The following is a 57,671-nucleotide window of genomic DNA, read 5'->3' as shown; positions in this document are numbered from 1 at the left end:
ATTTCAGTGTGACCATGCCCACCAAATACCGGTGCTAAAAAACTGGTAATGGCGCTTACACCGGGGATGCCCAGGAATCCCCCAAAAAAGGAAAGGCCCGCAAGTACTATTAACGGTAGTGTCATATTTTTAGGGGATTCATGGAGATGTTCCATGACATGGTGGTCCACACGGGATTCGCCATGAAACGTCATAAATAACAAACGGAACATATAAAAGGCCGTTAAAAAGGCCGCAAATGCCCCAATCATCCAGTATACGAAGTTCCCGAGGACAAGGGATTCTAATAAAATTTCGTCTTTGCTGAAGAATCCTGCAAAGGGCGGAATTCCTGCAATGGCCACAGTGCCAACCAGGAAGGTCTTGTAGGTAACGGGAATATGATGTCTCAGTCCACCCATCTTCCTCATATCCTGTTCACCGGACAGGGCATGAATAACACTGCCTGAACCCAGGAATAACAATGCCTTAAAAAATGCGTGGGTCATAAGATGGAAGACACCTGCGGTAAATGCACCCACACCACAAGCCAGAAACATATATCCTAACTGGCTAATCGTAGAATAAGCCAGTACGCGCTTAATGTCATTTTGTACCAACCCTATGGATGCCGCAAAGAGTGCCGTCGCTGCGCCAATACTCGCCACCACGGTCATCGTGAATGGGGATAACATATACAGGACATTACATCGTGCAATCATATAGACGCCCGCCGTTACCATAGTTGCCGCATGGATAAGTGCGCTGACAGGTGTGGGGCCTTCCATGGCATCTGGCAACCACGTATAGAGGGGTATCTGGGCTGATTTACCTGTTGCGCCCATGAACAGAAGCAGGGTAATGATCGTTACCGTGAAGCTACCCACCGCGAAATTTCCATGAGAAGCAGCACTCAATACTTCCGTAAAATCGATACTATGGAAAGTCAGGAAGATGAGCATGATACCCAGGGCGAAACCAAAATCGCCTACCCGATTGACCACGAAGGCCTTTTTGGCCGCATTTGAGGCTGACTTCTTCTCAAACCAGAAGCCGATAAGCAGATACGAACATAACCCTACCGCTTCCCATCCAATAAACATAAGGAGAAAGTTATTGCCTAAAACTAGCAATAACATTGAGAATGTGAACAGGTTCAGGTAGCAAAAATACCGGTGGTAACCTTTATCGGTATGCATATAGCCAATCGAATAGATATGGATAAGGAATCCCACACCGGTAACGATAAGGATCATGAGTGAAGATAAGGGATCTACCTGCAGACCCGCAGCCGATTTGAATGAGCCGGACTCAATCCAGCTAAAGAGATGTTTTTCAAACAGCCGTTCGTCGGGAGGGAGGAAAATGAGTCCGCAAAATACGAGTATCGAGATGAACAAGGACAGGCCGATTGCCCCGCAGGCAATGTAGCCAACAGTTTCCTTGTGCAGCCTTTTACCGATAAGACCGTTGATAGCCGCCCCAATTAAGGGAAATACCAAGATCAGCGCAACAAGATTGAGCATGCAGTCCCTACCATTTCATGATATTTATATCGTCAATATTTACGGTTTCTTTATTCCTGAACACTGCTACGATAATGGCCAAACCGACAGCAGCCTCGGCTGCGGCAACGGTCATAGTAAAAAATACAAATAACTGGCCTTGCATGGAATTAAGATAATGGGCAAAGGCCACAAATGACAGGTTAACGGCATTGAGCATGAGCTCGATACACATAAAAATTATGATTGCATTTCTCCGTATCAGGACGCCAACAACACCGACCGTAAACAGGATTGCACTCAGCACAAGATAGTGGGTGATGGTAATCATTTATAGTTTTCTCTTTGCCAGCATAATGGCCCCGATAGCCGCTACGAACAGGAGAATAGAAGTTATCTCGAATGGCAGCAGATAATCGGTGAATAATAAATTGCCAATCAGTTTTGTGTTTCCAATACTATTTATGTAGGCCGATGTATATTCGCCTTGTTTTCCCTGCAAGAGTTTCGATTTGATGACTATACAAATGACGGTAAACAATGCAATTCCCATAAGGACAGCAGGTATCCTTTGAAAGGGTAATGCGTTCTTTGCCTCTTCCTTAATGTTCAGGTTTAACAGCATGATCACAAAAAGAAAGAGCACCATGATAGCCCCTGCATATACAATGATCTGAACAGCGGCAATGAATTGCGCCTCAAGCAATATATAGAGCACCGCGATGCCGACCATGGTCTGAATAAGATATAAAGCGCCAAAGACCGGGTTTTTCTCAAAGATAAGATAAACCGCAGTGATTACGGCAACAGCAGCCATTATATAAAATAAATAGGATTCCATAGGGTATTACTTTATCAAAATTCTTTTTTTAGCCAATGCTTACCTCGGTAGATCCCTCTTCCTCGTGAGGTCTAATAATTTTTCCTTATCGAAGACGTCCTTGTTTTGATAGGTTGCCAGTTCAAAGGTGTCTCTGAGAATTATGGCTCTTACCGGACAGGCCTCTTCGCAGTATCCGCAAAAAATACAGCGGAATGCATCCAATTCATAAATTTCGGGATACCTCCTGTGCGTTTCATCCTCGGCTCCCTCGACAGTAATGCACTGTGAGGGGCACACCCTGGCACACAGGCCGCATGCGACACACTTTTCCCTGCCGTCTTTTCCTATTTGTAATTCAGGCAACCCGCGAAACCTTGTGGAGAGTTTTGGCCGCTCGTCCGGGTACTGCATTGTGGCACAAGTGCTCGGATTAAGGAATCGTTTGAGTGTGAGTATCAGACCTTTAATGAGCGGTAAAATCATGTTATCCCTTAATAACTATAATAAGTCCTGTAATTATAATATTAAGTAGTGAAAGTGGTAACAGGAACTTCCAGCCAAAATGCATTAATTGGTCGTACCTGAGCCTTGGGAATGTTGACCGTATCCAGATAAAGAAAAATAAGCAGGCTGACAATTTTAACATGAACCATACTACCGGAGGTAAAAATGGCCCCTGCCATCCGCCCAGGAAAAAGGTTACAGCAATTGCAGATACCGTGATCATGTTGGCATATTCTGCCATGAAGAACATGGCGAATTTCATACTACTGTATTCCGTATGATAACCTGCCACCAGTTCTGACTCTGCCTCCGGGAGATCAAACGGACAGCGATTGACCTCGGCTATAGCGCTTGTGGCGTAAATAAAAAATCCGACCGGTTGTAATACAATATTCCATAATTTCGCCTGGGCATTGACAACATCCACCAAACTTAACGATTCAGTTAACATGACCACTCCGATGAGCGATAGCCCAAGGGTCAGTTCGTAACTGATCATCTGAGCTGAAGACCGTATCCCACCCAATAATGAGTATTTATTGTTTGATGCCCAGCCGGCCATAACAATGCCGTAAATACCTAAAGAGGATACTGCAAAAATGTAAAGAAACCCGATATTGATATCGGTAATTACCAGATCTACATTGTATCCAAAGATCCTTACCTTATCTCCAAAGGGGATAACGGCAAAGGTCATCAGGGCAGGAATCATTGCCATAGCGGGAGCCAGTATAAAAAGCAGCTTACTTGCCTTCTCAGGAATAATATCTTCCTTGAACAGGAGTTTTATGCCGTCGGCAATGGGTTGCAACAATCCGTGAGGACCTACACGCATTGGCCCCAGCCGCACCTGCATGTGCGCCATGATCTTTCTTTCGAGCCAGATCATGGAAATAACCATAAGCTGGATCACACCGAATACCAGAAAGATCTTTATGCAGGCAATAATAAGGTATACAAGCAACTCTTTATTCATTTAGTGAACGTTTGCCTCTTTCCGCTGCATCTTCTGGCCGCAACATTCCAATATACCGGTCGTCTCAACAATCACATCTATTTCCTGTCCACATACATTGCATACAAATTTTACCCCTCCCTCGGGCTTATGATGAACTGTTGTCCAGGTGGCCATCATTCCCTTGACGCCCACCAAGTGCATTTCCTGACCGCAGCATACCAGTACCCCAAAGCCTTCTTTCGTGACAACTACTTTTTGCCTGCAGATCTCGCAAAAATATGTTTGCCCCTTTTTTGCCATATATTTACCCTTGCTCCTTGTAAATTTTGACAGGGGTATATACCCTGTCACGCAGGAGATTTACAGGCACCCACTCATAGTCTTCAGAAACAAAAACTATACCTTCTGGTGGTTTACCGGTAACCTCTGCCCTGAGTTTTATCTTATTTTGCATAGATTCAATGATAACCATATCCCTATCCTGGATATCCATTTCGTGGGCATCTTTACTGTTTATTTCCACAAAACATTCCGGGGCAACCAGAGTAAGGGACTTTGAATGCCGGGAAAAAGTACCTTGATGATTCAAACTTGCGCCTGTGAGCAAGAGAAAGGGAAAATCCCTTCTCTTTGTCATGGTTACCGGTTGAGGTTTTATAATTTCAAACGTATACTTTGTTGGTTCATTTCTGCTATAAACAGAAGATACCCATGAAAATTCCTTTCTTTTCAACCGGTCATAATTGATCCCCGTATACATGGGAGCTATGCCTTTTATTTCAGCCAAAATCTCTTTTGGGGAGATGTATGAATAGGGTTGTCCCATCTTTTTGGCAAGGTCACAAATAATTTGCCAATCTGGTCTGGCTTCTCCCACTGGCGGAATAGCTTTATTTAGCCGTTGTACGGTCATCCCCATGTTGGTGAATGTCCCTTCCTTTTCGGCATAAGTAGCGGTGGGGAGGACAACATCTGCCAGTTGTGCCGTTTCAGTCAGGAATGCGTCCTGGGCAACAATAAAGTCGATCTTTCTCAATGCTTCCCTGATATCTTTGCCATAAGGATATTTTATAACGGGATTTTCTCCCATAACATAGAGCGCTTTTAATTTTCCATTGAGCGCATGATCAATAATATTCACGGAGTCTTTTTGAGAAATATCGTCAGCAAGTTTCACGCCCCATAGTTTTTCGACCGTTTCCCTGCCGGAAGCATCATTGATATTACCATATCCCGGAAAGAATCCAGGGGCAACTCCCATATCATTTACGCCCTGAGAATTATTATGATATCTTGAAAACAGAACCGAGGTTTTGCCAGAACCGGTTTTTTCATCATGAGCAACATTAATCAGTGCGCAGAGGTTCATTAAAGCCCGTATTGTGATCTCTCCGAAAGGATCTTCTTCAATGTCCTTACCACAAACGATACAACAATTCCCGGGTTTTGCTAATAAAGTGGATACGCTTCTGATGGTTTCTTCAGAAATACCGGTTGATTGAGAGGCCTCCCTCATACTGAACTTATCTAATGATGAACGTAATTCATGAAAATTGTTCGTCGATATTTCTACCTTTTTTAAGTCAACCAGGTTCTCATCGATAATTACTTTAAGCAAGGCGTTCATGAATATGGCCTGGCTTCCCAAAGTATATTTTAAACGGATATCATTTTTGGCTACGTTATTAAATTGAACGTTTCTTATATTGGCAACAATGAGATTGGCATTATTCATTCTTATAGCCTTTCGTGCCATACTTCCGGCTACAGGATGAGCCTCTGTCATATCAACTCCCAAAAAGAACAGGGTGTTTGCCTTTTCTAACTCTTTCAGTGACGGAGCCGCAATCCCATTCACAACAGATTGATAAATCAACCTGTTTAGATACGGTGATCTTATATTGGACATGTTATCAATATGATTCGTTCCCAGGACAGACCGGCAGAATTTCTGGAAGAGATAGTTGTCCTCGTTCGTGCATTTTTCAGAACCAATGCCACCTACCGATTTCCCGCCATGTTCGTTTATAATTTGCTGGAATCTTTTTGATACGTAATCGATGGCATCATCCCACGAGGCAGGATATAATTCACCATTCTTTCTGATTAAAGGTGTCTTTATACGTTCAGGAGAATGGATAAATTCGTGGCCAAATCTGCCTTTCACACAGAGGTTACCTTCATTTATTCCTAACCGATCATGCGATGTGATACGCCTCACACTTTCCACCTTTGTATTTACAACGACCGTACAGCCAACAGAACAGTATGGACAAATCGTAGGCGTACTTTTAAATTCCCATGGCCTGCCCTTGAACCCCAGGGTTCTGTCTTGCCAGGCACCCGTTGGACACACCGCAACGCAGCCACCACAGAAACTACAGTCCAGCGGCCTGTCGAAGGCGGTACCAATGACTGTTTTAAAGCCGCGGTTTTGGAAGTCGATGGCGCTAACACCTTCAATCTCTTTGCATGCGCTTACACATCGACCGCACAAAATACACCGGTTCCGGTTTAATTCTAAAACCGGATTATCCCGAATCACCGGGTAATGCATCCTCACGGACTTAAATCTGCCCGGGCCCAGATTCAGTTCGTTGGTAATATTTTGTAATCCGCATTCACCGGATTTATCACAGGTAGGGCAAGAGAGTTCATGATGGGCCAGCAAATATTCCATAACGGACTTTCGATACCGGATTACTTTTGGCGTGTTTACTTTTACAATCATTCCCTCAGAAACGGGGTGCGCACAGGCAAATCGGTGTCCGGTCCTTTTCCGTTCAGTGACTTCCACAAAACAGAGTCTGCAACCCCCAAATTGGGAGAGTTTCGGATGATAACACAGTCCGGGAACATAAATGTCGTTGTCCAGGGCTGCCTGGAATATATTCGTCCCTTCGGGGGCAACGATGGGTTTATCATCAATAACAAGATGTATGATATTCATTTTATCGCCATAAAATTACATTTTTCATAACAGAGATTACACTTAATGCATTTTTCTTTATTGATAAAAGCAACCTTCATTGTACTCCCGCTAATTGCCTTCACCGGGCAGTTGCGAATACATGCCTGACACTTGGTACATTTTTCCGGAATTACTTCGTACTTGTGAAGGGCGACACACGTGGCGGTTGGGCAGGTTTTGTCACGGATGTGCGCAATGTATTCATCCCTAAAATATCGGATAGTAGATTTTACGGGATTTGGTGCAGATTGCCCAAGACCGCAAAGGGACATCACCTTCATCTCATCACTCATCTGTTCTAGTACTTCCAGATCCTTCTCTTCCCCCTGTCCCACGGTAATGCGGGTAAGGATATCCAGCATAAGGGTAGTGCCAATCCGACAGGGTGGACATTTTCCACATGATTCATTGGCGCAAAAATTCATAAAGAACCGTGCCATCTCTACCATACAGGTAGTATCGTCAACTACCACAAAACTTCCCGAACCCATCATTGCACCAGCCCCGACAAGCGACTCGTAATCTATTGGTGAATCCAGCAGGGGCTCAGGAAGGCATCCACCAGAAGGCCCCCCGATCTGCACTGCCTTGAATTTTTTCTTTTTCGGAATACCGCCGCCCATATCGAATACAATTTGCCTGATTGTAGTGCCCATGGGAACCTCAACAAGGCCAGCATTTTTTATCTTTCCGGTCAGGGAAAAGATTTTTGTCCCTTTACTGTTTTCGGTACCGATCCGGGAATACCAATCCGCGCCTTTATTGATAATAAACGGTACGTTGGCAAAGGTTTCAACATTGTTTAAGCATGTAGGCTTATCCCATAAACCAGCTTCCACAGATTGCGGTGGTCTTGTACGGGGCATACCTCGTTTGCCTTCAATGGAATTTTGCAATGAAGTCGATTCACCGCAGACAAAGGCACCAGCCCCTTCTTTTATATACATTTCCAGGTTGTATCCGCTTTTCAGTATGTTTTCTCCCAGAAAGCCACGCTTTTTGGCCTCTTCAATGGTGTGTTTTAATCTTTTGACTGCCAAAGGGTATTCAGCGCGAACGTAAATGTAACCACTCGTAGCGTTGATAGCATACCCGGCAATGATCATACCCTCTAAGACAGCGTGGGGGTCACCTTCCAGAAGGCTCCTATCCATAAAGGCACCCGGGTCGCCTTCGTCGGCATTGCATAAGACAAACTTTTCGTCGGCGGAATACTTGGCACAGGATGCCCACTTTTCACCGGTTGGAAAACCACCACCTCCACGGCCTCTGAGGCCCGATTTGCTTATTTCATCAATCACGGCCTTAGGAGTCATGGCCTTGAGGACCTTTTCGAGCGCAGTGTATCCACCCCGTGCAATATATTCATCAATGCTATCGGGGTCAATATATCCACAATTCCTGAGAATATATTTCTTTTGTCCCTTATTCATCTCCAGGTCGTCAAAAAAAGGTAACCCTTCATAGGGGATAACCGTTTTATCGTCCAGATACATCTGTGACATGACGAATTTTTTAACTGCCTCTCCCTTCCCCACGTGTTCTTCTAATATTTGTGGAACCATCGTGGTTTTTACATTTCCGTAAGTTACCCGTGTGCGGCCCGGAAAGATTACGTCCATGAGTACTTCATGCGCGCACATGCCGATACAACCAGTATGCAATATGTCTGCCTCAAGTTTTTGTTTTTTCAACTCATGTTCGACACTTTTCAACACATTCCTGGCGCCGGCACCCAAACCGCAGGAGGCCATACCGATAATTATTTGTGGTTTTTGTAGTTGCTGATTTCTCGTTTCATTATTAACCATTGTCATTTATCATTTATAGTATACCCTGTACAAACTTCTTTTTTTGTAAGTTTTTTTGGTAACTATCCCATTTGTTCGATTCAGTAGGCAGTATACAGTTTGCAGTAGGCAAAAACTGATACATTTTCATTGCCAACTGCTTACTGCATCTTTTTGGTTGCAGCTACGCCGCGCCAGAAATTCCCGTTTCTTTTATTTCTTTTATAACCGTGGCAACAGTGTCGGGGGCTAGTTTTCCATGGATATCTTCATCAACCATCATGACAGGGGCCAGTGAACATGCACCCAGACAGGCAACTTCTTCTAACGTAAATACATTATCCTTTGTCGTCATACCTGTGGAAACTTCTAAAGCCTCACTTAGTTTATCCAGGACCTTTTTTGCTCCTTTCACATGACACGCAGTCCCGCAACAGACCTTAATGATATGATGCCCGCGGGGTTTTAAGTGAAATTGAGCGTAAAAAGTAGCAACTCCGACTATTTCATGAGTACTGATATTTAATTTTTCCGAAATAAGGTCAACAACGGGCTCGGACAGATAACCATATTCGGCTTGCACCATTTGCAAAATAGGAATTATTGCTCCTCGGGTGTTTTTATATTTCTCCAGTATCTTTTCTACCTTTGAAAGATCTACAGTTTCACCTCGCGCAGATTGTTCTTTTCTGGTATTCATTGTAAATTATTCTGCCACACGTTAAAGAGTTATAAAGGCAGTTTTAAAATATCATTTGTGATATTTAAATTTTAACGGTCAATTTCTCCCAAAACAATATCTAAACTCCCAATGGTAGCGACAACATCCGGAAGTAACCTGCCCTCTACCATTTTCGGTAATGCCTCCAGATTGACAAAAGAAGGAGGCCGTATTTTTAATCGATAAGGTTTGCTGGAACCATCACTTACAATATAAAAACCCAATTCGCCCTTAGGGGCCTCGATACTGGAGTATACCTCTCCCCGGGGTGGATGAATACCGTGCATAATGAGTTTAAAATGGCTGATCATGGATTCCATATTTGTTTCTACGTCCTCTTTTGGGGGTAAGGTAATATTTGGTATCCTTGCGATAAAATCTCCCTTAGGAAGGAGATTTAAAGCCTGATGTACGATACTGTTGCTCTGGCGCATTTCTTCAATACGTACACGATACCGATCGTATACATCTCCTTTTTTACCTAAAGGAACGGTAAAATGATATTTGTCATAACCGGAATAGGGTTCTGCCTTTCTGATATCCCAGCTGACTCCGGAGCCTCTTAAACTCGGGCCGCTAAGACCGTAATCGACGGCATCTTCAGCGGAAATAACGCCGACATCAACAGTGCGTTTTTTCCATATAGGATTGTCCGTCAGGAGTGTTTCGTATTCTTTTAGCCGTGAGGGAAATTCAGAAACGAACTTTCGTGTTTTTTCTAAGAATCCACCTGGTAAATCGCGTGATACGCCACCTACCCTGATATAGGAGAGGTGCATCCGCGCCCCTGAAACCATTTCAAAAATATCATAAATTTCCTCGCGTTCGCGGAAGCAGTAAAAAAACACGGTCATAGCGCCAATATCCAGTGCGTGAGTTGCCAGCCACAACAGGTGAGAGGCAATCCGGGTAAGTTCACAAAGAAGTACGCGGATATGTTGGGCCCTTTCAGGGACTTCAATACCAAGCAATTTCTCAACAGCAAGGGCATATGCCAGGTTGTTTGAAAAAGGGGCTACATAATCCAACCGGTCTGTGAGGGGAATACACTGATGATATGTTCTGTATTCCGCAAGTTTTTCCACCCCCCTATGGAGAAATCCCACGTGCGGTACTGCCTTTACAATCATCTCACCATCCAGTTCCAGCAAAAGCCTCAGGACACCGTGTGTACTGGGATGTTGCGGACCCATATTGATGGTCATCAGGTGGGTCGTAGTTGTTGTCGCAGCCTCTGTCACGCCTCACCCTTTCGATAGGTATCTCGGAGTGTGGCGGGTTGTCTTCCATCCAAAGGATAGTCTTTTCGCAAGGGATGTCCTTCAAAATCTTCTGGTGTGAGAATTTTTCTCAGGTCGGGGTGTCCGTCAAACTTAATACCAAACATATCATATGTCTCTCTTTCATGCCAATCAGCCGTCTTCCAGATACCCGTTACCGTTGGTATGCAGGGTTCTTCTGATGGAACAGGCACCTTGATGCGTACACGATGGTTTTTCTGTATAGAATAAAGATGGTATACTACCTCAAAAACATCATCGGTTTCAACCCGGTCAACACCGCAGAGATCCGATAAGAAATTAAAATCAAGCTCCTGATTTTCTTTAAGGAACCTGGCAACAGCAACGATATAATCCCTCTTTACCATAAGGGTTAATTCACTTCGAAATATACGAGAACCCAGTATTGCCTCTGGAAAACGTGTTTTTATTGCTGTTGCTATAGATTCGGTATCCATGTTGATCACAAAGATTCTTTTTCAATCTTTTTCTGTATTTCCATGATGGCATGGATCAATGCCTCCGGCCTAGGGGGGCATCCTGGAAGATATACATCCACAGGCATGACCTGATCCAAACCCTGAACAACGCTGTAGGTGTTATATACACCACCGGAGACTGCACAGGCGCCCATAGCGATAACCCACTTGGGTTCCGGCATCTGATCGTAGATTTTCCTCGCCACAGATGCCATCTTATACGTTAGTGTGCCGGCAACGATCATCAAGTCTGATTGTCTCGGTGAAAATCGAAAGACCTCCGCACCAAATCGCGCAAGGTCGTAGCGAGGCGCAACTACAGCCATCATTTCTATGGCACAGCAGGCCAATCCAAATGGCATAGGCCAGAGGGAGGATTTGCGTGCCCAATTTACCATTGTGGTTAAAGTTGTGGTCAGAATGTTATCACCCAGGTGACTTTCTAGTCCCATTCCAACCCTCCCCTTTTCCATATATAAAGGTAACAGACGAGTAGTATACCAATAAAAATGAGCATTTCAATAAACCCAAAGAGCTTGAGCGACTTAAAAGCCACTGCCCATGGGTAAAGAAAAACGACTTCCACATCGAAGATAACAAAAAGCATGGCAATGAGATAAAATTTTACCGAGAAACGCTCCCGCGCTGAACCTACCGGATCAATACCACACTCATACGGTGAGAGCTTTTCTGCGGTGGGTTTCCGTCTTCCTAAAATTACTGAAATCCCTATGTTGGTAACAGCAAAGCCTCCGGCTATGATAAATAATATTAGTATAGGCAAATAATGTGTCATAGAGGCGTTATTATAGAATTATTTATAGAAAAGTCAAAGAAATTTGCTGTGCCTAATCTTTCCAAAATAATCAGAACGAACGTTTAGCAAGTATAATGCCATGTTTTTGAGGTAAATAAGGTACTTAAGGATAAATACTTAATAAACTACAGTTATCTGAGCTAATCCGCGTCCTGTTACAGAATTACATTATCAATGAGTCGTGTCTTACCAATCCTGACCGCCAGAGCTGCAACGTCACCATTGCGTACCATTGAAACTTCCTCAAGGTTTTCAGGGCTCACGATAGAAATATAATCAATCGTGGCAGATTTAGTATTATGAATAATTTTCTCCATTTCCGGTACAATTTTTTCTGTATTTTGAATCCCCGCATGTACCATGGATTGCGCCTTGGTCAGCGCCTCGTATAAACAAAGGGCATCTTTCTTTTCTGTCTCACTGAGATAGGCATTTCTTGAACTCAATGCCAACCCGTTCTGATCTCTCATTGTCGGAAGTACCTTTATCGTAACATCAACATTTAAATCGAAAACCACTCGTTTGATAATAACCGTTTGTTGAAAGTCTTTTTGCCCGAAATAGGCAATATCGGGTTTTATGAGGTTGAGTAATTTTAATACAACTACCGCAACTCCCCGGAAATGGCCGGGACGTGATTTACCACAGAGCGCGTCTTCAAGGTATCCGGGTATAACTGATGTACAGAACCCTTTCGAATACATCTCTTCCGCATTCGGATTGAATACAATATCAACTCCCTCCTGAGAAAGGAGGTTGCAATCGTTAGCAAACGTCCTTGGATATTGTTTAAAATCTTCGTTCTTCCCAAATTGTAAGGGGTTTACAAAAATACTCACCACCACGGTGTCATTTTCTTTTTTTGCCTGTCTTACCAGACTCAAATGCCCTTCATGCAAGGCCCCCATCGTAGGAACAAAACCGATCGTTCTGTGGTTTTCTTTCCTTGTTTTAATGCCATGTTTCATATCCTTGAGCGATGTAATTACCTGTAACAAAACACGTCCTCCCGTCTTTTTGTAATTCCGATATTAAAATAGCACAATAATTTTACATTCACGGGGCAAGTGATTTTTACGCTTGCCTGAAAATTTGTAAATTTTTTTATTATATGCTATAATAACAGAGAGCCGAAGATGGTTTTAGGGTTTTACCCTACTAGCGCCCCAACGCTGGTCTCCTTTTCTTCCATCTCCGGCTCTCCTTTTTATAAAAAGTTTTGCTCTAAACTCTTTTTAAATACACTTTTATAAATTGTTTATTTTCAACTTGTTTGCAAAAATCGTCTTTCGTGATATAATAAAATCGGAGTTGGGGGAGTGTTAATGGGGTTCAACGTTCCCCACGGTGTAATTAAAGGCAAATAAAATAAGTTACGAACACCTACTATAAAAATATGTGAAGTATCAACCGCCCCCAACTCCATATGAGTCTTTGAAAATATTCAGTAGCGATGAATAAACCGCACGTAGTAAAAATGCGTAAACTTATTGGTTTTTGATCGCTATTGATAATTGTAAAGTAGAATTTTGGGAAAACCTTATGTAGCAAAAGGAGGCGATGTAAGGATATGAGGGAGTTTGAAAAATAGCCTGTCGTATTCAAGAGGTTAAAAGCCACAATGAGACGCATCAAGTTGTTTGAATACGATGGGCTATTTTTGTTTCTACAGAAAAATTCAAATCAATACAATATCCTTTGCGCTCATAATACGTTCACAATAATGACATTGTAATTTTATGGGGTTTTTATTTACTACATGTTGCCTGGCTTTTATATTGTTATAATTGCTCACGCAATTCGGGTTAAAGCACTTAACGATACCTTCAATAATTTCTGGAATCACAATCTTGAATTTTTTAACAACTTCATAATCCTTAATAATGTTTACCGTAGCATTTGGGGCAATAAGCGCGATTTTATTGGCTTCTTTTTGATCGATAATCTTCCCTTCAATTTTTATAATTCCTTTTTTCCCTAAAAATTTACTTGTTAAATTCATTCCTACAAGGACTATCTGCTCTTCGTTCTGAATATTTAAAATTTCGGCAACCTTCAGTGTGCTTTTACTGTCTATGTGGTCAATCACCGACCCGTCTTTTATTGCGGCGACATCGAGATGTTTCATTCAATGGCTCCCAAAACAGCAGCCAATAAAGCCTTTCTGATAGGAACGCCGTTCCGCGCCTGATGAAAATATACAGCAAAATCGGTTGCATCCAGGCTGTCATCCATTTCATCCACACGCGGTAAGGGATGTAATACCTTTAAATCATTCTTAATTCCGAATTCTTCCAGCACTGCCTTACTCAACCTATATATGCCACGAACCTTTTCAAATTCAACCGGATCTGCAAAACGTTCCTTCTGAATTCTTGTGCAATAAATCACGTCCAGCCTCTTACTTATACCCATGAGTGATTCGTTTTCGTGACACTTTACCTTCCGGTCTTTCAGTGCCTCCATAAAATCTCCGGGCATCCGGAGGCTGGGCGGTGAAACAAAGTACATCTCGGCACCAAAATATGCCAGAGCATACGCAAGTGAATGCACCGTCCTTCCATACTTCAGGTCGCCCAAAAAACCAATAGTAAGACCTTCTAATGTTCCTTTTGTCTTCTGGATTGTATAAAGGTCTAAAAAGGTTTGTGTTGGATGCTGATTCGCACCATCCCCAGCATTAATCACTGGTGTCTTCACAACATCTGCTGCTAGCTGTGCCGAACCTTCGAGATAATGCCTTAAAACGATGATATCACAGTAACCTTCGATAATCTTCACAGAATCGCTCAACGATTCACCCTTGGCCACCGAAGTAACCCCTGGCTCTGCAAAGCCAATTACCATTCCACCCAACCGCTTCATGGCAGATTCAAAGCTCAATCTTGTTCTCGTTGAAGGTTCGAAAAATAACAAAGCAAGTACCTTACCCTTGAGTATATCTGTATACTCCATTTGCTCCATTCTCTTTGCCAGATCGAGTATATACAATAACTCTTCTTTGTTAAAATGCCTGATAGAAATAATATCTCTTTGTTTAAAGTTTATCATGTATTTCTACCGAACCTTGTATGAAGCATCTTATAAAATTTTGAGAAATAATTTATCAGACCCCTAGAAACATTACAAGGAAAATTAAACGGTACAGGTTGCAACAATTCCGATTGTTTACCAATTTTATCAGTTACAAATTTTATTGACAATAAACATTTTTATCCGTTATAGTAATTCCTCTTTAGATAAGCAACTTAACTTTATCTATTCATCAGCCCTGAAGATACTAAGGAATAACGTTGGTATCACCTGTAACTCGTTTTCAATCACTTTGTGTCTTTGTGGCAAATACTCTATCAGGAAACAAATAATTTATGAAAACACTCAACGTGGGACTCATTGGCTTGGGAACAGTTGGTACTGGGGTAGCAAAAATCCTTTCGGAAAGGGATTCACCCCTCCTCGAAAAACTCGATTGTGTCCCTGTCTTAAAAGGTATCGCCGATTGTAACATGGATGCTAAAAACAAATTGAATTTACCATCGGATATTCTCTTTACCACCGATGCAAAAACACTCCTCAATAATCCGGATATTCAGGTCATTGTGGAACTTATCGGGGGATTACACCCTGCCATGGAAATCATTACCACAGCCTTTGAAAAAGGCAAGGACGTCGTAACAGCAAATAAAATGCTTTTGGCTTTACACGGCTCAGAGCTCTTTAGCAAGGCGCGCCAACACGGCAAGAGCATCTCATTTGAGGCAAGTGTAGGGGGTGGAATTCCCATTATTGCTGCACTGCGGGATGGTTTTATTGCCAACAGGATTGAGGCTATTTTTGGCATTGTAAATGGCACAACCAACTACATTTTAACCAAGATGACCAGGGAGAAGGTAAAATACAGCGATGCCCTCACCGAGGCACAAAGGTTGGGTTATGCTGAAAAAGACCCTACCATGGATGTAGAGGGCATAGACTCATCACACAAGCTCGCTATTTTAGCAAGGATTGGGTTTGGTGTAGATTTTGATTACAAAAACATCTATCATGAAGGTATTAGCGCCGTGGATTTATCGGACATATGGTATGCGCATGAACTGGGATATACCCTAAAACTCCTGGCAATTGCAAAGAAAACCGAAAATCATATTGAACTCCGCGTCCACCCCACACTTCTTCCCCATGACCATCCGCTTTCCTCGGTAAATGGCGTCTTTAATGCTATCTGTATTACCGGAAGCGCTGTAGGAGAAACAATGCTCTATGGCAAGGGCGCAGGTCAGATGCCCACAGCCAGCGCTGTGGTTGCGGACCTCGTGGATGTTGCACTGGGAAGAGCAGGTATCACATTTAAAGCCATGAAGACCTTTTCCGGGCATTGCGAGTATATTCCTTTAGCTAATGTACAACAATTTAAAACCCGCTATTATTTACGATTTTCCGTTGTGGATAAACCCGGTGTGCTTGCAAAAATATCCGGCATCCTGGGGAAATATGAGATCAGCATCGCCTCGGTAATCCAGCACAAGGCAAGGGAAAACGGCACTGTTCCCCTGGTAATGATGACCCATATTGCAGAAGAAGGCAATCTGCAAAAGGCGCTTGCGGAAATCAAACAACTCGATGTAATAAAAGACCATACAAAATTTCTCCGTGTGGAAGAATAGGAGGTCTCTTGAAATACTGCATTATTGTTCCTGACGGAATGGCAGATTACCCCATAGACAAACTCAGCGGCAGAACCCCCGTTGAAACGGCACGTACTCCCAACCTTGATTTTCTTGCACAAAATGGTCAGCTTGGCGTTGTTCGGACCATTCCAGGCGGATTTCCCGCAGGCAGTGACGTAGCGAATCTTACCCTATTAGGATATGATCCCAGGGAATACTACTCAGGGCGAGCACCCCTCGAGGCTGCCAGCATTGGCATCAAACTTGGCAACGACGATTGGGCATTCCGGTGCAACTTTATTACTGCCAGCGAAGACATCCTGGAGGATTTTTGTGCCGGTCATATTAAAACTGACGAAGCAGCCGTTCTTATTAAACTCCTGAACGAAAAATTGGGCAATGACATCATTCAATTCTACACCGGTAAGAGCTATCGTCACATCATGATATACAGAGGATCACAGAAGATGGACGCAAAATGTTTTCCTCCCCACGATATCATGGGCCAATCGATTCGAAAACACCTCCCCAAAGGACATGGAAGTGAAATCCTTATTGATCTCATGGAACGCTCCCGGACGTTTCTGCCGAATCACGATGTAAACAAGGTTCGTATAGACCTGGAAGAAAACCCCGCAAACATGATCTGGCTGTGGGGGCAGGGACATCGCCCCAAAATGCCTACGTTCAAAGAGCGGTTTCACCTCACGGGTGCCGTCATTACCGCCGTAGATTTGATCAAGGGTATTGCCTGCTATCTTGGATGGGACATCATACATGTACCAGGTGCTACCGGCTATCTCGATACAAATTATGCCAACAAAGGGCACTATACCATCCAGGCATTGGAAACTCATGATATAGTACTGGTACACATAGAGGCCCCTGATGAGGCGGGACACGAGGGTAACGTGCATGAAAAAGTGCAAGCCATTGAACAGGTAGACAGTAAGATAATCGGGCCTGTTCTTGAATCCAAAAGTAAATTCCCTGACCTGCGTATCCTGGTTCTCCCGGACCATTACACGCCTATTGTTAAAAGAACGCATACCCCGGAATCCGTCCCTTTTACGGCCTACGGTACCGGTATAGAAAAAGGTATAGGACTTCCCTACTGCGAGGTCAATGCCCACGCATCCGGCCTCCACATAAAGGAAGGACACCGACTCATAGAGCACCTCATTTCTGGCTCTTTTCGGTAAATAAAGCCCCCGGTGATGATTGTTAGTACTCAAAAAGGGTCACAAATTGTGATTTGTTAAGTTGGAACATTGCAACCATTGTACTGGGGTGGCACGGACAAGCTACAATTGTTCGGTTTTGCCATTGTAAGACGGGTATAATGTTTCATGAAAATGTATATGCAAATCAGCATGCATAATCAGGGGAATAAAAGATGAGGATATTATAGCACTTCTGCATCAACTACGTTCTGCAACTTTCTTTACCCGGGAACGGGATTTTTATAGCCCCACACCCTGGGTCATGCCAACTACTATCTTGTTTATTCGGCCATGGGCCAAGTAAGAGGATGCCAGTTTCATGCGGCGTTTCCCATGGTAAAATTTATTGCCATAAGCATCAAAAAGAGTGTAATTTGGAAAATATCTCAAAAATTAGTTAAAGGAGTTTGCCATGCAAACATTTACTGTTGAAATAGAAAAGGATGAGAAATTTTATATTGCCCAATGCATTGAACATTCTAATTGTTTTACACAAGGGAGAACCATTGAAGAAGCTATCCATAATATAAAAGAGGCCATAGAACCTATTCTTAATATTAAACATCCAAAATTAAATATCATTTTAAAGGACTCATTAGTGAATGCCCTTTAATCAACTTTACCTTGGCATTACTTTGTTAAAAACGTTTGTAAAAAAATATTTTTAAGTCACGAAAGAAATTCTTCTTTTCTGAAATAAAATCCAACAGAAATATCTTCACCCTGTTAGATAAGACATCTTGTTTGTTTACAAAAAGTAAGCACAAACAATATCTAACAGGGCGAATGCACCATCCGGTAAAAAGAACAACGTCTTGTGTAAAATCAGATGAGCTCGTTACCCTCATCAAAAAGCATTACTGGCATAAAACCAAATCCCTCAAATTCAAAACTCCGGATGGCTCTGAAGCTTCCTATAGAACATATTCTTTTGAGGCACAACTGAAAGAGTGTGATATCCCTTTGAAGTTCGTCGTGGTTCTTGGTAAGTGGAACAAGGATGATGACAATACCTGTCACATCCTTATTACCAACCAACTCACTGCATCTGCAAAGACGGTTATCACCAACTACCTGCTTCGTTGGGGTATTGAGCAGTGTTTCAGAAAGTTAAAAGATACCTTTTACTTTGGTCACTATCAGGTCAGACATATTGAAAAGATTGAGCGGTACTGGAATCTTTGTCTTATCGCATGGACTCTTGTCTACTGGATCAAACAAAACTTGTCCTCGTGTAAACGGGGATGCGTATCTCAATAAAATCCTTGAAACAAAACCCATTACCTTTAATGAATTCAAACAGGCTATTAATTCCCTGCTTGAATTTGCCTCAACAAGCACTCTCTCAAAGAACGAAAATCTTGCTCGTGACTATTTTAAAATCAAATTGAAACGACTGAAGAAAAAATTCGCCGCTTAATTTTTTAACAAAGTACTGCTCCTGCATTTTTAAAAAGTATGCGCTTCTATGATTTGACTTAGAAGTCTTGTATTACCTGGCAATCCAGTTAATGATAAAAAAATTTTATGGTTATCCGCTTGACTACCACCACAAATAAATTATGGGGTCTTGGCTTACTAACTAACGCCACGAATGTCTTGGCCTTTAACGGGGTCAACATTCACCGCATGTTGGATAAGGCGGTAGAACAACAATCCTTGAGATCGTGAGGTTCTGCGGTTAAAACGAAAAACAAATTCATTCAAATAGTACTCCAAATGAGAGGCTCGTGGCGAACCTTGATGAGTTCCTTGCAACCATCGTTTCAAAAAAGAAGCCACAAGGTTAACCAAAGGCAACAAATTTTTACCAACATCCGATGTTTTTCTAAGAACCCTATGCTTATAACCAGAAGAAGCCAGTTGGCTATATCCCTCCCAAGCATCAGTAAATACTTCGCTGTTAGGTTGAATGCTTTCTATAATCGCGGGTATCAAACTTTGCCCCGATGCATCATTAACCTTATGCAGGCGGATACGCCCGGGACGTTTACCTCTATCTTCAACTGCTACAACCACCAACGTTTTGCCATCAGCGCTACGCCCGAGTTTTCCTGGACATTTACCACCTATATAGGTTTCATCGACTTGCACAGGACCTACCAGACGATCATGACCAGGACGGACCATAGCAATCCGCAACTTGTGCATCATGGTCCATATCGTCTCATATCTGTTAAATCCAAGAACATGTTGAAGACCCAAAGCGCTGATACCGTGTTTTTGGCTGACCACTTGCCAGATTGCCAAAAACCATACCTGCAACGGTATACGCGTATCTTGAAATATAGTTCCTGCTGTAGCAGAAATCCAGTATCGACAACGCTTACAACGATACCGCCCTTTAGTTATCCAATATTCGTGGTGATTACAATGAGGGCAAACAAATCCCTCTGGCCATCGTATTCGATAAAGATATTCATGGCAAGATTGCTCAGTCGCAAAACTTTTTTCAAACTCAATTATCGTCGTAGGATACCATTCCATAACCCCAATATTTTATGATATTGAGGCAGTGGTAGTCAAGCGGATAATCATAAAATATTTTTATTAGATAATATACCTCTTCAACCCCCATACGCCGCCAAATATTGGCTTTCCATTCTAAAATTTGTAACACTATATTTATAGCTTGCATGAATTACGATTTATTTTTTATTAATTCACCTAATTGACATGTATTCATGAATTCAGTATCTGGCCATAATTTTAAAATTTGTTTTAACAATTTATCCAGTATCATTAAGTTATTAATTCTGTTTTCAACATGTAAAGTACCGGTATAATTTAAACGATGTGTACCAATTATTACTGGTTTACCCAATTTAAATAACAGGTTGATTCTTTTTAAACATTCGTCAACTATTCCGGTATTCTGTGTTATTGTTGGTTCAAAAGAACAATTTCGTATCAGGTAGATTTGGCCATGCCTATTTTTTTGCCCTATGTAATGCAGCCTTCTTTTATATTCGCATTTTCCCGGGATTGGTTCATTTTGAAAATGTATACCTTGAATATAAAAGATTCCGGCTTCGCGTAATTTTATTTCTAACTCTGAACTCCAAGTATAACATGGTGCTACAAATGACTTAGACCTATAATTAAACCTTTTTTCAAAAAGTATAGATCCTTCTTTTATTGAATCACTTAAATAAGGTACGTCATCATATGAGTTTATATCTAATGCAGCCATAAAATCATTTCTACGTCCTAGAACTTTATTTTTCAGTGGAATACCATAAACACCGTATTCAAAAGCTATATGCGTTTCATTATCTCCATTTTGCAGTGCTAATAACCATTGCTTAGTATTCAGGTGTTCCCTTCCATGAAATTGAGGGAAAAACAGGTGGTTTGATATTCCTTCATTAAATAATTTAATAGTGTCATGCGAACTTGAACCATTTGGGTTTAGTGAAGGTAGATAATAATATTTTTGGAATTTACTATCCTTGATTTTTTTAAAATCAGGATTGCTCATTACAGTATTAACTGTAATAACCGGATGCGTTCCGTTTTTATCTTTATATTTAGAAAGAATATCAAATATACTATAAATATCTTCGGCAGTTTCTAAAGAGTCAAATTTGCAATATGGATCTTTATCTACTGGAATACCGGCTTTTAGCAATTTAGAGTAGATACTTTTTGACGGTATTCTAACACTGCCCCAATCGTCAGATTCAATTACAACAATTTTTCGGTTAGTTCGCCAGCCAGGTATATTTGTTATCACTCTTTTTATGTGATTTAATAACATTTATAGTTATGATTCCAGAAACAGGAATGAAGCAAGTAATAAAATTATATACTTGCGCACTAACCACCACCTGTTTGAACCGATCAAACCCCTTCCCTAAGATTACAGATTCCCCGACAGGCTTTGCAGTGATCTCCGTAAAGTGGCCGATGAAAGATCGAGAGTTACCAACCAGGCTATCTTCCAATATATATGTAGACAGGGGCATAACCCCATAAGCACTAACTTAATTTTTGCCCAAAACCCAATTTACAGTAACTGTGATATCGGGAAATGAAGATGGTGAAAAGGTATCAGACGTCTTCTTTGTGTTCATCTGTTTGTAACCAGCAGATGTAGGTTCATGATAAATTTCAACGCATTCAGAAACCAAATCAACGATCCAAACTTCATGAATTCCGGCTTTTGCATATATAGGTAATTTTACATCATGGTCAAAATCAATTGAACTATCTGCGAATTCGATAATCAAATAAACATCACTGACATCGGGATGTCGTGTCATATATGCATATTCGTTCCGTTTGATAATTGCGATATCCGGCTGTGGTTCAGAATATTTTCCAAGGCAAACAGGATTATGAATGCTAACCATTGCCCTATTACCCAGGTGTGTAATAAGGAATTCGGTCATCCTGTTTACACAATGTGCATGCCTGCTTCCAATCGGTGTCATTTTTACAATTTCTCCATCAACAAGCTCCAGCCTTTCATCATTTTGAAAAATCCCGGCTTCACCCATTCGGTGGTACTCATCAACCGTGATTTGTCGACGGATTATTTGTAAGACCATATTCCAACTCCTCCAATACTACGTACATCTTGCATCCCATACCCTGCACTATACAAGGAACGCTCCGTGCAATAGGTTGTATGCTCCCCAAATTGCGCCCCAGACAGAAGACATGAATTAGGCTGCCTTTGGCAGTGACTTTTAGATACACGGCAAATGCCGGTTAAAAACAACCCCTCACCCCCTAGTTTATTAAGGAGGATTTCCCTCCCCCCTTTGTCCCCCTCCGGAAGGGGATAGAAGAGGAAATGTGGATTCAGGGGATCTCTGGTCTGCTATGATACGAACTTTGAAATTCCTAAACGTTTAATTAGCATTTAATACGCAAATCAGCAGTCAAATATTCTTTTAGGTATCAAGAAACTACAGTCTTTCGTAAATCATCTTTGGGATTGCATAGGTGCGATTTTTCAAAATAACGCCGATCAGGTTGGCTTTTTTGTGCTTCAAAGGTGCGATTAACGTCTTTATCGTATGGTGTCGGGTCTTTCCCTCGTTCACAACCAGGACAATTCCATCTAAATGTGGACAAAGGACACAGGCATCTTTAAAACTCCTTAAGTTTGCATAGTCAACGAAAATGAACTCATACTTTTCTTTGGCGGTCTTCATTACATTGAACATATTGGTGGAATCTAAAAGAGGTGTAGGATTAAGCGATGTATTACCAGCGGGCAGTACCGTTAGGTTAGTACCTAAAACTTGAGCCGCCTTTTCCAATGAAATTTTACCTTCGAGTACGTTCGCAAGACCTCCATTATCAGAAATATTAAAGACCTTGTGAGTTGACGGCATCCTTAAGTTGGCGTCAATTACCATTACCTTATGACCTGCCTTGTTTGATAGAAAATTAGCGATGTTGGCAATTATAGTAGTAGACCCGTCTATTGGTGAAGCGGCGGTTATCAAAATGGACTTTAAGTTTTTATCTTTCATCAAGAGATACAACTGGTCAGAGAGGTTCTGGTAGGGTTGAATTAAAGAGGCTGTCCGTTTTGAGTCTTTAATCAGTACGCCGTTTTTAAATCCTTTCTTTGGTATAGAGCCTAAAAGCGGCAAGTTAAGAAATGTCTCTACGTCCTGAGGCGACTTAAATGTTTGATCGATAAATTCAAATCCAAAAGCAAGTATAACTCCTAAAAACAGACTCATAGCAATGGCAAGAAGCAAAATAAGGGTTTTACTTTTTCCTGTAGGTTTAGAAGGCGCTTGTGCCTGTTCAATAATCTTGACACTTGCAGGACCAATTGCCTCCATAGCAGGAAGCGTCTCGCCGGTAAGGTTTTTGGTTATCTTATTTATACCATTTTCTAGTTGCACTACAATTGGATGTTTTTCTCCGTATTTCAATTGGTATTCCGCCAATTGCTGTTCAAGGTCAAAAATGACATACGAGCGGCTCACCACATTGGCTATCGTAGCAGCTTCAACCGGGCTAAAATCACTAACGGCAATTGTAAATAAATCAGTGTTTTCTATGGGTTCAACTGTTATTTTACCTTTAAGACTTCCTACCGCCCCCCGAAAAGAATCCATCTGCTTCTGAACATCTTCTGCTTCTTCGACAGATAATTTTTCCTCCGTATTTCCTATCAGGGAAAGAGTCGTCTCCTGCCCGGATAAAAGAGGTACTGTTTTCAAATTATTTTTCGCCACCTTTTGCATTTCCTTCATCTTGTGTCTTAGATCTATTAACCATGCTTTAAGCGGAGAACAAAAATTCTTTTCATAATCAGATGGACGCTCGTAGAGTTTAAGAACTTTTACTGCACGCTCAATTACAGGGTTTGAGGTTACAATCTCGCTCTGGGTAGTAGATAAACCTCCCCCTCGTCCATAACCCAGGCGCGTATAATAAGGGGCCTGAGCCTGTTTTTCTGCGGTGATAAGCATTTTAACCCTGGCATCATACATTGGCGTCATAAGTTCCAAGCCGATAATCGCACTTATTATTACAGTTACAAAAGTGGTTATAATAACAGCCCTGCGTCTAAATATTACCCTTATATAATCTCGTAAGGTACTTCCAGGAAAATTTAAATCCATGTGTTCCCCCTAAAGAATTCCTTCCAATACTATTACCATATCTTCTGACTCTAAACGGATATCTTTACCGACTGCACCTTTCACGGCACCTTTCATATCGACTTTGATACTTTCATACCCCTCTTTACCTGGAACTGTTCGAAGAATTTTAACTCTATCGGGAGAACCGAATTTCGCAAAGCCACCTGCAAGGGATATCGCCTTAAGGACTGTCATATTATCCCCAAGTATGTATTTGCCAGGTTTCATAACCTCACCATATACAAAGAACTCTTTGTTGCGTTCAACGACTATTATATCCTCATCCTCGATAGGCATATCGCAGTTCGTATTACTCTCTTTTGAGTTTTTAAGATCGATGTTGATTTCTTTGTATTGGTGTCTATCTTTCAACTTGCGTCTGAGTTTTACTTTACCATAAAGACCTTCAGGAGTAATGCCCCCCGCCGTTGAAATGGCCTTAATTACGGTCATATTGCCCTCAAGTGGGAATCTTCCCGGATTTTTAATCTCACCATATACAAAAAATTTCACACTCTCAAAACGCGTCAAGGTCGCAGACACAACTGGGTACTTTATGTAACTGCTGGAAAGCCTTTTTGATATTTCCTTTTCGATCTCTGATAAAGTCATACCCTTGACTTTGATGCTACCTATGTAAGGAAATGATATCAAACCGTCTGATGTAACGGGCGCTTTAGTTTTAAGTTCATCATGATCAAGTACATTTATGTCCAGAACATCACCAAAGCCGACTGTATATTGCTGTTCCTGAGGAGGTTCATCAGCACAATACAATGTTGACGTAACAGAGATAACACATAACACAACTAAAATCATAATAATATTTTTTATCATCTTTGCCACCTATTTTATTTTAAAAATTAAAAAACGGGTAAATTGCATTCTTTAAAATTGACGAAGATAGTGATACGTTTATTATCGACACTATTTGATAATTATTTAACCTATAGATTTCGCTTTTAAACTTATTTTCAATTAAGCTGACTTTTTGAATATTTTCCATAAGTAAGTTCGATCCCTTCACGCAAATTAATCTTTGCTTTCCAGCCAAGTTTAGTTATTTTTTCAATACTCAAAAGCTTCCTTGGTGTCCCATCAGGCTTTGAAGTGTCCCATTGTATTTCTCCTCCATATTTTACTATTTCCTTAATAATCTTAGCAAGTTCTTTAATTTTTAATTCTTTGCCTGTACCAATATTTACGAGCTCTCCAATGTCATGTGTATTGTAGTTTTGCACTAAAAATATACAGGCATCCGCTAAATCATTTGCATGGAGAAATTCACGATAGGGAGAACCCGTACCCCAGACCTCAACAATAGTTGTGCGTTTGGAGTTCGGAGTTTGGAGTTTGGAGTTTTTTGGGTAATTGCTTTTTATTCCGATTCGTGAAAGGAGGTTAACGATCTCTTCATCCGTCATTTTTATTACATCGTGATTATGTATTGGATGTTTTTGTAAATCGTTTCTTATAGACTGAAAATCTCCATTTTCCAAACACTTTCCCAGATGCATCTTCCTTATCAATGCTGGCAACACATGAGATGTCTCTAAATCAAAATTGTCATTCAGACCATAGAGGTTGGCTGGCATTACGGAGATAAAGTTTGTGCCATATTGTTCGTTGAAATATCTGCAAAGTTTTATTGCAGATATCTTTGCTATCGCATAGGGCTCGTTGGTAGGTTCAAGACTCCCCGTGAGTAAATGTTCCTCCATCATTGGTTGAGGAGCAAATTTTGGATATATACAAGACGATCCAAGATTTAACAATTTTTTAACACCATATTTATAGCTTGCATGAATTACATTTGCAGCGATCATTATATTCTGATAGATAAACTCTGCCTTGTATGTGCTGTTAGCCAATATTCCACCAACCCTGGCAGCCGCCAAAAAAACGAATTTCGGCTTTTCTTTTTCAAAAAATGCCTCTACCTCAAACTGTCTTGTCAAATCCAACTCTTTATGGGTCCTTACAACGAGATTTTTATAACCAGAATCCTGGAGTCTATGCACAATAGCCGATCCCACCAAACCAGTGTGGCCGGCCACGAAGATTTTAGAACTCTGGTTCATGGCTATTGAATTATTTGTTGTCATTTCGCTATTGATTAATTGGTTGCAGATTTTTAGCGCTATGATATTTTCAATTTTTTGAACAAAACTCAAATAATGACCTAAAAATACATTCGGACGCTTTAGGAAGGACTATAAATCACTGTAAATAAACAACAACTAACACCCCTCTCTTACCTTCTCGTAAAATGAAAAATCATGATCGGTGTATTCAAATCCCTTTTCCTTTGAAATTTCTATTCCTTTCCCAGGCGGGTCAATCCCCATAAGTTGCATATCATAATCAACCATAATCTTTACTAGTTCATCAAAAGTAGTTCTTGGATGCCAGTTAAGTTTTTGCTTTGCCTTTGTTATATCAGATCTAAGATGTTCAACTTCAGTGGGCCGGAAATATTTCGGATCTATCTCTATCAGAATAATCCCTGGTTTGAGATGGTCTTTCCATCTTTTCTCTATACTTTTGATAAACCCTTTTTCTTGTCCCCTTTCTCCCTTCCATTCAATTTCTATACCAGCATATTTATATGCTTTCTCTGCAAACTCTCGTACTGAATAACTTTCCCCAGTACCTATCACGTAATCATCCGGTTCGTCTTGCTGGGTCATAAGCCACATTGCCTCTACATATTCAGGGGCAAACCCCCAGTCCCTTTTTGCATTTAAATTTCCCAGGAAAATTTTTTTCTGCTTTCCCATAAGGATATTGGCAATTGCCCGAGTTATTTTTCTTGTCACAAATGTCTCTCCTCTGCGAGGACTCTCGTGATTAAAAAGTATTCCATTACAGGCAAAAAGTCCATATCCCTCCCTATAATTGACTGCCATCCAGTAGGCATACAGTTTTGCTACAGCATAAGGGCTCCTGGGATAAAACGGCGTTTTCTCATTTTGGGGAGGCAAAGACGCTCCAAACATTTCCGAAGATGAGGCCTGATAGAACCTTGTTTTTATCCCACTCCTTCTTATGGCTTCTAGAATTCGAGTGGTCCCTAAACCAGTTATGTTTCCGGTAAATTCCGGCATATCAAAAGAAACCCTGACATGAGATTGCGCGCCCAGATGGTATATCTCGTCTGGTTTTATATTCCACACGATTTCAGTTATAAGACCAGGGTCTGAAAGGTCTCCATAATGAAGGAGAAGTTTCGCTTTTGGGATATGTGGGTCGATATACATATGGTCTATGCGATGGGTATTAAAGGTCGACGCCCTTCTTATAATCCCATGCACCTCATAACCTTTAGAAAGCAAGAACTCTGCCAGGTACGAACCGTCTTGCCCGGTAATCCCGGTTATTAAAGCCTTTTTCACCATTGCCTCTCCGATAAAATTTTATTAGTGTCCAATCGTAAATCAGGTTGGGTTTTGTCTTTTAAAACCCAAACGACTTTTTATAGAATGATGAATTTATTTTACCCACCCCTTATATCCCGATATACCCACCCCTGAATCCCCTCCCAGGAGGGGACTTCTTATATTCCTCTCTCGAGAGGGGCTAGACATATAAGGGGTGTGTTCTTTTTTTCAGGATGACTTCGGCGACTTTTTAACATGATAAATATAAGTGCGATTGGGGACACGGCATGCCGTGTCTTTACATTGAAATTCCTTAACGTTAACGTAAATTCAAACAATTGGGCAACATTGATTAATACGGTTTTGGAGTTGATATTCTATCATAAATGTCTTCATATCTTACTATATCATCTTCGCCAAGATACTCTCCGTTCTGAACCTCGATTATCTCCAGAGGCACTTTCCCCGGGTTTGCAAGTCGGTGCAAAGTTGACTTCGGCACATATGCAGATTCATTTTCATGGACAAACTTCTCCACGTCGCCAATCGTCACCTTAGCGCTCCCTTTCACCACTACCCAGTGTTCAGAGCGGTGATAATGCATTTGAAGACTGAGCTCTTCGTTTGGATTTACTACTATCCGTTTTATCTTATATCGTGGACCTTTCTCAAGAATTGTATAGCTTCCCCAAGGTCTATAAGTAGTAACATGTTCCTCTGCTTCAGTTCTCGCATTTTCTTTCAGTTTATTCACTATGTCTTTTACCTTTTGTGCCTCTCCTTTTTTCGCAATCAATACGGCATCATCAGTTTCAACGATCAGGCAATTTTCTAACCCAATAGTTGCTATGTGCCTTTTACTCCCAAAGATAAGCGTCCCCTGAGTGTCTATAGTCAGGACATCACCTCTTTTTACATTGCCGTTTTCATCCTTATCCAGCACATCATATAAAGAATCCCATGAGCCTATGTCATTCCAGTACAAATCAAAAGGTAGTACTACAACCCTATCTGATTTTTCCATAATTGCATAATCTAAAGAGATATTTGGCATCTTTTTGAAACCTGATAGCATATCTTCAAAACTCAAATCAATCATTTCCCTTATTTCAGGTGCATAGGAATTCATTTCTTCAATTATCGTACCTATACTAAATGCAAACATACCAGAATTCCAGAAATAAGTCCCCGCATTTATATACTGCTTTGCAGTCTCACTATCAGGTTTTTCTGTAAATTTCTCTGCTCTTAAAAAATTCTTACCGTCACCTATTGAATATTGACTGCCGAATTTTATGTATCCATAGCCGGTTTCAGGTTTGTCAGGTTTTATGCCAAAGGTAACTATATAGCCTTTTCGGGCTGTTTCATCTGCAAGCCTCATATATTCGGCAAATCTCTCAGTTGGTCTTATTATATGATCAGAAGGAGATAAAAATACAACCTCGTTTTCTGTGCAGCCAAGCTTTTCAATACAGTACTTAACTCCAAGCGCTACGGCTGGCGCTGTATTTCTACTTGCAGGTTCAAGTATTATATTGGTATTTAATGCATGGTTATTGAGTACGAGTAAAGAATTTAAATCGGATAAGACATGGAATTTGTAATCCTTATTTGTTAATACAATAATATCTTCCGAAGAAACCATACTTAAAAACCTCACTGCCGTCTGTTGTAAAAGAGACCTATCTCCGTTTATTTTCAGGAATTGTTTCGGATAATTCTTTCTGGATAATGGCCAAAGTCTTTCCCCACTACCTCCTGCAAGGATTATTGCCTTCACTTGAATATCCTCCAATTCTTTTAACCAATAACTTCGTATCAAGAATATAACAATTTTTAATTTTTAGGCCCCGATCCCGTTAGATTTTATCCTGCGTTTAGTACAAGAATAACGCCGAACAACCATTTGATGGTGGGAAACAAAAGAAAACTCTGTTAACTTTGTCATCAATAAAGTAAGCAACCAATTTGTTTTTAAGACTTTCGATTTGATTCCTGAACTTGCCAGGAACATATTTAGCAGGTGTTTTATACCCTCCTTCATTTTATTGCAAAAGGAGGATAATCTGGTATCAATCGTAGAACGATAAGGGGGGAGGCTTTCCACAGATTATTGAAATAAATCCTACCAGATAGCCTGAGAAAACCCCCATAAATAAAACGAAAATCCTATACAGTAAATTACAAATTTTATAAACATTGCACAGCAAAAACAAGTGTTTTTCTCCGAGTTCCAAGTACTATAAATTAATAAAGTTCAGAAAAGTTACAGAGACCTTAAAGTTCACAGAGTTTTTTTCATATCTCTGTGTTTTACGGTTTTGAATTTTTGTAATTCTTCCATTTTAATTTTTATGTAATAATCAAAATGTAGGTGTTATTTCACATCTTCCTCAATATCATGTACATGATTATAAGCGGGAAGTGCTGAGATACGTGGATCGTCAACCCTTTTCCCAACGGTGAAATGATATACCACTTGTTGTTCGGACGGTGTTTTTAAGAAGGTATGAACCTCGTCGTCAATAAAAGCACCAATCCCGGTTGCATCGAACCCAGTTGCCGTAGCGCCAAGGTACAAGGCCTGCCCCATAAATCCTGCTTCATAATGTATGTAACGATATCCTCTGTTGCCATATGTCTGTAACGCATAGTCAAAATTACTGATAAAGCTGATAGCAAATGACGAATCACCGGCGATGTCCTGATTTAGGCTCAATTCCTTTGCTACGTATTGCATATCTCCACTGGATAACAAGCACAACCTTTTGTTCCCTATGTCAAAATAGTATACACCTCCTTCCAAACCTTCTACCCGATGGACATACAGGTATGGAATGATAAGTGGTTGGCTTTCAGGAATACGATAATCCGCCTCATAAGTACTGCACAAGAGTTGTATAAGAAGGTCAAATACGCTCAAAGGCAGTATCGTTTTGCCATCAAAATCAATGGCACTTCGCCTGTGTCTGATCGTCCATTTTAATGGGTATTCGACAGTCGGCGTTGCCTCGTTAATTTCAATAAATTGCCCGTTATTTTTGCGAGAAATACTTACAGACGCTTCATTCGAAAATCCGTCATTCTTCCTTTTCTCAAAGAGAGGATTATATAGTCCCCCTCTCTTAAAGAGGGATTTTTGGGGATTTTCATCGCTTCTTTTTGATAAAGAGCTCATAATTGTTTCACTGGTAAGTGAGTGTCCCTTAGAAATGAGTGGATAATCCACTTCAATACTTGATAGTCTGTTCGTACGCGTTACTGCATTAATACTCCTTTTCTGGACTTCTTTCTGAGCCATTTCAGTAACGGGTTGCTTTGTGTCCAGAGCCAAAAACAAAAGAGGACGCTCATCAATCTCATCAAAACGAAGGTACTTTCGAATATTATTATCACAAAATTTGCCAATAAATAATACGAAAAGACCTAATCCGTGAGCCGCTACTCTCATAGCTGCCATGGCATGTCCCAGATCGAGATAACAATATCGCAAGGCGCGTGACTGGTATTTCCATGCTTCCCGCCAAAAGATGGTATTAAGTCCAATAATGATCGGGGGTGTTAGAGAAGTACCGCCCAGTATCCGCCATAAGGTAGGAACGAGTTCTCCAGCGGCACGTTGCTCTAATTGGTGCTCTTTAACAAAATAGTGATAAGCGCCATCCGGGAGGTCTTTCAACTTATAAACATAAAGATGTGTTTCTGTAGGATGCAGGTCTCCACTGCTTGGGTTGACCCTGAGTGACCACGATTCCACATCGGGATATGATTTCCAAGCACTGATAGCCATTGAGTAATACAAGAGTGTAGACAGCGTGTTCAAGGTAATGGATCCATTTCTTGGCTTTACATGGTTGCGATACCAAATCCTTGATAATGGTGCGTCCATTTTTTCAAAGCTGCTTCCTAAGTCTATCTGTGGACAATCCAGATACGTGCGAAAAGGACTAGGCTGATTAGCCCAATCAAGGAAGTGACGATCCTGATACAGTTTTTCCCAGCTATGCTTTGTAGCCTCGTGGTATTCCCGGATGGATTTCATTGAGTAGTATAAGATTTCATTTGAATCTAGATAAACTCATAATACCAGAAATTAAACAAAATAAAAGATAATTTTATTGCCAGTATACATCTGCACCCTAATGAACATATTTTAACAGGTAAGTGGCTATGTTTATAGTTTACTGTGTAAAAACTTTTTTTTTGGGAAGTTTTTTACCACCCCCACTCCCCTCCATCGCAACGTCGTGAGTCTTCGGCATGAACTCAGGCGAACGCTCAGTCGAACGATAAATGGGGGCAATTTGTTTGCAGCTTGCTGCACTGTGAATTTTGTATAATTCAACTTTAAGATAAGAAAAACTCATTGACATTGTATTTCTTACCTACTATAAATAAGCCCTGTTTGCAATAGTGGTCGCTCCTTAAAGTTTCTAATAATGTAACAATTTAGCTTTTTGAAAGTATCTTTCAGTTGCTCGCTCCCAAACGAGAGTTTGGGAGCGAGCAGTGACGGTTTTTTTTAAAGGCAATTTTCAAACAGCTAAAATGTTACCTAATAATTTTAAAGATGAGTTGATTTATTTCTTTCATGGATGATACACGAAAATCATGATAAGAGAAGTTCATTATTTTGATAAGCCCGGAAATGAAAACACTGAACGTTGCATAGAAATAACAGCCTCCTTAGTTAACCAGGGATACAAACACATCGTTGTTGCAACAACCGCTGGAGATACGGGCGTTGCAATGGCAAGGAAGCTCCGGGGTAAAGACGTTAACCTTGTAATCATTACCCACTCTTTCGGTTACAAAGAACCAAATCATTTTGAAATGCTGCCTGAAAAGAAGGAAGAGATATTATTACTTGGTGGGAAAATTTATACCGGTACAATTCTTACCCACTCCATCGAAACCGCATTTGCACAGAAATTTAATGGTCTTTACCCAACCATGGTTGTTGCCCAGTCTTTACGGCGTCTTGGAGAAGGACTCAAGGTCTGTTGCGAAATAGTTATGGAGGCCTGTGACGGTGGACTCATTCCCGAGTTTGAGGAAGTTGTTGCCGTTGGAGGAACTGCCAGAGGGGCTGATACGGTATGCATAATAAAGTCCGCAACATCAATGAGATTTCTCCACCTAAAAGTGCTTGAAATATTGGCAAAACCACGAGGGTAATAAGTTTTACGAAATAATTTAATTGTATAAACTTTTCATTTTATTTAAGCGGTATTTGGGGTAGCACAGACAAACCATGTCCCTGTATGTCTTGAACAGGGATCGTTTGTCCGTGTTTAATCTGAAGCTAGAAATTTCAAAGTAGACCATTCTCATCATGCATGCCCACGAAACCTGTCCTCATGAAAATGGGTAATGGGAATCCATGCGCTTTTTTTATCTGGATTCCCGTTTACACGGGAATGACAGAAACCTGTCTTAGTGGAAACGAGGAAAGGCAATGTCGTTTTGCCTCGCAAAATAAAAACTAATTTATCTTCCTACAGTCTTGTTCAATTCTTCATTTACTATCGCGGAATGTATTTGCAGGTGGGTAAGTGAAGCCGTCAACTCACCTAAAACATCCTCAATTTGTTCTTCTGTCAGGTGCTCGAGTTCAAGCTGATGAATTAATTTGATAGTCGATAAACATTCTTCCCTGAGTTCACCTAACAAGGTTGTCAAAGTAGGGCTTATTTTATTGATTAAAATTGGCATAGTACTAAATTCAAAAAAAAATTCGTAAGAACTTGATTTAATTGGCTGGGGAACTAGGATTCGAACCTAGACTAAATGATCCAGAGTCATTTGTGCTACCGTTACACTATTCCCCAGTATTTGAAATGACGCATTATCCGGCTCAAGCGCCATTTATATGATGTTGATATTTGATGTGAAAAGAGGAATTTTGATAATTTATTCAGGACACCGATTTCCGCAAATAACTACTTTCTTAAATCTTGTCTATCCTGCTAATCCTGTCTAATTTTAAATCCTGATAATCGTTCGACTGAGCGCCCACGACGAAGTCTGCGCTTATCAGCGTCCAAAATTAGTTACATCATAATACAAAATATTCTCAGGCTAGTCAAGTCTATTGATGTTTATGTTTTGTACCAACATGGATGGTGACGATGCCCAGTGTCCTTGAATAGATATTCACGTCCTCAAGGCCACAGGATTCCATCTGTGCCTTTAATCCGTACCGGTCGGGAAAGTTTAAGACGGATGACGGGAGATAGGAGTAGGCATTGTACTTACTACGAGAGATGAGTCTTCCAATGAAAGGGAGTATCTTTTTGAAATAAAAATAATAGACCACCTTAAAGACGGGATTTATGGGTTGCGAGAATTCCAGGATCACCACACGTCCACACGGGGCGGTTATTCGCATCATTTCGGTAATACCAGCCCTTAAATCAGCTACATTTCTGATCCCAAAGGCCACGGCAGAGACCTGAAAGGAATTGTCCTGAAATGGCAGATGTAATGTGTCGGCCTCGATGACCTTTATCTTCTCAGAAAGATTCCTTTTCTTCAGCTTGAGATCTGCCAGTCGTACCATTTCATGACAAAAGTCACTTCCAATGACCCTTCCACTTCCGTTTAAAACCTTGGAATAAGCAATTGCCAGGTCGCCTGTGCCGGTGCAAACGTCCAGTACCTGTGCATCCGGGGTGACGTTACTCACCTTTACAGCATACCTGCGCCAGCTCTTGTCAAAGTTAAAGCTTAAAATGGTATTTAAAAGGTCGTATACCCTGGCAATCGAGCCAAACATCTGCTGGATATACGCCCCCTTTTTCGTTAATAATTCGGTTTGCGTAATCATAAATCTAAATTCCGTATGTGTTCCATTTTCTATTTACAAGATTAACAATCTCTGGTGACATCTTGATGTCGTCAGGCCATTCCCGTGCAAAACCTTCCTCAGGCCATTTCTTGGTGGCGTCAATCCCCATCTTGGAGCCAATCTTTGGCAAGGGGGATGCGTGTTCCAGTGCATCCATGGGGCCGTCAACAAAGGTAATATCCCTGCGCGGATCTACGTTATTCCCGATGCGCCACATGATCTCATCCACATTTTGCACATTAACGTCCCTATCCACCACCACAATAATTTTTGTAAACATCATCTGCCCCATGCCCCATATACCGTGCATGACCTTCTTCGCCTGAAAGGGGTAGCGTTTATCAATTGACAGGAAGGCAAAGTTGTGAAACACGCCAAAGAGCGGCAGGTTCATGTCGATAATCTCGGGGATCATGAGTTTTAATAAGGGCAGAAATAACCGTTCCGTGGCCTTTCCCATGTAACAATCCTCCATGGGAGGCTTGCCCACGATCGTCGTGGGATAGATCGGTGTTCTGCGCTGCGTAATGCAGGTGATGTGAAATACAGGATAATGATCGGCCAGTGAATAATAACCCGTGTGGTCGCCAAAGGGACCTTCAATGCGGGTCTCTTTGGGGTCGACATAGCCCTCTAACACGATTTCTGCATCTGCCGGCACCTCCATTTCAATCGTTTTACAGGCGACCATCTCTACATTCTTTTTCCTCAAGAAACCGGCAAAGACCATTTCATCCACCTCCGGGGGAACGGGTGCCGTAGCGGCATACGTAATGGCTGGATCACAGCCCAGTGCAACAGCCACCGGCATACGTTTATTTTCCCGCTGATAATCCCGATAGTGTCGAGCTCCATCATGATGGATATGCCAGTGCATCCCCGTTGTCCGGTTGTCATACACGTGCATACGATACATGCCGGTATTCCTGTTGCCAGTTTTTAGATTTCTCGTAAAAACCAGAGGTAAGGTAATAAATTTTCCGCCATCTCCCGGCCAACATTTTATGATTGGCAACCTCGTAAGAGATGGCTCGGTTTCGTACACAATCTCCTGGCAGGGTGCATGTTTCACTATTTTGGGGGGAAATTTTGATAACGTCATCAAAAGATGTGGAATAAACTTAATCTTGTCGATAAAGGTTGATGGCATCTCAGGTTTAACAAGGCTCTCAATCTCTTTGGCAATCTCATCCACATTTTTTACATTGAGCGCCATGGCCATGCGTTCATAAGAACCGAAGGCGTTAATGAGTACGGGTATTGAATAACCTTTTACCTTTTCAAAGAGGAGTGCTGGCCCGTATGACTTGGAGACGCGATCAGTTATCTCGGTAATTTCTAAATCAGCCGAAACCTCAGTCTTAATACGCCTTAATTGTCCTGCCTCTTCCAACTTTTTAATAAAATCCGATAGCTCTTGATATGCCATGGCTGCTAAATTATATAATTATCATTTCTTTGCCTTCTGCCAGTGTTTAAAAACGATATTAAAATACCGTATTATAATAAAAAAAACAAATGATATTTATCTTCTTGTTTTTGGCGTCCACTAACTCTAGGAAATGTTTCGTAACTATGTTTTAAAAGATTGTTAATAAGTAAAGATATGGTATATTAATTTAGTAAGCATTTTCACCTGGTTAAGGTATATCGAAAAATCTTAATTGGAATTTAATCTGAATAAGGCAAAGGACGCACGCATCAAGAGGAGTTATTTATGACGCTGGTGGAACAACTGGCTTCATTTGTCGTACGGGCATCCTATAATGACCTCTCAGAGAGTGCCCGCCAGCAACTCAAGATTCGGGTTTTGGATTCTATCGGTTGTGCAATAGGCGCTGTGGACGGGAAACCTATCCGGTTGGTCAGGGAACAAATCGAAGATTTTGGCGGTGCTGAACGCTGTACCATGATCGGCGGGTGCCGGACGTCTCCAGACCGTGCGGCATTTTATAATAGCGCATTGGTACGCTACCTGGATTTTAACGACAGTTATCTGGCAAAAGGAGAAACTTGTCACCCCAGCGATAATTTTGGTGCGGTGCTTGCCGCTGCCGAATACGCAAACAAAAGCGGGCGGGAGTTTCTGACCGCCCTTGCAACAGCCTATCAAGTACAGTGTCGCCTGAGTGATAGTGCTCCTGTGCGGGCGAAAGGATTTGATCATACTACTCAAGGGGCATACGCAGTAGCAGCTGGTGTGTCAAATGCCCTGGGTTTAGATCTGACAAAAACTGCTAATGCAATCGCCATCTGTGGGGCATCCTTCAACGCGCTCCGGGTAACCAGAACCGGGGCACTGTCCAACTGGAAAGGGCTGGCGTATCCAAACACAGCGTTTTGTTGTACACATGCGACCTTCCTGGCCATGAGAGGCATTACTGGCCCATTGGAGGTCTTTGAGGGAAACAAGGGTTTTATGGATGCCATTGCCGGGCGATTTGAGATTGACTGGTCCAATGAGAATCTGGAGCGAATAACACACACGATCCTTAAAAGGTACAATGCCGAGATTCATTCCCAGTCAGTCATCGAAGGCATCCTGGAACTAAAGCGAGAGTGCGGATTTACGGCCGCTGAGGTAACACGGGTTGAAATAGAGATTTTTGACGTAGCATACCACATCATTGGTGGTGGTGAGGAAGGTGACAAGACCATTGTCAGGACAAAAGAGGAGGCTGACCATAGTCTCCCTTATATGATTGCAGTTGCAATGCTGGATGGCCGGGTCATGCCCGAGCAGTACAAACCGGATCGCATCCAGCGTCAAGATGTTCAAGGATTGCTCAAAAAAATCTCTGTAAGGCCATTAGAAGCTTATAGCCACCGGTTCCCAAACGAGATGCCGTGCCGAATTACCGTTTCTCTCTCTGACGGCCGAGTTCTGGTTAAAGAAAAACAGGATTACGAGGGCTTTCATACCCATCCGATGCGATGGGAAACCGTAGTCCAGAAATTCGAGCGACTTAGCAGACCATATACCGATGCATCCTTGCGCCTCAAGATCGTAGATGCGGTCGCTGATATGGATTCAATACAGATTTCATATATAATGAGATTGCTGGCAAAGGTTCAGGTTCCGTAACTTGAAGCTTAGGAATTTCAAACTTTTCGCCTCCCCCTTAGTCCCCCTCGTGAAAGGGACAACAACTGCCCCCCCACTGGCGGAGGTGAAGGGGGTGGACTCCTGTCAGGAAAATTTGTATTTATAAATTGCCGAAGGCCTAATTTATATAGTATCTGAATTTTCATTTTATCCATGCTGGCTACGGTATAACAAATAACCCATGGAAGCCCCTTCATCGTTCGAATGAGTTCACGACAAAGTCTCCTCCTTGTGAAGGAGGGAAACATAGGGGGAGGTATAACACTAAGGTTTTTCTTTATGACTTGGTGTCTTTGTGGCAAAAAATAAAACAGATTAAGGAGGATCAAAAATGGCTCAACCTAAACCCCACACTGCAGAACGAGCGTTTGCCTTTCTAAAAGTTAATGAGCGCCAGCCAAAGCCTCGTAAGCAGGGTGTTACGGAGATCCGAGGCCCTTACTATACACCGATGGGCAGGCATTATTTGCAAGACGTCCTGGAAACTATGGGCGCATATGTGGACACGCTCAAGTTTGCTGGCGGATCGTTCAGCCTCATGCCGCGGCATGTGGTAAAAGAACTTATTGATATCTGCCATGCGCATAACGTTTGTGTCTCCACCGGCGGCTTTATAGAACACGTTCTTACTCAAGGAACCGAAGCAGTGAACCATTACATTCATGAATGCAAGGAAATCGGCTTCGATATTGTTGAGATTTCAAGCGGCTTCATCACCGTGCCCACGGAAGACCTGGTGCGTCTTGTTGAGAAGGTACAAAAGGCCGGGTTGAACGCAAAGCCGGAAGTTGGAATTCAGTTCGGTTCCGGCGGCGCAAGTGCGGTAGCCGAGCTGGAGACGGAAGGAACACGCGACCAGGAATGGGCTATTTTACAAGCAAAGCGCTTTTTGGAAGCCGGGGCGCATATGATTATGATAGAATCAGAAGGGATTACTGAGAATGTAAAGGTGTGGCGGACTGATGTCGTGGCCAGGATTATCAATGCGTTGGGTCTGGAAAAAGTGATGTTTGAAGCGGCAGATCCTGACGTCTTTTCGTGGTATATTAAGAATTACGGGCCGGAGGTTAATCTCTTTGTTGATCACAGCCAGATTGTGCAGCTTGAATCTCTGAGGTCAGGCATCTGGGGAACAAAAAGCCTCTGGGGTCGTGTCCTCACATATAAGAGTTAAGAGCCGGAGGAGGTGATAATCAAAACAACACATTATAGAGAATTTGAAGGAACAAGAGACGAAGTCCAGTACCAGTAACGATACGTTTTGCTGCATAGTAATCGGCCAATTTTTTCCTGAAAATATTTAGATTTTTTTATGAAACAACGTATTCTTGTAACACTTGTTTGAAGGGAGAAACAGACGACATGAAGCAAAAGAGAACGATACTATTTAGTGCCAGTGTCCTATTTGCAACCATGATGCTCATCGGTTCCAACATCTATGCCAACGAGAATGAGAAGGAGTCCGGATGGAATATCGGTGTTGCCGGCAAAAAAACGGTATACGTCGCTCACTGGACACATACCCCGGAAAACTGCCCTGGCAGGAGTGAAGATGTAGCAAAGATGCTGAGCAAGTTCTGGGAGGGAAGAAAAATGGCCGAAGAGAAGGGTATAACGATACTGGGAGCTTACGCCACAGTTACAGAACACGATTTTTTTATTATCCTGGAAGCAGATGATTATCGTGCAGTAGTAGAATTTTTTCTTCCACTGGTACCCAGCCAGACCGGAAAAATTGTACCCGTTCTCACTATGGACGAATGTCTACAGATGGTATCTCAATGAAAAAAGAATCTGAAATTCTTCTGACGAACAGACAAGAGAGAGATTTAGCTTGCTTTGTTGCAGCCAAGATAATTTCCACAATCTTCCAGCATGCTAAAGAAAGGATGGATACCCTATGAAAATGGCTGTTTCCGATACACACGTCATGAAGAAAAACGAGGAAAAAATGCATTTTGATATTATCGTCCCAAATGATCAGCCATACGAAAAGACCATGAAAGAGATCGGTTATTACATTCACGAAATGGAAGGATGTAACTGAAAGATACCCTGCCCGATTTTAATGCGCGGCTAACATGTAATTCAAAAGTTGGCAGATGCTATTACGATAAAGGGAAAGGAGATTTACATTCTTCATGCTTGAAATAAAACGCGTTTATGAAGAACCTGCTGAAAATGATGGCACACGGGTTTTGATTGATCGTCTCTGGCCGCAAGGTCTTAAAATAAGAATTAAGCGTGTATGCAATAAAACATACTTGCTAAAGATTTTTAATTTGTTTTTATTCTTTGGACTGTTAATTTTTGGTGCCGCATGCTCGGAGGCGAATGAGTTGTACAGAGAGAAGTATGCCTTGGCCGAGAAATTTGCATATTTACAGGAGAAAACCTTCGAAAGGGTGAAATATTGCGGGAAGGAGAAAAGCCGGTAATTGACCCTGATACATGGCCAAACAGTGGAATAGGACGCTTAAATCCTGATGGTTCAAAAGGTTCATGCCACGCATGCCATTCGAGACATTCATTTGAGGCAAAATTGTCCAGAGCGCCTGAAAATTGTGGTAAATGCCACATGGGGCCTGACCATCCTCAAATGGAAATTTATAGTGAATCAAAACATGGAATTGCGTATACCGCCAATATTGGCCGCATGGCACTGGATAAAGAAGGTGATTGGGTGCTCGGAAGTGATTACACCGCTGCTCCGACATGTACTACCTGCCACATCAGCAGCTATATGACATCGGAAGGGCAACATACTGCCAGTAACCATGATGTTGGAGAACGAATCAGCTGGACACTTCGACCAGTCGTCAGCTCGAAGATAAATTTGGTAATATATGATGATGGTTTTAAGGAAGATTATCCCGATACCCGGAAATTGCCTGAGATTGGTGAAGAAGTTCAGGTGTCTGAAAAAATCGTGCACGAGGAAAAGTTGGTTAAGAACCGAAGGCCCAATATTTTTTTAATTCTTGACATCTAATGAAAATTAAGTTATCCATTACAATAGACAATTTAATATTTTTTTTGTAAGCGACTCGTATAAAAAAAGAAGCATCCTGACAAAAGCAAACCCCGAGTGATCGGGGGACGCAAAGTAACGGATCTTTTGTAATGACGCAAGGTGTTGCGTCTCTACTCATCAAAAAGACAGCCTTACCGCCGAAGATGTCTACACAAATATCTTTGGAGTAAGGCTTGTTTATTTTTACGCCTGTTTGAAAAAGCATTTTACGAATAGCTATATAAAAAATATGAAGGCAAAGGTAGATCCAGATACATGTATCGGTTGCGCCTTATGTGCTGAAATCTGCCCTGAGGTTTTTAGCATGGAAGGTGATAAATCAGTAGTGTATGTTGACATTGTTCCTAAAGAGGCTGAAGATACCTGCAGAGAAGCAGCGGATAAATGTCCTGTATCTTGCATATATATAACAGAGTAGAAGTATTTCCAGCAAGAATTTCAGTGGCGTCTTCAGTGATTCAATCGCGATTGTACTGAAATGAAAGGATGTTCAACCAAGTACGTTTGAAAATACGCAAAAAAGAAAGGAAGATTTCAAAAATGGAAAAATACAGATGCCTGGTTTGTGGATATATCTATGACCCGGAAATTGGTGATCCTGATCATGGGGTAAGTCCTGGCACCAGTTTCAAGGATTTACCAGAAGAGTGGGTCTGTCCTGCCTGCGGTGCGTCGCAGGAACAGTTTGAAAAAATTTGAAAGGAGGTGATCGGTATGTGTGATACATGCGGATGCACTCCATGCAAAAAGTGTGGCAAGCCTATAAAGAACGGAGTTTGCGTTGGATGCAATAAAAAAGCAGATGATTGCAGTTGTAAGAAATAAGAAAAACCATGGGCGGAGATGCGGACATAAACCTTCTATACCTCCGCATCTCCGCAATAGTTTTCATATAATATGCTTGTGATACATAGGAAAATGCGGACATGAGATTCTTTACGCTTAGCCCTAAGCCGCCTTTTAGATTAGACTTGACTGCGTGGGCTTTGCGGCGTTTGCCGATAAACCTCATTGATCGCTGGGATAACGGTGAATACCGACGGGTTTTGACCTTAGATGGAACTCCCGCTGAAGTTTCTGTCTCGCAAATAGGGACATCTGAAAAACCGAAACTAGTTATTAAAGTTAAGGCGAAACGAGATGACATGATAAAGAGGCAGGAAGTAATCTCGGTGCTGAAAAAAATACTTGGCATGGAAGTTAATCTTACTGGATTTTACCATCTCGCGTGCAGAGACAAAAGACTTTTTTTCTTATTGTCGCGTTTTGACGGCCTCAAGCCACCGAGGTTCGCGTCTGTTTTTGAGGCGCTGATTAATGGATTTGCCTGCCAGCAGCTTTCATTACATGTGGGCATTCATCTGCTCAACCGTTTATGTGTAAAATATGGTTTGAAATTCGAAGAATCCAGGGCATTTCCGCGACCTGTGGATTTATCGGACGCAAAACACGGGGATCTTATGAAATTAGGTTTTAGCCGGCATAAGGCCGAGTATATTTTGAACGCGGCAATAACGGCAGTTAAAGAGAAATGGGTCGCGGAACAATTTGGAGAACTTAGCGCTGCAGCCGCTTTGGAAAAACTTCTTGAGATCCGTGGAGTAGGGATGTGGACAGCGGAATATGTTTTATTGCGCGGCCTTGGTAAACTAGACGTTATTCCTGCTGATGATGTAGGCATAAGAAACAAGCTCGCGTATTGGTTAGGGCTTAAAACTGTGCCTGATCCAGATTCTGTGCGCAAAATACTTTCCAGGTGGAATTCTTATAAAGGGGCATTATACTTTTATCTTCTTCTTGATTATCTCGAAAGGACAGGCAAAATAGACAATAGCAATTTTCAAGCACAATAAAGGCGTTAGAAGTAAGTCAAAATGCATGGGAATAGAGAGAAAGCCTTGGGATGTTTTTAGCAATGATGCTACAATTGGAAAAAAAGATAATTACTGAACCACTAAATACCGTCTATCTCAAAATAATAATTGATGGGATGAGGACCGTCGATATGTTTGTTAAAGACCAAGTCCTAAAAACCTGTTAATTTCATTCTAAAAAAAGAAAGAAAAATCTATGAAAGTAGCTGTTTACGATACCTACGTCGTGAAGAAAAACGGGGAAAAAATGCATTTTGATATTATCGTCCCAAAGGATCAACCACACGAAAAGGCCATTCAATATGGTCTTGAATATCTAAAAATAGTTGAACAGGAAGGGCAACCACTTACGACGAAAGAATGTCGCTTCTGTCACATGGAAGATGCATCAGAGGATGTTGAAAAGGCCATTAAAGAGAGCGGTTATTACATTTACGAAATGGAAGGATGTAATTGAGAAATACCCCATAAGATTTTAATGCGAGACAAGTATGGAATTCAAAAAGTTGACAGATACTATCACAATACCTGTTATAGGTCTTGGAACATGGACTATTGGCGGAGGAGATGTGGCAGACACTATGTATGATAGTGAAGATATTTCTGCAATGAAAACTGCGATCAAACTTGGAATAACTCACATTGATACCGCAGAAGCGTATGCCCAGGGACATTCAGAAGAATTGGTTGGAAGGGCAATCAGTGCTTTTGATAGAAAAAACCTATTTATCACTTCGAAAGTTTCACCCGATCATTTAAGCTACGAAGATCTCCTTGCTTCTGCAAAAGGAAGTCTGCAAAGACTAAATACGGACTATATTGATTTATATTTGATTCATGCGCCTAATCCTGACATCCCAATACAGGAAACCATGAAGGCAATGGATTTTCTGGGTGAACAAAAACTGGTGAAGTGCATTGGAGTAAGTAATTTTACGGCAGAACAAATAAAAGAGGCGCAGAAACATACGAAAAACAAAATCGTTGCTAATCAAATTGAATACAACCTGCTCGTAAGGAACGAAGGTAGAGTGACGAATGATATGGAATCAAAAATAATTCCCTATTGCCAGGAAAATAATATTCTCATTATCGCATGGAGACCCCTTGCAAAAGGCGAACTCGCAAAACCTGGTTTTAAAATCTTAGATGAACTGGCTAAAAAATACAACAAGGCGCAGTCTCAAATTGCGATAAATTGGTTAATTTCTAAGAAAGGAATAGTTACCATAACGAAATCAACAAAGGTTGAACACCTTAAAGAAAACTTAGGCGCCATTGGCTGGAAATTACAGCAGGAAGATATTGATCGATTGAATAACGAATTTATAAGTTAATCTAAGCCTGAGTTATATAGACTTTTTTAAAAGAGAGGAAGTTTCAATGAAAGATCGAATTAAGATTAATGACAGGATCACATCGGCAAGTCAGCCGTCCAAAGAAGAAATTGAAAAACTACCGCAACAGGGATTTAAGTCGGTTATCAATCTTCGTGCTTCAGGGGAAGAAGATCAGCCTCTTTCGCCAGAAGACGAAGAAGTTCTCGTGCGAAAATACGGGATGCAATATTTACATATGCCCGTTTCGATGAAAGAAGGAATAAAACCAGAGTTGGTCGACCAATTTCGGAAAGAAATAGAACTTCTGCCAACGCCGGTATTCGTTCACTGCCACACGGGAAAACGTGCAGGAGCGTTTACCATGATGCATGTGGCGCTAAAGGAGGGGTCGACGGGTGAAGAAGCACTTCAGAAGGCTATGGCAATAGGATTTGCATGTGATATGCCGCAATTGAAAGATTTTTTTATAAACTATATTAACCAACATAGATAAGATTTAACTGAAATGATACAGAGACTGATAAAACTGGTTCAATCAGAGAATGATTATCACACAGAAGTCATGCTGCGGCAGTTTGTTTGTGAAGAAGATGCCTGTAAAGAGGCGGCAGATGAATGCCCTGTAAAACGGCGATAACAATAGAAGAATAAAGAGGTTTAAATTTACCATGTTTCAAATAAAACGGGTTTATGAAAAACCATCTAAAAATGATGGCACACGAGTTTTGATTGATCGCCTATGGCCACGGGGTCTCAAAAAAGAAGAGGCTAAAATCGACCATTGGATGAAAGAGATCGCCCCCAGCGACACGCTCCGAAAGTGGTTTGCTCATAAAGAAGAACGCTGGCAGGAGTTTAAAAGCCGATATCTTAAAGAATTAAAAGAGAAAAATGAAATACTGGAACAATTAATAGATTTGGGAAAAAACAAAAAAGTTACTCTCTTATATGCCGCCAAAGATGAAGAAAGGAATAATGCACAAGTGCTTTTGGAGGCATTGAAAAACAAATGAGCTGGACGTGTCCATATCAGGTAAATAATGAATGTGATAGGTTGGGAAAGCCATGCCAACCTTTACAGAAAGGTTGTGTGTTGAATGGAAAAGTTACATGTATCGATAACCAACTGGACATGGATAATGGAAAACAAAAAAATTTAAAGAAGGAGGATGATCAAAATGACAAAATTAGATCCCATTGCCGAATTCAGAGAGGACCACAGGAAGGTAAGGGACGGGTTGCTTGAATTAATAAAGGCTTTACAATTAAAAGATGTTGCTAAGGCAAGAAAAATACTTGGCAATATAAACGTGCTTGTCGGCCCACATTTTCGATATGAAGAAGAGACCCTTTATCCCGCGCTTCGCGTATTGCTGGGTGAGCATGTCGACCAGTTACTCGAGGAACATGACGGGGTAATAGCTACTGCCCGTTCTTGTGCCAATCTATTAAAGAAGGACAATCTAACAGATGAAGAGGCAAAGCAGGCTGCCAATGCAGCAAGAACGCTCTTAATCCACGTATCAAACTGTGACGGTTTATCCATACTTTCCGAACGATTGAGTAACAAGGAAATTGATAATCTAAGCGAGAAACTTGCTGTCTCAAGAGAGGCAGGCGTGCCATTGCTAGATTGGGCAGAAACTATAAGAGGTAAATGAAATAAAACATGGATACAGATAAAAAAGGTTTGTCGATCATATTCCATAGCGGTTCTTACGATCGCGTTTATCATGGTTTTTCTATTGTCCTTGTAGCCCTGGCCTTAGGCAGAGAGGCAAGATGTTTTTTTACCTATTGGGCGTTAGAATATCTGGTAAAAGGAAAATCTGTGTTCCAACTTAATGAAGAGGGGCAGACTCACAGGAAACTATTGGAAGAGCATATGAAAAAAGGCCATATTCAGGAAATCTCAGAACTTTTAACACAAGCTAAGGCTATGGGTGCAAAGTTTTATGTCTGTACAAATTCTATGAGCATGCTGAATGTCTCTCGTAACGAACTCGTAAATGAGATTGATAAGAGTATGGGGCTAACCACATTTCTGGCCGAGGCTGGCCAGGATCAAATCCTATTTATCTAATTTGACTTGTGAAAGAGACAAAGGTCAACGGTAGATAATGGCCTCTATCTTTTAAAGGGAAGGAGATCAAAGATGACGAACAACAGCCCCATCCAAATGCTTGAGGATGAACATCTCATTATTGCCAAAGTGATCGGCGCAGTTTCAGTGCTGGCAGACCGGCTGGAGGCTGGCCAGGTAGTGGATGTGAAAACGCTTCAGGGGGTTATTGAATTCATGCACACCTTCGCCGATGTGTGTCATCACGGCAAAGAAGAGGAGTTGCTATTCCCAGCTTTGGCTAATAAGGGCATCCCAATGCAAGGTTGCCCGGTGGGAGCGCTGACGGCCGAACACACGCGAGGCCGGGCGCTCGTCAAAGAGTTGGCCGATTCTGCAGATGCCTATCACGGCGGTGATCCCGCTGCCAGAAAGGCGGTTGTGAAGAGCTTGAGAGAGATTGCCGCTCTATATCCCAACCACATTTGGAAAGAAGACTACCTACTGTTCCCACTAACCAACAAGGTCCTAAGTCTGGAGGAGCAGCAAGCCTTGTATCGGCAATTCGAACAGGTGGGGGAGCGGGTGGGCCGGGATGTGCATCACCACCTGGAACAGTTCGCCGAAGGACTTTCCGAAGGTACTCAAGTTTGTTAAACTTAAACGCCAAGTTTTTTCTTAAGCTCTATAGATTTGATTTTGAAATAGCCATCAGCAAGTTTTTCGTTCTTCGGTAATGCACATGTCAAAGAGAATTCAAGCAGGGATAAAGTAATAAACCGTAGCTATTCAGCGTATTTTCGCACACAAACACTATGAACGAACAATATATTGATTATGTAATCCCGAAGGGATGTCATTATTATAGCATATCGTTATGCAATTATGGTTAACCCCGTAGGGGTGGCATGGTATCATTATTTTCTCGATATTTCACCCCTACGGGGTTGAATAGTATGGCGCGTTTTTTCTCTCTATAATCATGTCATCCCTTCGGGATTTGCCCGTCTGCCCGTTTTCCCTATTGGCTCCTAATTATTCTGAGAAAATATTCTCTCACCGTCAGCTTCGCTAAATAGTTACGATAAACCAAAAATAGATATTAGTCGCAAAGTATTAAATAATCAGAAGTTGTGCCTGATTCTAGTTACGACTTAGAAATATTTTCTTACATACGTGTTTCAACAAAGTAAAGTTATGTTGCCATATATCCGGACAAAAATAAGACTATTTTCTCTCGGTAAGGTCATAGGCTGGCTCAATCGTCAGCAATTCTCCGAATCGGTCGCTCTTGCTGTAATAGCGATACTCGTTGGTCTCACGAGCGGTATAGGAGTATGGCTCTTCAAACAACTGTTTAATGTAATATATCGGTATGCATTCGAGGGGATAGATACACCCCTGGGTCTCTTGCACCAGAAAGAATTCGCCCTTCGACTTTTTCAAGATTTGGCAAATTGGGCAGGATTTGATAGGATAGGAATAGTGTTGGGTTCCTTAGGAAGTTGGATGATCTTCTTTATCCCTATCCTTGGCGGTCTCGCTGTTGGACTGATTTCCCATTTTCTTATTGGTAAGGAACGATATGTGGGCATAGCAGGTATTATGGAATCCGTAGCATTAGGAGGCGGGCGACTGCCATATCGGAGAATACCAACCAAAACAGTTGCCGCAGCATTCTCTATCGGTTCCGGTGCTTCCGTGGGACCTGCAGACCCTTCAGTGCAGATTGGTGCATACTTAGGATCAATGTTTGGCCAACTCTTGCGCCTTTCTGATGAACGAATTCGTGCCCTCGTTGCATCGGGCGCTGCGGGGGGGATCGCTGCAGCCTTCAACGCACCTATTGCCGGTATATTTTTCGCGCTGGAGATTATTATAGGCGAGCTGAGCGTAAACGCCTTTGGCATCGTTACGTTAGCGTCTGTGGTATCATCTGTATTTACTCAGGCCGTATCAGGGCCTCAACCTGCGTTTCACATCCCTGCATATGCTTTTAACTCTGTATGGGAACTGCCGCTCTATTTTGGGTTGGGTGTGCTATCCGGACTTGGTGCGGCATTCTATATTCGTTTGCATCATTTCATGCGGGGTATCTTTGATAAATGGAATGCCCCTCGCTGGCTTAAACCTGCAGTTGCGGGTCTCGCCGTCGGCCTCGTTGGAATGCATCTGCCGCAGGTGTTTGGAACAGGTTATGCCACAATTGAAAATATTTTAGACGGCAAACCTCTGACGGTGACTCTCCTGCTTTCACTGGCGTTATCCAGGCTGGTGCTAACGCCGATTTGCATCAGCGGCGGTTTTCACGGCGGTGTATTTGCTCCTTCCCTTTTTGCCGGGGCTACACTTGGGGGCGCTTATGGGCTTGTGGCCAAACAGGTTTTTCCTTCTCTCAACATTTCACCACCTGCCTTTGCGATGGTCGGGATGGCAGCCGTCCTCGCAGGCACAATACATGCACCAATTACCTCGTTCATCCTGCTGTTTGAAATGACCCATGACTACCGGATTATTCTGCCACTGATAGCTGCAGTAAACGTTAGTCTGTTTCTCTCGTGGCATTTACAACACGATTCAGTATATACATTGGGGCTGGCGCGCAAGGGCATACGTCTGCAACGAGGACGCGACGTTGACGTATTGGAAACGATTCTGGTAAATGAAGTCATGGAGACTGAAATCGTTACTTTGCGAGAATCTGATTCGTTGACAGTAGCAACCGATTTACTTGCCAGAAAACGACAGCACGGATTACCAGTGCTTAATAATGCAGACGAATTGACCGGTATTATCACCGTGCAAGACATTGATCGTGCTCAGGATGACGATATCGGTACGGTACGTATTGTTGGTGAAGTCTGCACACGAGAGTTGCTCCTTGCATATCCAGACGAGACGATTGGCGCCGCATTGCGGCGTATCGGAGTGCGCGATGTTGGTCAATTGCCAGTCGTGGCACGTGAAAATCCGCGTCATTTAGTGGGTTTGCTGCGCAATACTGATATCGCACGCGCCTACGATCTGGCAGTGACCCGCCGAGCTGCGGCTCGACAACGCACGCATTAAGCATGTCCCGGAGGGTTTGATGGTGTGCGAAAACTCTTTAGCTCAGACCACAGGTATAAAATATCTTGTTCGTTTTATGCAGGAAATATAAGGGCAGACTAGGGCCAACCGATCAAATCAACCAGAATCGTTTTAGATTTATCTGAAGGTATCAATCATGGAAGTCAAAAAGAACATTGTTGTCATGGGGGCAGGTTACGGAGGAATTACCGCTGCATTGAGGTTAGCAAGGTTGTTCCGTCAGCATCCCGAATATCAAATACATCTCATTGATAGAAACCCTTACCATACGCTCAAGACGCAATTGCATGAGGCAGCTGTTCGAAAAGCAGAGGTGTCCATTCCTATTCACCGCATTATACAAAGGCAAAATATCATTTTTCACCTTGGAGAAGTAACCAGGATTGATTCCACTGAACATATTATACATATGGGAAACAGGTCATTACCATTTGATTACCTGGTAATAGCGCTTGGAAGTCAGGTAAATTTTTATAATATCCCTGGATTGCAGGAAAACTCTTTCCCGCTTCAGACATTGAGAGATGCTCAACAAATCTATGACTATATTAATCAACTCTGTGCACGTGCGGCATCAGAACCGGTTGAGGAGCGGCGAAGGGATATGCTTCGGTTTGTCATCGGCGGTGGTGGTCTGTCAGGGGTAGAATTCGCTGCTGAACTTGCTGATCACGTTGCACAGTGCACCCGTGACTACCATGTGAATCCGCGTGAGGTTGAAATTATTATCGTTGAATCGGGCACTCGCATAGTACCAAAAATGGAGGAATCCTTTGCAGCACGTATTCATAAAAAACTCCTGGAAAGAGGTATAAAAATCATAGCAGGAACAAAGATTGTTAGTCGAACACCAGACACGGTTGTACTTTCATCGGGTGAAGTGTTGGGAACCAAGACCGTGATTTGGACGGGAGGCATTCGCATCCATGAACTCGCGAGAGAAAGTGGAATGAAAATTGGACAATTAGGACGTATTGTTGTTGATGAGTTTCTTCGGGTCGAAGGGTATCCATTTATCTATGCCATTGGGGACAATGCCCTTGCAATGAACCCTTACACAAAAGAACCAGTTCCTGCCGCTGCTCAGTTTGCATTACAGCAGGGACGATTGGTAGCAAACAATATCTACGCGGATATTTTTGGGGGTGTAAGAAAGCCGTATCATCCAAAAGTTTTAGGTGAGGTTGTCAGCCTCGGAAGGCACCTTGCCATTGGGTGGCTGGCGCTTCCGCTCTCAAAGAAAATTACATTTGTTGGTTTTTTAGGAAGTCTTCTTAAAACAGCCGTTCTGGGAAAACACATCTTTCTTTTAAGAAAAGAGAGTAGAAAATGGATAACTTATTAAACTAAATTCTGCATTATTCAGGAATCTAAGAACGGCAAGCCGAGGACGATTCCGTTAAACCAAATTGCACTGAATATTTTAATGGAAAAGGCAAAAGTCAGGAATCTTAAGAGTGACGTTGTATTTCTGAGTAATGCAATAACTAATATTGACCGTCACAATCTCAGAAGGGCTTTTAGTATCGCTATAAAAAAGGCAGGCATCCATGACTTTCATTTCCACGATTTAAGACATACCTTTGCGACACGTTTAGCGCAAAGGGGCATTGATATTTATAAGATATCGAGGTTGTTAGGACATCATTCCATAGAGATGACGCAACGGTATACACATCATTGCCTGATAGTCTTAAAGATGGTTTCAGATTTTAGTGGCTGACTACAATTTGACTACAGTTGACAAAAGTAAAAAAGCATTAAAATCTATGCCGAAATAGCGTTAATTCTTAATTTAAAAGAAAATTAATAAACCTCATCGTGCTTTCCTATGTCAATAAAAACCACTTTATCGTTTTCTAAAAAATAAAATACTAATCTTAAGTCATAATCAATGGTAAAGCTCCACAATTCCTCCAATTTTCCGGAAAGCTTGTGTGTTTTTAATTGTGGGTCTAACGGGTTTTTGAGAAAAATATTAACCCTTTCCCAATATTTGTCTTCAATATTTTGTTTTCCTTTGATCTTTTTCTTAAAAGCCCTTTTAAAGGAAGAACTAAAAGTTATTTGTATCAACTAAAGCATCTCCTTTAACCTTTCAATGTCGTTCGAAAATTCCAGGTGACCTTCTTCAATTTCCCTTGCACTTTCCTGGCAATTTTTAAAAATTTCCTCTCTTCGTTCTTCAATTAGATATTTTTCAATTAAAAATTTTAATTCTTCCTTTTCCTCAGTTGATAGTTTTTTGACTTCTTCTACTAAAGCACTATATTTTTGGCCCATATCTTTCTCCTATTCACAATGATTTAAAAGAGTTTCTGTTTTATTTTCAATTACTATTCATTCCCGTCTGCTCGAATAAATATCCTTTAATTGTTCATTAATGGTTCTGCCGTCTTCACATGTTCCACATACAGAGAGAAATTCATCGGTTGCGTTCTTTTCACTTAATTCGGGATAGATAATTTCTTTTTTTAGGAAATGCACAATTTTGACTAATTTCTTTTGCATTGATTTAGATAAATCTTGTATTTCCTTTAAAATTTCTTCTTCAAAGATTGTTTTGGTCTTCATAATAAACCTTCTGCTGGAATTCTATAAATGGGTTTAGAAAGGTTGATGCTTGTCACTCCTTGATATCCCTATAAACTTTTCAGGCGTTACCACTTTTATGCCTCATAGTTTTCGAGAGAAAGAAGGTCATTGTCTCGTGTGACAATGTAATCCGTCCGTGCTTTAAGAGAAACACCCATTTTAGCAAGAAAGGCACTAACAAGAACCGTGGAATCAAGAACAACTTTATGCATGATGCTTTCTAAAACTCTTCACCATTTTGGCAATTTCTTCTTCCTGTTCTTTCGCACGTTGCTTTGGTTTAGGTTTGCGGTCCTTGACGTTTTCCATAGATTTAAAAAGTTGATTCCAAGCATTCTCTCGCTCCACCACAGTGACTGGCTTAAGAAATAACCTCATTCAAATCAAATGGAATATTGATATAACCACGATGATCGAAATGGTTTTGGAATAACAGGTGCTTTCTCATGAAAGATTCTCTATCTTTAAACCAATAACCGCAACAGGATTGAGATATCTTGCCCTAATAGTACCATAAAATAACTCTTCAAAATCCTCCCCTGGTGTTGCAAATAGTACAACCTTGTGTTTCTTTTTTAAAAGGTCTTTTTCAAATTTTAATACAGCCATCCCCCTAAGAGTCTCTAAAGCTCTTTTTAGTGATTTATACAATTCTTCATCGTCTGAGACTACTAATACTTCGTTATTAGATTCTTTCATTGTTCCTTGCGATCAACGGTAGATCACACCAAACCCAATTGCCATGATCGAAATAAGGCTGCCTGTGATTATCCCATTTACTATAAGTTGAAGTATCATAATAAATCTTTCACAGTGAATTATACTGTAAGGTCATTGCGCTGAATATCCCGAAAATATCCAAAAATATTCCTCATGTAAAAAGCAACGCACTTACTATGATTGCGTGTTCAAAGTTCACTTATGTATTCTAAGATGTCGAGACTTAATGATATTTTTTTCATTAAAAGCGAGAAACCTATTTTGTAAATGCAACATATTACGCGAAGTATAAGGAATTTAAATAGTTATTTCAATGCTATTATCCAGTTAATAACGTGATGAGTGGAGAGGTGGCCTTGCGTGAGTTACGAAGCACGGCGCCGAAACTTTCAGCAATGTACCTTTAAGGCGTTTCAGTTCCATGTTATTTGAACAATACCAGACTGATAAACCAAACATGGGAAATAAACCTGCTACAGCAAATCGATTGATTGCTACTTTATTCCATATGTTTACAAAGGCGGTCGAATGGGATATGGTAGAGGAAGAAATCTTAAAACGAATAAGAAAGGTAAAGATGTTGCCTGAAAACAATAGACGCCTACGGTATCTATCCACAGAGGAGTGTCAAAGGCTTATTGATTCATGCGATAAACACTTAAAGCCGATTGTTATTACAGCACTTAATACAGGAATGAGGAAAGACGAAATACTTGGGCTTAAGTGGGATAATGTTGATTTGAATGCGGGCTTTATCTTGTTGAACCAAGACCAAACAAAGAACTCTGAGCGTAAAGAGATACCTATAAATCAGACTTTAAGGGAAACTTTGGAAGGGATCACCAGTCAATTTGATTATGTTTTTGTTAATCCATTAACCGGTAATAGGTACGATAACGTTAAAAGAAGTTTTAATACCGCATTAAAAAAGGCAGAGATAAGAGATTTTAAATTCCACGATTTGAGACATACCTTCGCAAGTCACCTGGTAATGGCTGGAATTGACCTTACAACTGTGAAAGAACTTATGGGACACAAAGACTTTAAGATGACTTTGAGGTATGCCCACCTTGCACCGAGTCACAAGGTTAAAGCAGTTGATACGCTGGATAATATCATGACAGAACAACCAAGTATACAAAAAGTATACAATTTGAGAGAGGCGTGCAATGGTTAATATCCTAAAACCCTTGATTTTAGTGGTCGGGGTGGCGGGATTTGAACCCACGACCTCTTGAACCCCATTCAAGCGCGCTAGCCAAGCTGCGCTACACCCCGACTAGAATCCATTATAGTATCTTTTTAGCTATTATCAACCTAAATCTCTTTTGAAATATTTTGACATTGATCGTCTTTTCTAATATAATTCAGCTTGATTTTTTGTTAAGAATATTACATTAATAACCTTATATTCAGGATATAAGGTATTTTTAATCTTTTTCAACCAAATTGAATGGATAAAAAAAATAAAAACAAAACCAAGAAGTCACGATTTTCGATCGGATATATCCTGCTTTTTCTCGCCGTTATGTATGTAGCGCAGATATTTTTATCCCCTAAAGCTGAAGAAATATCATACAGCCAGTTCAGACTTTATCTTAAGAATGGTTATATATCTGACTGTACGGTAGGTACCAATCTTATCCGGGGCCATTACAAAAAATTATCTGGTGAAGGTGACAAAGAAGAAAAGATTGCATTCGTTACAGTACCAATACAAGACGCAGAACTCGTCAATGAACTCGAATCACAGAAGGTCAGGTTTAAAGGTGCATCTGAAAATAATTTCTTTAAAAACATCCTGATGTGGTGGGTATTTCCCTTTGGGATCATGGCGTTAGGGTGGTTTTTCCTCTTTAAAAGGGTCGGCGGGATGGGTTCTCCTTTTATGTCCTTTGGCAAGGCAAAAATTAAGTTGTATTCAGATAACGGTTCTCAGAAGACAACTTTCGTCGATGTTGCAGGATGTGAAGAGGCCAAAGAAGAGCTGAAGGAAATCATAGACTTTCTTTCTTACCCGGAGCGATTTCAGAAATTGGGAGGGAAAATCCCCAAAGGCGTTCTTCTGATCGGTCCACCCGGAACCGGCAAAACGCTCCTCGCAAGAGCCGTTGCAGGTGAAGCAGGTGTACCATTTTTCTCAATTAGTGGTTCTGACTTTGTCGAAATGTTTGTGGGAATGGGCGCTGCCCGCGTACGGGATATGTTTGAGCAAGCAAAAGCAAAGGCCCCATGCATTGTTTTTATTGACGAAATTGACAGTGTTGGACGTCAACGTGGCACAGGGCTGGGTGGCGGTCATGACGAACGTGAACAGACTCTTAACCAGCTTCTGGCTGAGATGGATGGATTTAATTCACAGAAAGGGGTTATTATAATTGCTGCAACCAACCGACCTGATGTCCTGGACAGTGCACTGTTACGCCCGGGGCGTTTTGACCGTCAAATAACTGTTGACAGACCAGACCTTATTGGCCGCGAGGCTGTACTGTCTGTTCATGCAAAAAATGTAAAGATAGATTCCGATGTCAGCTTGAAAGTCATCGCAAAACGCACCGCAGGTTTTTCGGGAGCAGATTTGGCAAATGTTGTCAATGAAGCGGCACTCCTTGCCGCACGGTACAATAAGAACTCAGTCGGCATGAAAGAATTGGAATCCTCCATAGACAGGGTGTTAGCCGGTCCAGAGCGAAAGAGCAGAATTATGAGCGATACGGAAAAAAAGGCGGTCGCAATTCATGAGGCTGGTCACACCTTGATAGCTGCACTACTTCCCAACACTGATCCCGTGCACAAAGTTTCTATAATTCCTAGAGGAACGGCAGCACTAGGATATACTATGCAGTTACCATTGGAAGACAAATACTTAACCACTGAACCCGAAATTCTGGATACCCTTTGTGTATTATTGGGCGGGAGAGCAGCAGAAGAACTGGCTATACACAAAATATCAACCGGTGCCCAAAATGACCTGGAAAAGGCTTCACAACTGGCTCGAAATTATGTATGCCGATTTGGTATGAGCAGAAAATTAGGCCCGCAGACTTTTGGCAGGCAATCGGGCAATATTTTTCTCGGACACGATCTTGTTCAAGAAAAAGAATACAGCGAAAAAACTGCCGTGCTTATTGATGAAGAAGTTACCAACCTTATCATGGCAAGCTATGATAGGGTCAAAAAATTACTCAATGATAACAAAGATAAACTGGATCTGCTAGCAAAGAACCTCGAAAATGATGAAGTATTAGATGGAGAACAAGTCCTTGAATTGTTGAATATTGAGAAAAAACAATCGAAAACCCATAAAGAAGTGGATATTGCCCCAATAGAACAACCGCAACAGAACTTGCAATACATCCAAAAAGATCGTGGAGAAAAGCAGCTATAATTATTGTTGTCCAAATGAGTTGGACAGGTAGCACAATATTTATCTCGGTGTCCTGAGAACTGAAGTTTGGGGAAGTCTAGAGACTGCGCTAAATTATCTTTATCCAATTTATTTAGCCGCTTGTACTTCTGTGAGAAGGGTTTGTGGAAGATTAAAATTGGAATAGACGTTTTGTACGTCATCGTGGTCCTCAAGTGCTTCCATGAGCCCCAGTACTTTACGACCTGCGGCATCATCTAGGTCAATATTGTTTTTTGGTATCCAACTCACCTCAGCACTTTCGATCTTGATGTTTTTACTCTCGATAGCCTTCTTCACGGTATCCAAATCCACTTGCGGGCATATGACCTGAAAAACATCCCCCACCTGTTGTAGATCATCGGCCCCGGCATCTAAGACCAACATCATAAGCTCGTCTTCATTGAAATTATTACTACCAGCGATAATAAGGCCCTTTTTTTCGAACATCCAGGAGACACAACCCGATTCTCCCATATTTCCGCCAAACCGCTCAAATATTTTTCGGATTTCAGGGACAGTTCTATTTTTATTGTCTGTCAGGATTTCAACCATTAAGGCTATGCCATGAGGTCCGTATCCTTCGTACAAACATTCAAATAACTCTGATGCCTCACCGCCCCCCGTACCTTTCTGAATGGCACGCTCAATGTTTTCTTTAGGCATATTAACTGCCCTGGCCTTACTTATGGCAAGCTGTAACTTTGGATTCATATCCGGGTCGCCACCACCTCTTCTGGCAGCTACAGTTATCATGCGAGCTATCTTCGAAAAAATTTTGCCCTTTTTCGCATCTGCTGCACCTTTTTTGTGCTTTATACTTGCCCAATGTGAATGTCCAGCCAATTTATCTTACTTCTCCTAAAAATATTTTTAGAAAAAAATCACGGTTGAATGCTACTTTCAATCTCTATTTGATTTTTAATAACCTTCGAATTTGTTTCTTCTACAGACCTTAACCTCTTTAGTCTTTCCAATTTCATCGTAATGTTCTCTATTTGCGCTCTGTTATTAAACATCTGTTTATATAAATCCTGTGCCCTTCCCCAAGCCTTAACAGCTTCGTCCCAATTCCCCAAACTATAATGAACATCACCAATATGCTCATAAATATCTGGTTCTTCCAAGAATTGTACAGCTTCCAATAACTTTTGAAGTGCCATAATCAAATAATCATTTCTTCCTTCCACCTGTGCCTTCTTGTAATAAGCCCAGCCCAAACTATCAAGATATGCACCATTCCGGGGTTGTGCTTTTAACGCCTTGTTAATAAGCTGAATTGCTTCGTCCAAATTTCTGTTGTTTTCAACAAACAGATAACCAAGAAAGTTATTTGCTTCGTGAAAATCAGGATCAAGCTTTAAGACCATCTGCAATTCTTCTTCCACTCTATCAAATCTTTGATTTTCATAATAAAGATTCGATAGCAAAAAATGAATATCCCGTATTGTTTCTTTGTCCAGAGGAATCAACTTCATATTCTCAATGACTGCGATTGCCTCGTCAATTTTACGTTGACTTCTATAAATTTGGCATAACAGGAAATATTCCTTAGGGTTCGTGCTTCCAGCATCTGTGTTTTTCTTAAGAATTTCCTCGATTTTTTTAATTTCCTCGCTTTGGTTGGACTCATTATTTGTTTTCTCGTATAGCTCGGACAGGGCTAAGTGCATAACCCAGTTATCAGGTTCTTTTTCCAAAAAAACCTTTGCTTCTTTAATAGCATTATCATAGTCATGAAGTGCATCGTAGCAAAGAGTAAGATAAAAACTGACGAAACTTAACTTTGGATCAGTCTCTTTTACCTTTAAAAAATATTCCAAGGCCTTTTTAGTATCGTTTTTTTCAAAATATTTCTGGCCTATCTCGTAATA

59 protein-coding genes, 2 tRNA genes, 1 pseudogene and 1 riboswitch (2 of these 63 cut by a window edge) are annotated in these 57,671 nt (G+C 41.4%); of the genes and pseudogenes, 26 read left to right on the top strand and 36 right to left on the bottom strand.

Annotation, left to right across the window (positions count from 1 at the left end; translation table 11 throughout):
- The 16 genes from nuoL to pyrB form a co-directional block, all read right to left on the bottom strand.
- Positions 1-1,505 carry the 5' portion of an NADH-quinone oxidoreductase subunit L gene (gene nuoL / locus E3K36_09215; protein ID MCF6155415.1) on the bottom strand. It extends 427 nt beyond the left edge of the window, so 1,505 of the gene's 1,932 nt are visible here — the first part of the coding sequence; it begins with the start codon at positions 1,503-1,505; its stop codon lies beyond the left edge, outside the window.
- 7 nt (positions 1,506-1,512) lie between these two features.
- The gene (gene nuoK / locus E3K36_09210) at positions 1,513-1,815 is read right to left on the bottom strand and encodes an NADH-quinone oxidoreductase subunit NuoK (protein ID MCF6155414.1); all 303 of its coding nucleotides are present in this window, start codon (positions 1,813-1,815) and stop codon (positions 1,513-1,515) included.
- Positions 1,816-2,325 (bottom strand): NADH-quinone oxidoreductase subunit J, encoded by a 510-nt coding sequence (locus tag E3K36_09205; protein MCF6155413.1) that lies wholly within the window; start codon positions 2,323-2,325, stop codon positions 1,816-1,818.
- A 39-nt stretch (positions 2,326-2,364) separates the two neighbouring features.
- The gene (locus E3K36_09200; protein MCF6155412.1) at positions 2,365-2,790 is read right to left on the bottom strand and encodes an NADH-quinone oxidoreductase subunit I; all 426 of its coding nucleotides are present in this window, start codon (positions 2,788-2,790) and stop codon (positions 2,365-2,367) included.
- Between the two features lies 1 nt (position 2,791).
- Complete coding sequence (gene nuoH / locus E3K36_09195) at positions 2,792-3,787, bottom strand: NADH-quinone oxidoreductase subunit NuoH (protein MCF6155411.1); 996 nt, start codon at positions 3,785-3,787, stop codon at positions 2,792-2,794.
- Complete coding sequence (locus tag E3K36_09190) at positions 3,788-4,069, bottom strand: hypothetical protein (GenBank protein MCF6155410.1); 282 nt, start codon at positions 4,067-4,069, stop codon at positions 3,788-3,790.
- A 4-nt stretch (positions 4,070-4,073) separates the two neighbouring features.
- On the bottom strand, positions 4,074-6,719 hold the full coding sequence (locus tag E3K36_09185) for a 4Fe-4S dicluster domain-containing protein (GenBank protein ID MCF6155409.1): 2,646 nt from the start codon (positions 6,717-6,719) through the stop codon (positions 4,074-4,076).
- Positions 6,716-8,557: an NADH-quinone oxidoreductase subunit NuoF gene (locus E3K36_09180; protein ID MCF6155408.1), complete on the bottom strand. Its 1,842-nt coding sequence runs from the start codon at positions 8,555-8,557 to the stop codon at positions 6,716-6,718. The genes E3K36_09185 and E3K36_09180 overlap by 4 nt, the downstream gene beginning before the upstream one ends.
- Before the next feature lie 157 nt (positions 8,558-8,714).
- A complete protein-coding gene (gene nuoE, locus E3K36_09175) occupies positions 8,715-9,230 on the bottom strand; it encodes an NADH-quinone oxidoreductase subunit NuoE (protein MCF6155407.1) in 516 nt (171 codons plus the stop codon).
- 71 nt (positions 9,231-9,301) lie between these two features.
- Positions 9,302-10,456 (bottom strand): NADH dehydrogenase (quinone) subunit D, encoded by a 1,155-nt coding sequence (gene nuoD, locus E3K36_09170; protein ID MCF6155406.1) that lies wholly within the window; start codon positions 10,454-10,456, stop codon positions 9,302-9,304.
- Positions 10,457-10,488: 32 nt separating this feature from the next.
- Positions 10,489-10,989, bottom strand: coding sequence for an NADH-quinone oxidoreductase subunit C (locus tag E3K36_09165; protein ID MCF6155405.1), 501 nt, complete (start codon positions 10,987-10,989; stop codon positions 10,489-10,491).
- Positions 10,990-10,994: 5 nt separating this feature from the next.
- Complete coding sequence (locus tag E3K36_09160) at positions 10,995-11,462, bottom strand: NADH-quinone oxidoreductase subunit B (GenBank protein ID MCF6155404.1); 468 nt, start codon at positions 11,460-11,462, stop codon at positions 10,995-10,997.
- Positions 11,453-11,806, bottom strand: coding sequence for an NADH-quinone oxidoreductase subunit A (locus tag E3K36_09155; GenBank protein MCF6155403.1), 354 nt, complete (start codon positions 11,804-11,806; stop codon positions 11,453-11,455). Before E3K36_09155 ends, E3K36_09160 begins: the two co-directional genes overlap by 10 nt.
- A gap of 176 nt (positions 11,807-11,982) precedes the next feature.
- Positions 11,983-12,825 carry a pantoate--beta-alanine ligase gene (locus E3K36_09150; GenBank protein MCF6155402.1) on the bottom strand — a complete coding sequence of 281 codons (843 nt, stop codon included), beginning with the start codon at positions 12,823-12,825 and terminating at the stop codon, positions 11,983-11,985.
- Between the two features lie 680 nt (positions 12,826-13,505).
- Complete coding sequence (locus tag E3K36_09145; GenBank protein MCF6155401.1) at positions 13,506-13,955, bottom strand: aspartate carbamoyltransferase regulatory subunit; 450 nt, start codon at positions 13,953-13,955, stop codon at positions 13,506-13,508.
- Positions 13,952-14,875, bottom strand: coding sequence for an aspartate carbamoyltransferase (gene pyrB / locus E3K36_09140; protein ID MCF6155400.1), 924 nt, complete (start codon positions 14,873-14,875; stop codon positions 13,952-13,954). The genes E3K36_09145 and pyrB overlap by 4 nt, the downstream gene beginning before the upstream one ends.
- Before the next feature lie 320 nt (positions 14,876-15,195).
- On the opposite strand from pyrB, the gene E3K36_09135 reads away from it, so the two are divergent.
- The 4 genes from E3K36_09135 to E3K36_09120 all read left to right on the top strand — a co-directional run bounded on the left by E3K36_09135 (position 15,196) and on the right by E3K36_09120 (position 18,977).
- Positions 15,196-16,491, top strand: coding sequence for a homoserine dehydrogenase (locus tag E3K36_09135; protein ID MCF6155399.1), 1,296 nt, complete (start codon positions 15,196-15,198; stop codon positions 16,489-16,491).
- An 8-nt stretch (positions 16,492-16,499) separates the two neighbouring features.
- The gene (locus E3K36_09130) at positions 16,500-17,696 is read left to right on the top strand and encodes a cofactor-independent phosphoglycerate mutase (GenBank protein MCF6155398.1); all 1,197 of its coding nucleotides are present in this window, start codon (positions 16,500-16,502) and stop codon (positions 17,694-17,696) included.
- Between the two features lie 433 nt (positions 17,697-18,129).
- On the top strand, positions 18,130-18,330 hold the full coding sequence (locus E3K36_09125; protein MCF6155397.1) for a type II toxin-antitoxin system HicB family antitoxin: 201 nt from the start codon (positions 18,130-18,132) through the stop codon (positions 18,328-18,330).
- Positions 18,331-18,461: 131 nt separating this feature from the next.
- Complete coding sequence (locus E3K36_09120; protein MCF6155396.1) at positions 18,462-18,977, top strand: hypothetical protein; 516 nt, start codon at positions 18,462-18,464, stop codon at positions 18,975-18,977.
- Positions 18,978-19,295: 318 nt separating this feature from the next.
- Here the strand turns inward: E3K36_09120 and E3K36_09115 are convergent, their stop codons facing one another.
- The 9 genes from E3K36_09115 to E3K36_09075 form a co-directional block, all read right to left on the bottom strand.
- Positions 19,296-20,204: an IS1595 family transposase gene (locus E3K36_09115; protein ID MCF6155395.1), complete on the bottom strand. Its 909-nt coding sequence runs from the start codon at positions 20,202-20,204 to the stop codon at positions 19,296-19,298.
- A gap of 154 nt (positions 20,205-20,358) precedes the next feature.
- Complete coding sequence (locus E3K36_09110) at positions 20,359-21,477, bottom strand: hypothetical protein (protein MCF6155394.1); 1,119 nt, start codon at positions 21,475-21,477, stop codon at positions 20,359-20,361.
- A 226-nt stretch (positions 21,478-21,703) separates the two neighbouring features.
- Positions 21,704-22,270 carry a Uma2 family endonuclease gene (locus E3K36_09105; GenBank protein ID MCF6155393.1) on the bottom strand — a complete coding sequence of 189 codons (567 nt, stop codon included), beginning with the start codon at positions 22,268-22,270 and terminating at the stop codon, positions 21,704-21,706.
- Positions 22,271-22,633: 363 nt separating this feature from the next.
- Positions 22,634-24,316, bottom strand: a complete 1,683-nt coding sequence (locus E3K36_09100) for a polysaccharide biosynthesis tyrosine autokinase (GenBank protein ID MCF6155392.1) — start codon at positions 24,314-24,316, stop codon at positions 22,634-22,636.
- A gap of 9 nt (positions 24,317-24,325) precedes the next feature.
- Positions 24,326-25,156 carry a sugar transporter gene (locus E3K36_09095; GenBank protein ID MCF6155391.1) on the bottom strand — a complete coding sequence of 277 codons (831 nt, stop codon included), beginning with the start codon at positions 25,154-25,156 and terminating at the stop codon, positions 24,326-24,328.
- Between the two features lie 155 nt (positions 25,157-25,311).
- Entirely contained in the window at positions 25,312-26,418 is a 1,107-nt protein-coding gene (locus E3K36_09090; GenBank protein ID MCF6155390.1) for a GDP-L-fucose synthase, read from the bottom strand.
- A 159-nt stretch (positions 26,419-26,577) separates the two neighbouring features.
- Positions 26,578-27,732: a GDP-mannose 4,6-dehydratase gene (gene gmd, locus E3K36_09085; GenBank protein ID MCF6155389.1), complete on the bottom strand. Its 1,155-nt coding sequence runs from the start codon at positions 27,730-27,732 to the stop codon at positions 26,578-26,580.
- Between the two features lie 337 nt (positions 27,733-28,069).
- Positions 28,070-29,500: a mannose-1-phosphate guanylyltransferase/mannose-6-phosphate isomerase gene (locus E3K36_09080; GenBank protein ID MCF6155388.1), complete on the bottom strand. Its 1,431-nt coding sequence runs from the start codon at positions 29,498-29,500 to the stop codon at positions 28,070-28,072.
- A gap of 597 nt (positions 29,501-30,097) precedes the next feature.
- Positions 30,098-31,762 carry a SagB/ThcOx family dehydrogenase gene (locus E3K36_09075; protein ID MCF6155387.1) on the bottom strand — a complete coding sequence of 555 codons (1,665 nt, stop codon included), beginning with the start codon at positions 31,760-31,762 and terminating at the stop codon, positions 30,098-30,100.
- Between the two features lie 569 nt (positions 31,763-32,331).
- Here E3K36_09075 and E3K36_09070 point away from each other — a divergent pair.
- Positions 32,332-32,898 (top strand): hypothetical protein, encoded by a 567-nt coding sequence (locus E3K36_09070; GenBank protein ID MCF6155386.1) that lies wholly within the window; start codon positions 32,332-32,334, stop codon positions 32,896-32,898.
- Positions 32,899-33,210: 312 nt separating this feature from the next.
- Here the strand turns inward: E3K36_09070 and E3K36_09065 are convergent, their stop codons facing one another.
- The 4 genes from E3K36_09065 to E3K36_09050 form a co-directional block, all read right to left on the bottom strand.
- Entirely contained in the window at positions 33,211-33,435 is a 225-nt protein-coding gene (locus E3K36_09065) for a hypothetical protein (protein MCF6155385.1), read from the bottom strand.
- A 42-nt stretch (positions 33,436-33,477) separates the two neighbouring features.
- Positions 33,478-33,551 (bottom strand) — tRNA-Gln (locus E3K36_09060).
- Between the two features lie 260 nt (positions 33,552-33,811).
- Entirely contained in the window at positions 33,812-34,549 is a 738-nt protein-coding gene (ubiE, locus tag E3K36_09055; protein MCF6155384.1) for a bifunctional demethylmenaquinone methyltransferase/2-methoxy-6-polyprenyl-1,4-benzoquinol methylase UbiE, read from the bottom strand.
- A 4-nt stretch (positions 34,550-34,553) separates the two neighbouring features.
- On the bottom strand, positions 34,554-35,999 hold the full coding sequence (locus E3K36_09050; protein MCF6155383.1) for a menaquinone biosynthesis decarboxylase: 1,446 nt from the start codon (positions 35,997-35,999) through the stop codon (positions 34,554-34,556).
- Positions 36,000-36,287: 288 nt separating this feature from the next.
- Between E3K36_09050 and E3K36_09045 the strand changes: the two genes are divergently transcribed.
- The 19 genes and pseudogenes from E3K36_09045 to E3K36_08955 all read left to right on the top strand — a co-directional run bounded on the left by E3K36_09045 (position 36,288) and on the right by E3K36_08955 (position 50,799).
- Positions 36,288-37,655, top strand: coding sequence for an MmgE/PrpD family protein (locus E3K36_09045; GenBank protein MCF6155382.1), 1,368 nt, complete (start codon positions 36,288-36,290; stop codon positions 37,653-37,655).
- 352 nt (positions 37,656-38,007) lie between these two features.
- Positions 38,008-38,850, top strand: a complete 843-nt coding sequence (locus tag E3K36_09040; GenBank protein MCF6155381.1) for a phosphosulfolactate synthase — start codon at positions 38,008-38,010, stop codon at positions 38,848-38,850.
- A gap of 188 nt (positions 38,851-39,038) precedes the next feature.
- Positions 39,039-39,461, top strand: coding sequence for a DUF3303 domain-containing protein (locus E3K36_09035; GenBank protein MCF6155380.1), 423 nt, complete (start codon positions 39,039-39,041; stop codon positions 39,459-39,461).
- Between the two features lie 115 nt (positions 39,462-39,576).
- The gene (locus E3K36_09030; GenBank protein MCF6155379.1) at positions 39,577-39,723 is read left to right on the top strand and encodes a DUF2024 family protein; all 147 of its coding nucleotides are present in this window, start codon (positions 39,577-39,579) and stop codon (positions 39,721-39,723) included.
- A 94-nt stretch (positions 39,724-39,817) separates the two neighbouring features.
- A pseudogene (locus tag E3K36_09025) lies at positions 39,818-39,907 on the top strand (DUF488 family protein).
- Between the two features lie 140 nt (positions 39,908-40,047).
- Positions 40,048-40,668: a hypothetical protein gene (locus E3K36_09020; protein ID MCF6155378.1), complete on the top strand. Its 621-nt coding sequence runs from the start codon at positions 40,048-40,050 to the stop codon at positions 40,666-40,668.
- Between the two features lie 74 nt (positions 40,669-40,742).
- A riboswitch (cyclic di-GMP riboswitch) is annotated at positions 40,743-40,852 on the top strand.
- 87 nt (positions 40,853-40,939) lie between these two features.
- A complete protein-coding gene (locus E3K36_09015) occupies positions 40,940-41,128 on the top strand; it encodes a ferredoxin (GenBank protein ID MCF6155377.1) in 189 nt (62 codons plus the stop codon).
- Positions 41,129-41,250: 122 nt separating this feature from the next.
- Positions 41,251-41,409, top strand: a complete 159-nt coding sequence (locus E3K36_09010) for a rubredoxin (protein ID MCF6155376.1) — start codon at positions 41,251-41,253, stop codon at positions 41,407-41,409.
- Positions 41,410-41,636: 227 nt separating this feature from the next.
- Positions 41,637-42,563, top strand: coding sequence for a DNA-3-methyladenine glycosylase 2 family protein (locus E3K36_09005; protein MCF6155375.1), 927 nt, complete (start codon positions 41,637-41,639; stop codon positions 42,561-42,563).
- Positions 42,564-42,780: 217 nt separating this feature from the next.
- Positions 42,781-43,041, top strand: a complete 261-nt coding sequence (locus tag E3K36_09000; protein MCF6155374.1) for a DUF2024 family protein — start codon at positions 42,781-42,783, stop codon at positions 43,039-43,041.
- 34 nt (positions 43,042-43,075) lie between these two features.
- A complete protein-coding gene (locus E3K36_08995) occupies positions 43,076-43,921 on the top strand; it encodes an aldo/keto reductase (GenBank protein MCF6155373.1) in 846 nt (281 codons plus the stop codon).
- 46 nt (positions 43,922-43,967) lie between these two features.
- Positions 43,968-44,417, top strand: coding sequence for a phosphatase (locus E3K36_08990; GenBank protein MCF6155372.1), 450 nt, complete (start codon positions 43,968-43,970; stop codon positions 44,415-44,417).
- Positions 44,418-44,592: 175 nt separating this feature from the next.
- Positions 44,593-44,937: a DUF488 family protein gene (locus E3K36_08985; protein MCF6155371.1), complete on the top strand. Its 345-nt coding sequence runs from the start codon at positions 44,593-44,595 to the stop codon at positions 44,935-44,937.
- A gap of 156 nt (positions 44,938-45,093) precedes the next feature.
- Positions 45,094-45,585: a hemerythrin domain-containing protein gene (locus tag E3K36_08980; protein ID MCF6155370.1), complete on the top strand. Its 492-nt coding sequence runs from the start codon at positions 45,094-45,096 to the stop codon at positions 45,583-45,585.
- Positions 45,586-45,593: 8 nt separating this feature from the next.
- Positions 45,594-46,007 carry a hypothetical protein gene (locus E3K36_08975; GenBank protein MCF6155369.1) on the top strand — a complete coding sequence of 138 codons (414 nt, stop codon included), beginning with the start codon at positions 45,594-45,596 and terminating at the stop codon, positions 46,005-46,007.
- 72 nt (positions 46,008-46,079) lie between these two features.
- Entirely contained in the window at positions 46,080-46,643 is a 564-nt protein-coding gene (locus E3K36_08970; protein ID MCF6155368.1) for a hemerythrin, read from the top strand.
- Positions 46,644-47,183: 540 nt separating this feature from the next.
- On the top strand, positions 47,184-49,055 hold the full coding sequence (locus E3K36_08965) for a chloride channel protein (protein MCF6155367.1): 1,872 nt from the start codon (positions 47,184-47,186) through the stop codon (positions 49,053-49,055).
- 157 nt (positions 49,056-49,212) lie between these two features.
- Positions 49,213-50,421 carry an NAD(P)/FAD-dependent oxidoreductase gene (locus E3K36_08960; protein MCF6155366.1) on the top strand — a complete coding sequence of 403 codons (1,209 nt, stop codon included), beginning with the start codon at positions 49,213-49,215 and terminating at the stop codon, positions 50,419-50,421.
- Positions 50,422-50,433: 12 nt separating this feature from the next.
- Entirely contained in the window at positions 50,434-50,799 is a 366-nt protein-coding gene (locus tag E3K36_08955) for a site-specific integrase (GenBank protein ID MCF6155365.1), read from the top strand.
- A gap of 83 nt (positions 50,800-50,882) precedes the next feature.
- Here E3K36_08955 and E3K36_08950 read toward each other — a convergent pair whose 3' ends face one another.
- The 4 genes from E3K36_08950 to E3K36_08935 all read right to left on the bottom strand — a co-directional run bounded on the left by E3K36_08950 (position 50,883) and on the right by E3K36_08935 (position 52,370).
- On the bottom strand, positions 50,883-51,149 hold the full coding sequence (locus tag E3K36_08950) for a type II toxin-antitoxin system mRNA interferase toxin, RelE/StbE family (protein MCF6155364.1): 267 nt from the start codon (positions 51,147-51,149) through the stop codon (positions 50,883-50,885).
- Positions 51,150-51,152: 3 nt separating this feature from the next.
- Positions 51,153-51,359, bottom strand: coding sequence for a hypothetical protein (locus tag E3K36_08945; GenBank protein MCF6155363.1), 207 nt, complete (start codon positions 51,357-51,359; stop codon positions 51,153-51,155).
- A gap of 57 nt (positions 51,360-51,416) precedes the next feature.
- A complete protein-coding gene (locus E3K36_08940) occupies positions 51,417-51,650 on the bottom strand; it encodes a hypothetical protein (protein ID MCF6155362.1) in 234 nt (77 codons plus the stop codon).
- Between the two features lie 465 nt (positions 51,651-52,115).
- The gene (locus tag E3K36_08935; protein ID MCF6155361.1) at positions 52,116-52,370 is read right to left on the bottom strand and encodes a hypothetical protein; all 255 of its coding nucleotides are present in this window, start codon (positions 52,368-52,370) and stop codon (positions 52,116-52,118) included.
- A gap of 442 nt (positions 52,371-52,812) precedes the next feature.
- Here E3K36_08935 and E3K36_08930 point away from each other — a divergent pair, with 442 nt between their 5' ends.
- A complete protein-coding gene (locus tag E3K36_08930) occupies positions 52,813-53,568 on the top strand; it encodes a site-specific integrase (protein ID MCF6155360.1) in 756 nt (251 codons plus the stop codon).
- Positions 53,569-53,591: 23 nt separating this feature from the next.
- Here the strand turns inward: E3K36_08930 and E3K36_08925 are convergent.
- Positions 53,592-53,669: transfer RNA gene (locus tag E3K36_08925), tRNA-Pro, on the bottom strand.
- Positions 53,670-53,844: 175 nt separating this feature from the next.
- Between E3K36_08925 and E3K36_08920 the strand changes: the two genes are divergently transcribed.
- Positions 53,845-55,779, top strand: coding sequence for an ATP-dependent metallopeptidase FtsH/Yme1/Tma family protein (locus tag E3K36_08920; GenBank protein ID MCF6155359.1), 1,935 nt, complete (start codon positions 53,845-53,847; stop codon positions 55,777-55,779).
- A gap of 108 nt (positions 55,780-55,887) precedes the next feature.
- Here the strand turns inward: E3K36_08920 and E3K36_08915 are convergent, their stop codons facing one another.
- Entirely contained in the window at positions 55,888-56,643 is a 756-nt protein-coding gene (locus E3K36_08915) for a YebC/PmpR family DNA-binding transcriptional regulator (GenBank protein MCF6155358.1), read from the bottom strand.
- Positions 56,644-56,681: 38 nt separating this feature from the next.
- On the bottom strand, positions 56,682-57,671 hold the 3' portion of the coding sequence (locus E3K36_08910) for a tetratricopeptide repeat protein (GenBank protein MCF6155357.1). The gene runs 588 nt beyond the window's last position; 990 of the gene's 1,578 nt are visible here — the last part of the coding sequence; its start codon lies off the right edge, out of view; the stop codon is at positions 56,682-56,684.

Source organism: Candidatus Brocadia sp., assembly GCA_021646415.1.
GTDB lineage: Bacteria > Planctomycetota > Brocadiia > Brocadiales > Brocadiaceae > Brocadia.
The sequence above is the reverse complement of the archived record's forward strand: the minus strand, read 5'-3'. Positions and strand labels throughout refer to the sequence as shown.

Excerpts from the sequence above, each read along its gene's own strand:
- E3K36_08985 (MCF6155371.1), top strand. The coding sequence starts at position 44,593 with ATGTTTCAAATAAAACGGGTTTATGAAAAACCATCTAAAAATGATGGC.
- E3K36_09070 (MCF6155386.1), top strand. The coding sequence starts at position 32,332 with ATGATAAGAGAAGTTCATTATTTTGATAAGCCCGGAAATGAAAACACT.
- E3K36_09165 (MCF6155405.1), bottom strand. The coding sequence starts at position 10,989 with ATGGATACCGAATCTATAGCAACAGCAATAAAAACACGTTTTCCAGAG.
- E3K36_09005 (MCF6155375.1), top strand. The coding sequence starts at position 41,637 with ATGAGATTCTTTACGCTTAGCCCTAAGCCGCCTTTTAGATTAGACTTG.
- E3K36_09015 (MCF6155377.1), top strand. The coding sequence starts at position 40,940 with ATGAAGGCAAAGGTAGATCCAGATACATGTATCGGTTGCGCCTTATGT.
- E3K36_08930 (MCF6155360.1), top strand. The coding sequence starts at position 52,813 with ATGTTATTTGAACAATACCAGACTGATAAACCAAACATGGGAAATAAA.
- E3K36_09145 (MCF6155401.1), bottom strand. The coding sequence starts at position 13,955 with ATGAAACATCTCGATGTCGCCGCAATAAAAGACGGGTCGGTGATTGAC.
- E3K36_09010 (MCF6155376.1), top strand. The coding sequence starts at position 41,251 with ATGGAAAAATACAGATGCCTGGTTTGTGGATATATCTATGACCCGGAA.
- E3K36_09160 (MCF6155404.1), bottom strand. The coding sequence starts at position 11,462 with ATGGGACTAGAAAGTCACCTGGGTGATAACATTCTGACCACAACTTTA.
- E3K36_09090 (MCF6155390.1), bottom strand. The coding sequence starts at position 26,418 with ATGAACCAGAGTTCTAAAATCTTCGTGGCCGGCCACACTGGTTTGGTG.
- E3K36_08990 (MCF6155372.1), top strand. The coding sequence starts at position 43,968 with ATGAAAGATCGAATTAAGATTAATGACAGGATCACATCGGCAAGTCAG.
- E3K36_09075 (MCF6155387.1), bottom strand. The coding sequence starts at position 31,762 with ATGAAATCCATCCGGGAATACCACGAGGCTACAAAGCATAGCTGGGAA.
- nuoE (MCF6155407.1), bottom strand. The coding sequence starts at position 9,230 with ATGAATACCAGAAAAGAACAATCTGCGCGAGGTGAAACTGTAGATCTT.
- E3K36_09190 (MCF6155410.1), bottom strand. The coding sequence starts at position 4,069 with ATGGCAAAAAAGGGGCAAACATATTTTTGCGAGATCTGCAGGCAAAAA.
- E3K36_08975 (MCF6155369.1), top strand. The coding sequence starts at position 45,594 with ATGGATACAGATAAAAAAGGTTTGTCGATCATATTCCATAGCGGTTCT.
- E3K36_09000 (MCF6155374.1), top strand. The coding sequence starts at position 42,781 with ATGAAAGTAGCTGTTTACGATACCTACGTCGTGAAGAAAAACGGGGAA.
- E3K36_08920 (MCF6155359.1), top strand. The coding sequence starts at position 53,845 with ATGGATAAAAAAAATAAAAACAAAACCAAGAAGTCACGATTTTCGATC.
- E3K36_08960 (MCF6155366.1), top strand. The coding sequence starts at position 49,213 with ATGGAAGTCAAAAAGAACATTGTTGTCATGGGGGCAGGTTACGGAGGA.
- E3K36_09135 (MCF6155399.1), top strand. The coding sequence starts at position 15,196 with ATGAAAACACTCAACGTGGGACTCATTGGCTTGGGAACAGTTGGTACT.
- E3K36_09185 (MCF6155409.1), bottom strand. The coding sequence starts at position 6,719 with ATGAATATCATACATCTTGTTATTGATGATAAACCCATCGTTGCCCCC.
- nuoD (MCF6155406.1), bottom strand. The coding sequence starts at position 10,456 with ATGACCATCAATATGGGTCCGCAACATCCCAGTACACACGGTGTCCTG.
- E3K36_09030 (MCF6155379.1), top strand. The coding sequence starts at position 39,577 with ATGAAAATGGCTGTTTCCGATACACACGTCATGAAGAAAAACGAGGAA.
- E3K36_09180 (MCF6155408.1), bottom strand. The coding sequence starts at position 8,557 with ATGACAATGGTTAATAATGAAACGAGAAATCAGCAACTACAAAAACCA.
- E3K36_09050 (MCF6155383.1), bottom strand. The coding sequence starts at position 35,999 with ATGGCATATCAAGAGCTATCGGATTTTATTAAAAAGTTGGAAGAGGCA.
- E3K36_09100 (MCF6155392.1), bottom strand. The coding sequence starts at position 24,316 with ATGGATTTAAATTTTCCTGGAAGTACCTTACGAGATTATATAAGGGTA.
- E3K36_08940 (MCF6155362.1), bottom strand. The coding sequence starts at position 51,650 with ATGAAGACCAAAACAATCTTTGAAGAAGAAATTTTAAAGGAAATACAA.
- E3K36_09105 (MCF6155393.1), bottom strand. The coding sequence starts at position 22,270 with ATGGTCTTACAAATAATCCGTCGACAAATCACGGTTGATGAGTACCAC.
- E3K36_09040 (MCF6155381.1), top strand. The coding sequence starts at position 38,008 with ATGGCTCAACCTAAACCCCACACTGCAGAACGAGCGTTTGCCTTTCTA.
- E3K36_09115 (MCF6155395.1), bottom strand. The coding sequence starts at position 20,204 with ATGGAATGGTATCCTACGACGATAATTGAGTTTGAAAAAAGTTTTGCG.
- E3K36_09205 (MCF6155413.1), bottom strand. The coding sequence starts at position 2,325 with ATGGAATCCTATTTATTTTATATAATGGCTGCTGTTGCCGTAATCACT.
- E3K36_09035 (MCF6155380.1), top strand. The coding sequence starts at position 39,039 with ATGAAGCAAAAGAGAACGATACTATTTAGTGCCAGTGTCCTATTTGCA.
- nuoK (MCF6155414.1), bottom strand. The coding sequence starts at position 1,815 with ATGATTACCATCACCCACTATCTTGTGCTGAGTGCAATCCTGTTTACG.
- E3K36_09095 (MCF6155391.1), bottom strand. The coding sequence starts at position 25,156 with ATGATTTTAGTTGTGTTATGTGTTATCTCTGTTACGTCAACATTGTAT.
- E3K36_09125 (MCF6155397.1), top strand. The coding sequence starts at position 18,130 with ATGCAAACATTTACTGTTGAAATAGAAAAGGATGAGAAATTTTATATT.
- E3K36_08970 (MCF6155368.1), top strand. The coding sequence starts at position 46,080 with ATGACGAACAACAGCCCCATCCAAATGCTTGAGGATGAACATCTCATT.
- E3K36_09155 (MCF6155403.1), bottom strand. The coding sequence starts at position 11,806 with ATGACACATTATTTGCCTATACTAATATTATTTATCATAGCCGGAGGC.
- E3K36_08945 (MCF6155363.1), bottom strand. The coding sequence starts at position 51,359 with ATGGGCCAAAAATATAGTGCTTTAGTAGAAGAAGTCAAAAAACTATCA.
- E3K36_09200 (MCF6155412.1), bottom strand. The coding sequence starts at position 2,790 with ATGATTTTACCGCTCATTAAAGGTCTGATACTCACACTCAAACGATTC.
- E3K36_09110 (MCF6155394.1), bottom strand. The coding sequence starts at position 21,477 with ATGTTATTAAATCACATAAAAAGAGTGATAACAAATATACCTGGCTGG.
- E3K36_08980 (MCF6155370.1), top strand. The coding sequence starts at position 45,094 with ATGATCAAAATGACAAAATTAGATCCCATTGCCGAATTCAGAGAGGAC.
- E3K36_09045 (MCF6155382.1), top strand. The coding sequence starts at position 36,288 with ATGACGCTGGTGGAACAACTGGCTTCATTTGTCGTACGGGCATCCTAT.
- E3K36_08965 (MCF6155367.1), top strand. The coding sequence starts at position 47,184 with ATGTTGCCATATATCCGGACAAAAATAAGACTATTTTCTCTCGGTAAG.
- E3K36_08935 (MCF6155361.1), bottom strand. The coding sequence starts at position 52,370 with ATGAAAGAATCTAATAACGAAGTATTAGTAGTCTCAGACGATGAAGAA.
- nuoH (MCF6155411.1), bottom strand. The coding sequence starts at position 3,787 with ATGAATAAAGAGTTGCTTGTATACCTTATTATTGCCTGCATAAAGATC.
- E3K36_09065 (MCF6155385.1), bottom strand. The coding sequence starts at position 33,435 with ATGCCAATTTTAATCAATAAAATAAGCCCTACTTTGACAACCTTGTTA.
- ubiE (MCF6155384.1), bottom strand. The coding sequence starts at position 34,549 with ATGATTACGCAAACCGAATTATTAACGAAAAAGGGGGCGTATATCCAG.
- E3K36_08995 (MCF6155373.1), top strand. The coding sequence starts at position 43,076 with ATGGAATTCAAAAAGTTGACAGATACTATCACAATACCTGTTATAGGT.